This is a genomic window from Tardiphaga sp. 839_C3_N1_4 (assembly GCF_051811045.1).
In the GTDB taxonomy this organism is placed as follows: Bacteria; Pseudomonadota; Alphaproteobacteria; order Rhizobiales; family Xanthobacteraceae; genus Tardiphaga.
In genome coordinates, this window is sequence record NZ_JBPWQD010000001.1 from 1,918,074 (window position 1) to 1,974,920 (window position 56,847).

At 61.5% G+C, this 56,847-nt stretch carries 52 protein-coding genes, 1 tRNA gene and 1 pseudogene (2 of these 54 running past the window's edge); 20 read left to right on the plus strand and 34 right to left on the minus strand.

What is annotated here, in order from left to right; all coding sequences use genetic code 11:
- The 3 genes from AB8A38_RS09325 to AB8A38_RS09335 all read left to right on the plus strand — a co-directional run.
- Positions 1–444, plus strand: the 3' end of a protein-coding gene (locus tag AB8A38_RS09325) for a mannose-1-phosphate guanylyltransferase/mannose-6-phosphate isomerase (RefSeq protein WP_439085784.1). The gene continues 969 nt to the left of window position 1, outside the view; only the last 444 of its 1,413 coding nucleotides appear in the window; its start codon lies beyond the left edge, outside the window; it ends in the stop codon at positions 442–444.
- 254 nt (positions 445–698) lie between these two features.
- Complete coding sequence (locus tag AB8A38_RS09330; protein WP_439085785.1) at positions 699–1,892, plus strand: CaiB/BaiF CoA transferase family protein; 1,194 nt, start codon at positions 699–701, stop codon at positions 1,890–1,892.
- A gap of 122 nt (positions 1,893–2,014) precedes the next feature.
- Positions 2,015–2,944: a glycosyltransferase family 2 protein gene (locus AB8A38_RS09335; protein ID WP_439085786.1), complete on the plus strand. Its 930-nt coding sequence runs from the start codon at positions 2,015–2,017 to the stop codon at positions 2,942–2,944.
- A 29-nt stretch (positions 2,945–2,973) separates the two neighbouring features.
- On the opposite strand, the gene AB8A38_RS09340 is transcribed toward AB8A38_RS09335, so the two are convergent.
- The 3 genes from AB8A38_RS09340 to AB8A38_RS09350 form a co-directional block, all read right to left on the minus strand.
- Positions 2,974–4,491, minus strand: a complete 1,518-nt coding sequence (locus tag AB8A38_RS09340; protein ID WP_315841404.1) for a tripartite tricarboxylate transporter permease — start codon at positions 4,489–4,491, stop codon at positions 2,974–2,976.
- 10 nt (positions 4,492–4,501) lie between these two features.
- On the minus strand, positions 4,502–5,044 hold the full coding sequence (locus tag AB8A38_RS09345; RefSeq protein ID WP_439085787.1) for a tripartite tricarboxylate transporter TctB family protein: 543 nt from the start codon (positions 5,042–5,044) through the stop codon (positions 4,502–4,504).
- Positions 5,045–5,206: 162 nt separating this feature from the next.
- On the minus strand, positions 5,207–6,214 hold the full coding sequence (locus tag AB8A38_RS09350; protein ID WP_184514932.1) for a tripartite tricarboxylate transporter substrate binding protein: 1,008 nt from the start codon (positions 6,212–6,214) through the stop codon (positions 5,207–5,209).
- Between the two features lie 376 nt (positions 6,215–6,590).
- Between AB8A38_RS09350 and AB8A38_RS09355 the strand changes: the two genes are divergently transcribed.
- The 4 genes from AB8A38_RS09355 (at position 6,591) to AB8A38_RS09370 (ending at position 11,370) form a co-directional block, all read left to right on the plus strand.
- Positions 6,591–8,396, plus strand: coding sequence for a hypothetical protein (locus AB8A38_RS09355; protein WP_315841402.1), 1,806 nt, complete (start codon positions 6,591–6,593; stop codon positions 8,394–8,396).
- Between the two features lie 15 nt (positions 8,397–8,411).
- Entirely contained in the window at positions 8,412–8,816 is a 405-nt protein-coding gene (locus AB8A38_RS09360) for a GtrA family protein (protein WP_315841401.1), read from the plus strand.
- Between the two features lie 1,051 nt (positions 8,817–9,867).
- A complete protein-coding gene (locus AB8A38_RS09365; protein ID WP_439085788.1) occupies positions 9,868–10,644 on the plus strand; it encodes a glycosyltransferase in 777 nt (258 codons plus the stop codon).
- 321 nt (positions 10,645–10,965) lie between these two features.
- Positions 10,966–11,370, plus strand: a complete 405-nt coding sequence (locus AB8A38_RS09370) for a hypothetical protein (RefSeq protein ID WP_315841398.1) — start codon at positions 10,966–10,968, stop codon at positions 11,368–11,370.
- Positions 11,371–11,661: 291 nt separating this feature from the next.
- On the opposite strand, the gene AB8A38_RS09375 is transcribed toward AB8A38_RS09370, so the two are convergent.
- Both AB8A38_RS09375 and AB8A38_RS09380 read right to left on the minus strand, forming a co-directional pair.
- Positions 11,662–12,459 carry an enoyl-CoA hydratase/isomerase family protein gene (locus AB8A38_RS09375; protein ID WP_439085789.1) on the minus strand — a complete coding sequence of 266 codons (798 nt, stop codon included), beginning with the start codon at positions 12,457–12,459 and terminating at the stop codon, positions 11,662–11,664.
- 110 nt (positions 12,460–12,569) lie between these two features.
- Positions 12,570–13,769, minus strand: coding sequence for a pyridoxal-phosphate-dependent aminotransferase family protein (locus tag AB8A38_RS09380; RefSeq protein ID WP_439085790.1), 1,200 nt, complete (start codon positions 13,767–13,769; stop codon positions 12,570–12,572).
- 232 nt (positions 13,770–14,001) lie between these two features.
- Here AB8A38_RS09380 and AB8A38_RS09385 point away from each other — a divergent pair, with 232 nt between their 5' ends.
- The 3 genes from AB8A38_RS09385 to AB8A38_RS09395 are packed head-to-tail and all read left to right on the plus strand — an operon-like array spanning position 14,002 to position 18,391.
- Positions 14,002–16,971, plus strand: coding sequence for an FAD-binding and (Fe-S)-binding domain-containing protein (locus tag AB8A38_RS09385; RefSeq protein WP_439085791.1), 2,970 nt, complete (start codon positions 14,002–14,004; stop codon positions 16,969–16,971).
- Between the two features lie 12 nt (positions 16,972–16,983).
- Positions 16,984–17,415 carry a GlcG/HbpS family heme-binding protein gene (locus AB8A38_RS09390; protein ID WP_309946411.1) on the plus strand — a complete coding sequence of 144 codons (432 nt, stop codon included), beginning with the start codon at positions 16,984–16,986 and terminating at the stop codon, positions 17,413–17,415.
- A gap of 7 nt (positions 17,416–17,422) precedes the next feature.
- Positions 17,423–18,391: a metallophosphoesterase gene (locus tag AB8A38_RS09395; RefSeq protein WP_439085792.1), complete on the plus strand. Its 969-nt coding sequence runs from the start codon at positions 17,423–17,425 to the stop codon at positions 18,389–18,391.
- Positions 18,392–18,635: 244 nt separating this feature from the next.
- Here the strand turns inward: AB8A38_RS09395 and AB8A38_RS09400 are convergent, their stop codons facing one another.
- The 3 genes from AB8A38_RS09400 to AB8A38_RS09410 all read right to left on the minus strand — a co-directional run bounded on the left by AB8A38_RS09400 (position 18,636) and on the right by AB8A38_RS09410 (position 20,579).
- The gene (locus tag AB8A38_RS09400; protein ID WP_439085793.1) at positions 18,636–19,415 is read right to left on the minus strand and encodes an enoyl-CoA hydratase/isomerase family protein; all 780 of its coding nucleotides are present in this window, start codon (positions 19,413–19,415) and stop codon (positions 18,636–18,638) included.
- Between the two features lie 44 nt (positions 19,416–19,459).
- Positions 19,460–20,110 (minus strand): glutathione S-transferase family protein, encoded by a 651-nt coding sequence (locus tag AB8A38_RS09405; protein WP_439085794.1) that lies wholly within the window; start codon positions 20,108–20,110, stop codon positions 19,460–19,462.
- 109 nt (positions 20,111–20,219) lie between these two features.
- Positions 20,220–20,579, minus strand: a complete 360-nt coding sequence (locus tag AB8A38_RS09410; protein ID WP_315841390.1) for a hypothetical protein — start codon at positions 20,577–20,579, stop codon at positions 20,220–20,222.
- 368 nt (positions 20,580–20,947) lie between these two features.
- Between AB8A38_RS09410 and AB8A38_RS09415 the strand changes: the two genes are divergently transcribed.
- The gene (locus AB8A38_RS09415) at positions 20,948–21,130 is read left to right on the plus strand and encodes a hypothetical protein (protein WP_439085795.1); all 183 of its coding nucleotides are present in this window, start codon (positions 20,948–20,950) and stop codon (positions 21,128–21,130) included.
- Between the two features lie 203 nt (positions 21,131–21,333).
- Here AB8A38_RS09415 and AB8A38_RS09420 read toward each other — a convergent pair whose 3' ends face one another.
- The 3 genes from AB8A38_RS09420 to AB8A38_RS09430 all read right to left on the minus strand — a co-directional run bounded on the left by AB8A38_RS09420 (position 21,334) and on the right by AB8A38_RS09430 (position 25,388).
- Positions 21,334–23,526: a molybdopterin cofactor-binding domain-containing protein gene (locus AB8A38_RS09420; RefSeq protein ID WP_439085796.1), complete on the minus strand. Its 2,193-nt coding sequence runs from the start codon at positions 23,524–23,526 to the stop codon at positions 21,334–21,336.
- 13 nt (positions 23,527–23,539) lie between these two features.
- Positions 23,540–24,007: a (2Fe-2S)-binding protein gene (locus AB8A38_RS09425; protein ID WP_439085797.1), complete on the minus strand. Its 468-nt coding sequence runs from the start codon at positions 24,005–24,007 to the stop codon at positions 23,540–23,542.
- Positions 24,008–24,164: 157 nt separating this feature from the next.
- A complete protein-coding gene (locus AB8A38_RS09430) occupies positions 24,165–25,388 on the minus strand; it encodes a (R)-mandelonitrile lyase (RefSeq protein WP_439085798.1) in 1,224 nt (407 codons plus the stop codon).
- Positions 25,389–25,644: 256 nt separating this feature from the next.
- Here AB8A38_RS09430 and AB8A38_RS09435 point away from each other — a divergent pair, with 256 nt between their 5' ends.
- Positions 25,645–26,064 (plus strand): hypothetical protein, encoded by a 420-nt coding sequence (locus AB8A38_RS09435; RefSeq protein WP_439085799.1) that lies wholly within the window; start codon positions 25,645–25,647, stop codon positions 26,062–26,064.
- A gap of 329 nt (positions 26,065–26,393) precedes the next feature.
- On the plus strand, positions 26,394–26,633 hold the full coding sequence (locus AB8A38_RS09440) for a hypothetical protein (RefSeq protein ID WP_439085800.1): 240 nt from the start codon (positions 26,394–26,396) through the stop codon (positions 26,631–26,633).
- Positions 26,634–26,899: 266 nt separating this feature from the next.
- Here AB8A38_RS09440 and AB8A38_RS09445 read toward each other — a convergent pair whose 3' ends face one another.
- The 7 genes from AB8A38_RS09445 to AB8A38_RS09475 form a co-directional block, all read right to left on the minus strand.
- Complete coding sequence (locus AB8A38_RS09445; RefSeq protein WP_439085801.1) at positions 26,900–27,175, minus strand: hypothetical protein; 276 nt, start codon at positions 27,173–27,175, stop codon at positions 26,900–26,902.
- Positions 27,176–27,554: 379 nt separating this feature from the next.
- A tRNA-Lys gene (locus tag AB8A38_RS09450) sits at positions 27,555–27,630 on the minus strand.
- Positions 27,631–27,803: 173 nt separating this feature from the next.
- Entirely contained in the window at positions 27,804–28,457 is a 654-nt protein-coding gene (locus tag AB8A38_RS09455; RefSeq protein ID WP_439085802.1) for a Spy/CpxP family protein refolding chaperone, read from the minus strand.
- Positions 28,458–28,573: 116 nt separating this feature from the next.
- Positions 28,574–29,899 carry a TRAP transporter large permease gene (locus AB8A38_RS09460; RefSeq protein WP_089267895.1) on the minus strand — a complete coding sequence of 442 codons (1,326 nt, stop codon included), beginning with the start codon at positions 29,897–29,899 and terminating at the stop codon, positions 28,574–28,576.
- A complete protein-coding gene (locus AB8A38_RS09465; protein WP_439085803.1) occupies positions 29,896–30,507 on the minus strand; it encodes a TRAP transporter small permease in 612 nt (203 codons plus the stop codon). The genes AB8A38_RS09460 and AB8A38_RS09465 overlap by 4 nt, the downstream gene beginning before the upstream one ends.
- 131 nt (positions 30,508–30,638) lie before the next feature.
- Positions 30,639–31,640, minus strand: coding sequence for a TRAP transporter substrate-binding protein (locus AB8A38_RS09470; protein ID WP_315841381.1), 1,002 nt, complete (start codon positions 31,638–31,640; stop codon positions 30,639–30,641).
- Positions 31,641–31,836: 196 nt separating this feature from the next.
- Entirely contained in the window at positions 31,837–33,417 is a 1,581-nt protein-coding gene (locus AB8A38_RS09475) for a 2-isopropylmalate synthase (RefSeq protein WP_093760326.1), read from the minus strand.
- Positions 33,418–33,916: 499 nt separating this feature from the next.
- Here AB8A38_RS09475 and AB8A38_RS09480 point away from each other — a divergent pair, with 499 nt between their 5' ends.
- A complete protein-coding gene (locus tag AB8A38_RS09480; RefSeq protein WP_439085804.1) occupies positions 33,917–34,810 on the plus strand; it encodes a dihydrodipicolinate synthase family protein in 894 nt (297 codons plus the stop codon).
- Positions 34,811–34,961: 151 nt separating this feature from the next.
- Here the strand turns inward: AB8A38_RS09480 and AB8A38_RS09485 are convergent, their stop codons facing one another.
- The 3 genes from AB8A38_RS09485 to AB8A38_RS09495 all read right to left on the minus strand — a co-directional run bounded on the left by AB8A38_RS09485 (position 34,962) and on the right by AB8A38_RS09495 (position 37,784).
- Complete coding sequence (locus AB8A38_RS09485; protein WP_439085805.1) at positions 34,962–35,945, minus strand: polyphosphate kinase 2 family protein; 984 nt, start codon at positions 35,943–35,945, stop codon at positions 34,962–34,964.
- A gap of 66 nt (positions 35,946–36,011) precedes the next feature.
- Complete coding sequence (locus tag AB8A38_RS09490) at positions 36,012–36,719, minus strand: NUDIX hydrolase (protein WP_439085806.1); 708 nt, start codon at positions 36,717–36,719, stop codon at positions 36,012–36,014.
- A gap of 9 nt (positions 36,720–36,728) precedes the next feature.
- On the minus strand, positions 36,729–37,784 hold the full coding sequence (locus AB8A38_RS09495) for an ABC transporter substrate-binding protein (RefSeq protein ID WP_439085807.1): 1,056 nt from the start codon (positions 37,782–37,784) through the stop codon (positions 36,729–36,731).
- A gap of 130 nt (positions 37,785–37,914) precedes the next feature.
- Between AB8A38_RS09495 and AB8A38_RS09500 the strand changes: the two genes are divergently transcribed.
- A complete protein-coding gene (locus AB8A38_RS09500) occupies positions 37,915–38,376 on the plus strand; it encodes a cupin domain-containing protein (RefSeq protein WP_175366846.1) in 462 nt (153 codons plus the stop codon).
- A 135-nt stretch (positions 38,377–38,511) separates the two neighbouring features.
- On the opposite strand, the gene AB8A38_RS09505 is transcribed toward AB8A38_RS09500, so the two are convergent.
- Positions 38,512–39,300: an ABC transporter permease gene (locus AB8A38_RS09505; protein ID WP_439085808.1), complete on the minus strand. Its 789-nt coding sequence runs from the start codon at positions 39,298–39,300 to the stop codon at positions 38,512–38,514.
- The gene (locus AB8A38_RS09510) at positions 39,297–40,103 is read right to left on the minus strand and encodes an ABC transporter ATP-binding protein (protein ID WP_439088482.1); all 807 of its coding nucleotides are present in this window, start codon (positions 40,101–40,103) and stop codon (positions 39,297–39,299) included. The genes AB8A38_RS09505 and AB8A38_RS09510 overlap by 4 nt, the downstream gene beginning before the upstream one ends.
- Positions 40,104–40,240: 137 nt before the next feature.
- Here AB8A38_RS09510 and AB8A38_RS09515 point away from each other — a divergent pair, with 137 nt between their 5' ends.
- Together AB8A38_RS09515 and AB8A38_RS09520 are read left to right on the plus strand one after the other, a co-directional pair.
- Complete coding sequence (locus AB8A38_RS09515; RefSeq protein ID WP_439085809.1) at positions 40,241–41,050, plus strand: ATP-binding cassette domain-containing protein; 810 nt, start codon at positions 40,241–40,243, stop codon at positions 41,048–41,050.
- A complete protein-coding gene (locus tag AB8A38_RS09520) occupies positions 41,047–42,603 on the plus strand; it encodes an ABC transporter permease/substrate-binding protein (RefSeq protein WP_439085810.1) in 1,557 nt (518 codons plus the stop codon). Before AB8A38_RS09515 ends, AB8A38_RS09520 begins: the two co-directional genes overlap by 4 nt.
- 90 nt (positions 42,604–42,693) lie before the next feature.
- Here AB8A38_RS09520 and AB8A38_RS09525 read toward each other — a convergent pair whose 3' ends face one another.
- From AB8A38_RS09525 to AB8A38_RS09540, 4 genes are all read right to left on the minus strand, one after another.
- Positions 42,694–44,400, minus strand: a complete 1,707-nt coding sequence (locus tag AB8A38_RS09525; protein WP_439088483.1) for a sulfatase-like hydrolase/transferase — start codon at positions 44,398–44,400, stop codon at positions 42,694–42,696.
- Positions 44,401–44,590: 190 nt separating this feature from the next.
- Positions 44,591–46,336 (minus strand): sulfatase-like hydrolase/transferase, encoded by a 1,746-nt coding sequence (locus AB8A38_RS09530; RefSeq protein ID WP_439085811.1) that lies wholly within the window; start codon positions 46,334–46,336, stop codon positions 44,591–44,593.
- Between the two features lie 180 nt (positions 46,337–46,516).
- Positions 46,517–47,773, minus strand: coding sequence for an ABC transporter substrate-binding protein (locus AB8A38_RS09535; protein WP_315841372.1), 1,257 nt, complete (start codon positions 47,771–47,773; stop codon positions 46,517–46,519).
- Between the two features lie 113 nt (positions 47,774–47,886).
- Positions 47,887–48,615, minus strand: coding sequence for a FadR/GntR family transcriptional regulator (locus AB8A38_RS09540; protein ID WP_439085812.1), 729 nt, complete (start codon positions 48,613–48,615; stop codon positions 47,887–47,889).
- A gap of 174 nt (positions 48,616–48,789) precedes the next feature.
- Between AB8A38_RS09540 and AB8A38_RS09545 the strand changes: the two genes are divergently transcribed.
- Positions 48,790–49,287, plus strand: a complete 498-nt coding sequence (locus AB8A38_RS09545; protein WP_439085813.1) for an energy transducer TonB family protein — start codon at positions 48,790–48,792, stop codon at positions 49,285–49,287.
- Positions 49,288–49,497: 210 nt separating this feature from the next.
- Entirely contained in the window at positions 49,498–49,824 is a 327-nt protein-coding gene (locus AB8A38_RS09550) for an energy transducer TonB family protein (protein WP_439085814.1), read from the plus strand.
- Here AB8A38_RS09550 and AB8A38_RS09555 read toward each other — a convergent pair.
- Positions 49,821–50,679 (minus strand): annotated as a pseudogene (locus tag AB8A38_RS09555) (SDR family NAD(P)-dependent oxidoreductase). The gene AB8A38_RS09550 and the pseudogene AB8A38_RS09555 overlap by 4 nt on opposite strands.
- 176 nt (positions 50,680–50,855) lie before the next feature.
- A complete protein-coding gene (locus AB8A38_RS09560) occupies positions 50,856–51,533 on the minus strand; it encodes a TetR/AcrR family transcriptional regulator (RefSeq protein WP_439085815.1) in 678 nt (225 codons plus the stop codon).
- A gap of 162 nt (positions 51,534–51,695) precedes the next feature.
- Between AB8A38_RS09560 and AB8A38_RS09565 the strand changes: the two genes are divergently transcribed.
- Positions 51,696–52,325 (plus strand): hypothetical protein, encoded by a 630-nt coding sequence (locus tag AB8A38_RS09565; RefSeq protein WP_439085816.1) that lies wholly within the window; start codon positions 51,696–51,698, stop codon positions 52,323–52,325.
- 52 nt (positions 52,326–52,377) lie between these two features.
- Here the strand turns inward: AB8A38_RS09565 and ilvC are convergent, their stop codons facing one another.
- The 5 genes from ilvC to AB8A38_RS09590 form a co-directional block, all read right to left on the minus strand.
- Complete coding sequence (gene ilvC, locus AB8A38_RS09570) at positions 52,378–53,397, minus strand: ketol-acid reductoisomerase (protein WP_089267877.1); 1,020 nt, start codon at positions 53,395–53,397, stop codon at positions 52,378–52,380.
- Between the two features lie 153 nt (positions 53,398–53,550).
- The gene (locus AB8A38_RS09575) at positions 53,551–54,153 is read right to left on the minus strand and encodes a LysE family translocator (RefSeq protein ID WP_439085817.1); all 603 of its coding nucleotides are present in this window, start codon (positions 54,151–54,153) and stop codon (positions 53,551–53,553) included.
- A 4-nt stretch (positions 54,154–54,157) separates the two neighbouring features.
- Positions 54,158–55,030 carry an EamA family transporter gene (locus tag AB8A38_RS09580; protein WP_439085818.1) on the minus strand — a complete coding sequence of 291 codons (873 nt, stop codon included), beginning with the start codon at positions 55,028–55,030 and terminating at the stop codon, positions 54,158–54,160.
- An 18-nt stretch (positions 55,031–55,048) separates the two neighbouring features.
- Positions 55,049–55,591, minus strand: coding sequence for an acetolactate synthase small subunit (gene ilvN, locus AB8A38_RS09585; protein WP_068738461.1), 543 nt, complete (start codon positions 55,589–55,591; stop codon positions 55,049–55,051).
- A 23-nt stretch (positions 55,592–55,614) separates the two neighbouring features.
- Positions 55,615–56,847 carry the 3' portion of an acetolactate synthase 3 large subunit gene (locus tag AB8A38_RS09590; protein ID WP_439085819.1) on the minus strand. Its footprint extends 546 nt past the window's final position, so 1,233 of the gene's 1,779 nt are visible here — the last part of the coding sequence; the start codon falls outside the window, past its right edge — the gene reads right to left on this strand; its stop codon occupies positions 55,615–55,617.

Here is a 56,847-nt window from a genome sequence, read left to right on the forward strand (position 1 = left end):
GCGACGCAGGACGCGGTCCTGGTATCGCGCCAAAAGGATGCCAATGGCCTGAAGCGCCTCGTTACGAAGCTGAGGGTGGCCGCACCACAAGTCACTGAAGACCATCTCAAGGTACATCGCCCGTGGGGGTCGTATCAATCACTCGTGGATGGCGCGCGCTATCAGGTCAAACGTATCGTGGTGAAAGCGGGCGAGAGACTGTCGTTGCAGATGCATCACCATCGCGCCGAACACTGGATTGTGGTGCGCGGTACAGCCAGAGTGGTTGTCAGCGAACTCGTCAAGATCGTTCACGAGAACGAGTCGATCTACATTCCGCTCGGTGCCATCCACCGGCTGGAAAATCCCGGCAAGATTCCGCTGGAGCTGATCGAAGTACAAACCGGCAGCTATCTCGGCGAGGACGACGTCGTCCGGATCGAGGATGACTACAAGCGCGTATAAGTCCAAGCAGAATACCTTCAGACATACGCAAAACTCCAAATACTGCCCGAGTATTCAACCAGTTATGCGGATGCTCAAGCGATCACGCGAGCTCCTCCAAAACTGCAACCATTTGTAGCGTTCCGGTCCCAAGGATTTTCGCACAGCTTACCGGGGATGCAGGCCACCCCATGCCGCTCCGGGGCATGACAAGCCTGCCGGTTTGCGCGAAAGGTAAGGCACCTTCCGACCTCCCGCCCCACGGAGCCCTCTGAATGCCCTTCCCGCGCGCCTCGCAGGCCCTCTCCCGCTTTACCGTGCTCGACCTGACCCGGATCCGCTCCGGCCCGACGGCGGTCCGGCAGTTCGCGGATTGGGGCGCCAATGTCATCAAGATCGATGCGCTGAGCGACGACGCCGGTTCCGAGCAGCCCGGCGGCCCGCGGCAAGGCTCGGACTTCCAGAACCTGCACCGCAACAAGCGGGCCATGACCCTGAACCTGAAGGACCCGCGCGGTCTCGCAGTGTTCAAGCGGCTGGTCGAGAAAGCCGATGTTGTGGTCGAGAATTTTCGCCCGGATGTTAAGGCCCGACTCGGCATCGATTATGAGAGCCTGAAGGCGATCAATCCCGGTATCGTCTATGGCAGCATTTCGGGCTTCGGTCAGGACGGCCCCTATCACAAGCGGCCGGGGTTCGATCAGATCGCCCAGGGCATGGGCGGCCTGATGTCCATTACAGGCGCCCCTGGCGAGGGCCCGATGCGGGTCGGCATTCCCGTGGCTGATCTCACCGCCGGGCTGTTCTGCGCGCTGGGCGTGCTCACAGCGCTGCTGGAGCGCGATGTCTCCGGCCAGGGCCAGTGGGTCCAGACCTCGCTGCTGCAAGCGCAGATCTTCATGCTGGATTTCCAGGCCGCCCGCTGGCTGATGGAGCAGGACGTGCCCAAACAGGCCGGCAACAACCACCCGACCAGCATTCCCACCGGCGTGTTCAAGACCTCCGACGGTTACATCAATATCGCCACCACCGGCGGCAAGATCTGGGAGCGTTGCGCGCAGGCGGTCGGCGCCCCCGAACTGATCACCCATCCTGATTACGCCACCGGCCCTGCCCGCTCGAAGAACCGCGACGCCCTCAACGCCGCGATCAGCGCCTGCACCGAGAAGCGGTCGACCGAGGAATGGGTCAACGACCTCAATGCCGCCGGCGTGCCCTGCGGTCCGATCTACTCCGTCGACCAGATGTTCGCCGATGCGCAGGTCAGGCATCTGGGCCTCGCGCAAGACGTTCCCAACGACCAGAATCGCAAGATCACGCTGGTCGGTCAGCCCTTCACGCTGTCACGTACGCCGAGCCACATGGCCGCGCGTCCGCCGGAAGTCGGCGAGCAGACGGAGGAGCTACTCGCCGAGTTCGGCTTCGGCGCCGAAGAGATCGCCGAATTGCGACGAGGCAAGGTGGTCTGAGGCCGCGAGCTGTCAAATACTGTGAAAATTAACGTCATAGGCTGCATTAATCGGGAGCACATCTTCGTCCGGGTGCAGTCGATCGGAGATCGTGCTGCGCCTCGAACCCGCCGGAAAGCTCCATGACCGCACCGCACCGCGTCGCTATCCTGATCCCCTGCTTCAATGAAGAGGTCGCAGTCGCAACAGTCGTGAACGATTTCCGGAAGGCACTGCCCGCCGCCGCGATCTATGTCTACGACAACAACTCGACCGATCGCACACGTGAAGTCGCGTCGCAGGCGGGCGCGGTTGTTCGCAGCGAGCCCCGTCAAGGCAAGGGTCATGTCGTCCGCCGCATGTTCGGTGACGTCGATGCCGATGTCTATGTTCTCGTCGATGGCGATGCGACCTACGACGCGACATCCGCGCCAGCTATGATCGAAGCGCTGTTGAACGATCGACTCGATATGGTGGTGGGCCGCCGCATCGAACAGCAGGTTGCCGCCTATCGCCTTGGCCACCGCACCGGCAACTCGCTCCTCACCGGCTTTCTGTCAATGACGTTCGGTCAGAACTTCAAGGATGTGCTGTCGGGCTATCGCGTCTTCTCGAGACGCTTTGTCAAATCCTTCCCGGTGCTGTCCGATGGTTTCGAGATCGAGACTGAACTGAGCGTTCATGCGCTGCAGCTCGCGCTGCCGGTCGCTGAAATCGAGACGCCCTATTTCGCGCGACCGCAGGGCTCCATCAGCAAGCTCAGCACGTGGAAGGATGGCTTCCGGATCCTCGGCACCATCATGAAACTCTATCGTTCGGAAAAGCCGCTGCGCTTCTTCGGCACAATTGGCCTCTTCTTCGGCATCGTCTCCATCGGCCTCGCGATTCCCGTCACCGTCACCTATCTGGAAACAGGTTTGGTGCCTCGGCTGCCCACCGCCGTGCTCTCGACCGGCCTGATGATCGTCGGCGTGCTCTCATTTTCGTCGGGCCTCGTGCTTGACACCGTCACCCGCGGACGCCGCGAGATAAAGCTGCTGGCATATCTCGCGCAGCCGTCACTGCCGGATTAGGCCTCCATCCAGCCAGGCGCGAGCACGACTTACGTCGTCACCGGCGTCGGCCGCCAGATGCGTGCAACGGCCGCAAAGGCACGATCGATCACCGGCCAGAACAGCAGCGTAATCGCCAGCGTGGTGATGGTGCCAACGAGGCCATTGGACCAGAACACGCCGACGCTGCCGCCGGAGCCGATCATGGCGAGGCGGAATGCATCCTCGGCGCGGCTGCCAAGCACCAGCGCCAGCGTGAATGGCGCCAGGGGAATGCCGATCTTCTTGAAGACATAGCCGACCACGCCGAAGCCGAGCATCAGCCAGATGTCGAACATCGCATTCTGGATCGCATAGGCGCCGATGGCACAGGACACCACGATCATCGGCGCCACCGCCGCAAACGGCACGCGCAGGATCGAGGCGAAGACCGGAACGGTCGTCAGCACGATAACGAGACCGACCACATTGCCGAGATACATCGAGGCGATCAGGCCCCAGACGAAGTCCTTGTGCTCGACGAACAGCAACGGCCCGGGATTGAGCCCCCACACCATCAGGCCGCCCAACAGGATGGCTGCAGTGCCCGAGCCGGGAATGCCCAGCGCCAGCATCGGCAGCAGCGCTGCGGTGCCAGAGGCGTGGGCGGCCGTTTCCGGCGCGAACACGCCCTCGATACGGCCTTTGCCGAAGCTCTCGGGATCCTTGGAGAAGCGCTTGGCGAGATTGTAGCCCATGAAGGAGGCCGCGATGGCGCCGCCCGGCGTGATGCCGAGCCAGCAGCCGATCACCGACGAGCGCAGCAGCGTCACCCAGTATTTCGGCAGATCCATCCAGACCTTGAGCACCGTACGCAGGCTGATCTTGGCGGCGTGGCCACGCAGCGCGAGGCGTTCTTCCATGGTCAGCAGGATTTCGCTGATGCCGAACAGGCCGATCACCGCGACGAGGAAGTTGATGCCGCGGAGGAGATTGTCCGAGCCGAAGGTCATGCGCAGATTGCCCGACACCGTGTCCATGCCGATGCCGGCGATCAGCAGGCCCAGCGCCATCGAGATGACGGTCTTGTGCTTGGCCTCGCGGCCGAGACCGACGAAGGAGCAGAAGGTCAGCAGATAGACCGCAAAGAATTCCGGCGGGCCGAATTTCAGCGCGAAGGATGAAATCATCGGCGCCAGAAATGTGATCAGCATCACCGCTACCAGCGATCCGATGAAGGACGAGGTAAATGCCGCCGTCAGCGCTTCCGCAGCCTTGCCTTGCTGCGCCATCGGATAGCCGTCGAAGGTCGTGGCCACCGACCACGCCTCGCCGGGGATGTTGAACAGGATCGAGGTGATGGCGCCGCCGAACAGCGCGCCCCAATAGATGCAGGACAGCATCACGATGGCCGAGGTCGGATCCATGGTGAAGGTCAGCGGCAGCAGGATGGCGACGCCGTTTGGGCCGCCGAGGCCCGGCAGCACGCCGACAAAGATGCCAAGCACGAGACCGACGACCATCAGCGAGATGATCTTCCAGGTCATCAGCACGGCAAAGCCGTGCATCAACAGTCCGAACGCTTCCATTTCAGTAGTCCTAGCGACCGAGAGCCGATTCGATCGGCCCCTTCGGCATGATGACGTCGAAGGCGACATCGAAGGTGACGAACATGATCGCGGTGAACACGAAGGCGGTGAGCAGCGACTTCCACAGCGCGATCTTGCCGACCATGCGCATGAAGCCGGCGATCAGCACGAAACTCGCGACATAGATGCCGAGAAACTGCGTGGCGAGACAAAACAGTGCGGTGGGAATGAACACCAGCGCCACGCGCCGCAATTGTGCGCGGGTGACGAAAGTGCCGGAACCGCCACTGCGGGCGAAGAAGGTCGCGATCAGTCCGTAGAGGCTGGCGCCGCCGAGAATGACCGAGAGATAGAACGGGAAGTAGCCGGGCTGAGGGCCGGTGGAATCCCAGGCGATGCCGGTGCGCCAGTTGTCAAAGCCAAGCATGATGGCCAGTGCCAGCAAGACCAGCGAGACGATGATCTCGATGGTGCGCGTGCTGACGACGGAGGGAGAGTCGTCCTCCGGAGCGGTCGGATCTTCGACGATGATTTCGAGGTCGGTGTTGGACATTGGCATGGTTTCTGAGGATGGAGAAAGGATGCACACTCGTACATCAAAGAAACTTGTCATCACCCGCGAAAGCGGGTGATCCAGTATGCGGAACCGTCAGTGGCTTTCTCGCTGTCGATGTTTACTGGAGGCCCCGCTTTCGCGGGGCATGACATTCGTGGCTTACTTCGCCACGAATCCCGCTTCGGTCATCAGCGACTTGTTGAGCGCATCGTCCTCTTCGAGGAACTTGAGCATCTCCGGCCCCTTCAGGAAGATCGGCTTCAGCGCCTGCTTCTCCATGTAGTCCTTGTATTCGGCCGTCTTGGTCACCTTCTCGAACAGGTCGACATAGAAAGCCTGCTGCTCGGGCGTCACCTTGCCGGGCAGGAACATGGCGCGCAGCATCAGATACTGCACGTCGAGGCCCTCTTCCTTGCAGGTCGGGATGTCGTTCCACGACTGCGTCTCGGTGACCTTGGTCTTGTAGGAGATGCGTTCCTTGTCGAACACGCAGAGCGCGCGCACCTGACCGGCGCGCCAGACTTCGAGATTCTCGCTGGGGTTATTGACGTTGGCTTCGGTGTGATTGCCGACCAGCTGCGTCGCCGCCTCGCCGCCCGACTTGTAGGGCAGATAGGAGAACTTGGCGCCGGTCTGCTTTTCCATGAACACGGTCAGCACATGGTCTTCACGCTTGGATCCGGTGCCGCCCATCTTGAACGGCGACGATGCAGCCTTGGCCGCCGCGATGAATTCCTTCACCGTCTTGGCGCCACCCGCATTGTCCCACAGCACGAACTGGTCCATCGCGACGACGGACACCGGTGTGAGGTCGCGCCAGTTGAACGGAATCTTGGCCGACAGCGGCAGCATGTAGATCAGCGAATAGGCGATCAGCACCTTGTTGGCGTCACCGTCGCTGGACTTCATGTAGATCAGCGCTTCCGCGCCGGAGGCCCCGCCCTTGAGCGACACCACCACCGGCGCCTTCATCAGATTGTTCTTCTGGATCGCGGCCTGCATCATGCGCGCCATCTGGTCAGAGGCGCCGCCGGCGCCCGCTGCAACGACGATTTCGACGGGCTTCGTGGGCTCCCAGGCGATGGCCGGCGATGTGGCCGATGAGAGGATGGGCGCACTGGCGAGCACGGCTGCAAGCGCAGCTGTGGCCCTGATCGACTTGGACATTGGTTTCTTCCCTGTAGAGACCGGCGGGCATTGGATGCCCGCCATTTTTCATTGGTTCTATTGTGCGGGGATTTTCGTGAGACTTCAAGCGTGCCGGGAGCGGGCCTGGACTGACTTTGGTCAGGGGCGGTGCGTGCCGGCCTCCAACGGCTATTTACAGACCTCTCCGACGTTGCTCCAAGGCTCTCAAAGTGTCATCACCGTGACGCCGCACAACCTCGTCCGTCCAGCGAAACCATAGAACAGCAGATTTGGAGCGAAATCGCAGCATATGCTTGGCTAATCAACACAAATTGGAAGCGGCTGCTTTCTTTCCAAGACCAGCGCGCTAAAGTCGGTTGCACAACCATCTGCCGTATCTTTGATTGGAGCTTGAATGAGTATTTCACTGCGTGACGGGCTCGAACGCAGGCGCTGGAATAATTTCACATGGTCGAGAAATTTGTCTCACCCTAAGGTGATATTTGATGTCGCACTGATCTGTTCCATTCCACTTTTCCAAGCGCTGATAAACAGCAGCTGGATGTTTAATTCTTATGATTGGCTCGATCCGTGGTATTATCACGGGTATGGCCTCAGCTATCTGTGGCCGGATTTCCATAACGATTATTATAAGGCCGCACGCCTTCCTTGGATCTGGCTCGAGTTCGTCGTAAGAAACTTCTTCTCCCCAACGGCGGCGAGTTGGCTTCTTCAAATAAGCCTGCTCGCTGCCGGCTCGTCATTTCTCTACGCAGCTTTTTCAAGGCTGGTTGGGCGCTCATCTGCTTTCATTGCAGCAGCATTCTTTGCGTCAAACTATTTCGCCCATGCCAGCGGCGGCGCTGACTATCAGAACACCCTGGCAGGTCCGCTATTCGCCATGAGCTGGTGGATGACGATCAGGTCTGCACAGGATGGTTACAGACCCCTTGGGCTATTTCTCACTGGCGCAGCCTTCGCCGCGACCGTTCATACCAATATCGTTTTCGTCAACCTCGCGCCCATCCTGATTGCTCAGTACGTTTTTTGTTATCGCGAGCGGTTCGGCCGAATTCCGTCAATATTGCCGACCGCGATGCTAGCAATATTTGGAGCCATTGCGCTCACCGCATTTATGGGACTTGTGAACTGGCTTGTCGGCCGCGATTTCTTCTTCTTCATGAAGATATTCAACCTGGCATCTTCTTTCGTGAAAGACAGCTCACAGCAAAAGGCCTGGTGGAATCCTTGGACCACGGGTTGGTACTGGACGGCGGTGCATTTAGGGCAATTCACCGGGGGCATGATTTTGGCCGTTGCAGTTTGTGCCTGTGTCGCTCTTCGAAAGTCCGAAGCGACGACGAAAGAACGGAACGCTGTCGTTCTGGCAATTGGATTTTTGTACGCTTGGATACTTTGGCTGTGCTGGCAAACCGCTGGCCAGACCGCGCTGGACTGGGGCTATTTCGCCTACCCGATCGTCTTGCCTTTGAATGGAGCAATCGCCGCTTCGGCGGCAATATGGCTCAGGCTTCCAGAAGTGGGAACGAAGGCAGTTCTATGGAAACTCGCCACGCTCGCTCTGTTCATCGCGCCGATCCTCATCCCGCAGCCACTATTGGCGCTGTGGAAACACAACACGACGTTCCTGTTTTCGGCGGCGTTCTTTGCTCTGGCTTTGGGCGCGGCCCTCTTGGCCGGCCGACGGATACTGGGAGGTCTGGTCTTCGTAGCCGCCCTATCCTACGGGCTCGCCTTATCGTATCCGTGGATCAATATCTTCATGCCGAGTTCCTGTCAGATCGGTCACCATATCACGACCATCGTCGACAACTCGCATCGTTATCTAAGACAGCGTGGCTACACTTTCAGTAGCGTCTTTCTCTGGGGGGACATGAATGAGGACATAGCGGCCGGCGCTGGATGTGTTGGAACGCAGAGCGTCGTAAAGCTGAAATATATGGCAAGCGCTATCAGAGCGACGGGGTTCTCATTCCTCGCGGACGGCGTCATGGATCAGGTCGACATCCCGGCTGAGCGTATTGCTGCTGTCGCAGAGGGGAAGCATCTTATCGGGTATGTCACCAATGATAGATCGCGCGTCGAGAAACTAGCGGCGGCATTTCAGGCATTGGGTCGGCGAACGAGTATTATCGATCCAAAAGACTTCGAATCCGGACCGATCCGGGTCCAGATTTATCTCTTGCAGATTTCGACTTAACGGATCCGGCCGGTCATGAATATCAGGAACAACGATACCGTGCAGACCTTGTTGCGGTTCGTGGTAATCGGCGGTCTTTCTACACTGACATACCTGCTGATCTCGATCGGGCTCGTCAAAGCTCTGGGCGTTCGGCCCTCGATTGCATCAATTCTGGCAATCCTTTGCGGGTTCGTTGTTTCATACGTTGGACACCATCAGTTCACATTCCGTATGACCGGCCGCCATGCAGTTCACTTGCCGCGCTTTGGCGCCATGCAGGCGACAATTTTCATCGTGTTGGGCTCTCTCAGCACATTCATATTAGAGCATCATCTGGCGGACCCGACGATGACATCCCTCGGAATCGCAGCAGCCTGGCCGCCTATCAGCTTTTTGATCAGCCGACTTTGGGTTTTCAAGCATGCGGCTTCAAAGTGAGAACCGGAAGTTCGATCTTGAATACACGAGAGCTCCGCTTTGCCGAGGCGTTTTTCTCGACACTGCAGACCTATTTGCTTTGCGGCAATCGGTCCTCGTTGGCATCCTATCAAGCGTTGCAAGTTACCAAGTGGCTGAGGAGTCGCAGGCTGATTTGAAGCACTCAGTTCAAGTGATCGAACGTTCCGAAACGGTCATCGGCAATTAGTGGGATGCCCTTGATGCTGAGCAGGTCGAAAAGCTGGCAAAGCGACCGTGCAATCCCATTTAAGGAGAAAGTCCAGGTTGTGCACTTGAATTCACTGGGGAAATTCATTTGCATCGAGCATCGCCACGACCTTAGAACAGCTAAATGGAAGGCAAGTATAGCACAGCGGCGGCTTTAAGTTGCCGTCGAATATCGTCGTGGAAATTCTCGTCCATGATCGACCCTGTTGGTGGGTAGAAGCACGGAAGAGTCGACCGAGAATTTTAAATTTGTAGGCATTTGACCTTAGCTGCCTAAAAGATAGCCGCCTGGTCGACCCAGATCGTGACGTACTCCCCACCATCGCCTAAACGGACCGTACGCCACAGGGGCAGCGACGGTCATGGTGAATTCTCAGATCTTGGGAGTTTACGCGCTGAGATTGCGAATATAATTTGCCTACAAACTAGGGGTAACATGTTCCGAATAGCCTTACGCTTACTGCCTCCTGCGTTGCGAAGAAGGATTAGCCGCGTTCGCCAAATCCACCGACTGAAAGACAGCCATTTTGATCTTTCGAAGTATCGGACATGCCGATCGTTCGAGGGGATACATGTTGCTGTAGCAGGCGTGTTCAGCGCGGGCAGCGGACTAGCGCGAGCCGCCGAACTGGTAGCAAGAACACTTGAAGACCGAGGATCGATCGTAAGCCGCATAGACTTAACCTCGTGTTTGGGTCTTACACCCAGCCCCAATGCCACCTCATACCTTTCCCCTGCAGACTGTTATAATCTGAACATCTCGGACGTCGTTTTCGTCGCCAACCCAGATCAAGCAGCAATTGCTACATTTGATAGGTCGTGGTTGGTCGAACGCACTATCATCGGTCACTGGATATGGGAGATCGAAACGCTACCTAAGTTTTGGATCAAGGCCACACGCACTTACGACGAGATTTGGGCGCCTACCGATATTCTGCAGAAGTGCTTCGCGAAAAATCTTCGTAAATTCTCCGGGCCGATCAAAGTTGTCCCATACTCGATCGCATCAGAACCTTTCCCGCTCGTCGATAAGCAACACCGGGCGGCAATCCGTGCCGACCACGGCATTTCAATTAGCTCGTTTGTTGCCGGTTATTCATTCTCGGTAGATTCCAACTACTATAGAAAAAATCCAGAGGACGCGGTGAGGGCTTTTTTCGCCGCATTTCCCGTGCGAGGCACCGAGCAGCTGCTTCTGCGTTGCAATGATCTTAACCACCGACCATTCGAAAGAAAGATGCTGGAATCAGTGATTGGCGGAGATCCACGAGTCCAGATATTCGATTCATCAAACCGAATAAGCATAGCTGATTTCTATTCGCTCATTGATGTATACGTCTCACCGTCTCGCTCGGAGGGTTATGGCCTTAATCTCGTAGAGGCATCTCAATGCGGCTTGCCAGTCATCACCGGCGGCTGGAACCTCGCAGCAGAAGTTCGCGATCTGCCGGGCCTCGTCGAGGTGCCGTTTACACTCATCCCCTTGAAAGACCCCCAAGGTCACTACGCGGACCTTACGGGGGCAGTTTGGTCCGCCCCCGACATTTCAGCTCTCGCTCAAGCCATCTGTCGTTCCAAAGAGTTGCGATTTTCCGCTTAGTTAAGGGAGCAAGACGACCACACACGGCGATCGACGTCGGCAGGACGTTCGGGGGCGCCTACCCACCGCCCGTTCCGACATCAGTTGTGAGTGAGAAAGCGTGGACATGATCAACAGGGCATTAGCGTTCCAGACTGATGGGATACCGCACGATGGTGCGACCGAAAGTTTGCCTACGCTTGGTCTAGGCAAGAGATCGCGCCCGCCCTACTAGAAGCCAAGGTGGTACAGAGAACCATCGGCGTCGGAAATTGCCGTTGAACGCGAGCCTAAATCAACCTATCAAACTTGGATCATGGTTGCGTTGGCTTCGAGATAACAATGACAAACGAAAAATTTTGGAAGATCCCGCTTTGGCTCGGCGTGCATCAGCATATAAACCGAATAGTTCGCGAGCCCGACAAGAACATTTGCACATCAAGCAAGGTCCAAGGCTCATATAGTCTAGTTTATAAAATTCCGGGGCCGATCAAAGCTTGCCGTTCCGACCTCACGGTGACCTTTGATGCCGACGTACTCTCGGGCGTTATTGGGTTCGGCGCCATCCAAAGTGACGGCTCGTCATTCCTGGCTGAGACGGCCTGCGAAGCCGGCGCGCAACCGGCTGCGTTTACTATTCAGGCGGACGATATCGCAAAGCTCGCTAACTTGGTTATTCGTAATCTCGCATCCGGCGACTCACAGTCTGAATTTGTGGTCAGATCAATCACGGCCGAGGCGGCTTAGCTGACTCGTACTACAGGGCAAGGATGACGCCCTCCCCGCCATCAGCTAAAATAGCGGGATGGCATAAGCAAAATCATGGCATTCCAAGCTGCTCGACAAGCCGAGGATGGGCTTTGTTGGAGAGGATGACTTACAAAGCCAGACGTTGAAGCGCAGCGTATCATTCTTTAAGTCAGGACGCGCAAAAGGCGGCTAGCGCGGAGACCGCGAAACGCACCTATTTGATGTGATCACAGCACTGTTAGGGTCGCAACTGATCGAAACCGTCGTGCCGCGCCGACATTTCGCGGCTCATTTGCCCTGCCAGTTCGGCTTGCGCTTGTTCAGGAACGCATCCATGCCCTCGCGGAAATCCTCGCTCATATAGGCCTTGAGCACGAGATCCTTGCCCTCCTCACGGGTCAGGGTCGGGCGCAGCCGACGCACGGCTTCCTTGGTCACTTCGAGGGTGATCGGCGCATGGCTGGCCACCAGTTGCGCGAGTTCCAGCGCGCGGCGCTGCAGCGTCTCGACATCGGGCACGATCTCGTTGATCAGGCCGAGCGCCAGCGCCTCCTCCGCCTCGATCAAGCGTGCGGTGAAGATCATGTCCTTGGTGCGGGCCGGTCCGACCAGCGCCATCACGCGGCTGATATTGGACATCGACAGGCAGTTGCCGAGGGTGCGGGCGATCGGGAAGCCCATGCGCGTGGCCGCGGTGCCGATACGCAGGTCGCAGCAGGCGGCGATGCCGGCGCCGCCGCCAGTGCAGGCACCCGCGATGGCGGCGATGGTCGGCACCCGGCAGGTCTCCAGCGCGGTCAGCACACGGTCGATGCGCGCTTCGTAATCGAGCGCGTCCTGCGCCGTCTTGAATTCACGAAACTGCGAGATGTCGGTACCCGAAGCAAAGGCCTTGTCGCCGGCGCCGGTCAGGATGATTGCCTTGATCGAGCGGTCCTCATTGGCGGCCTGGCAGATCTCCGCCATCCGCTCATACATCGAGAACAGCATGGCATTGCGCGCCTGGGGGCGATTGAAAGTGATCTTCGCGATCCCGTTCTCGACGGAATAGAGCAGGTCTTCAGTGGCGGGCGTTGGCGCGTTCATGTGATTCGTCCTCTGGTGCAGCATTCCGCCGCAACATATTGAAAAGGCTGGAGCGATTATGCTCCAGCCTCCAGTAGATTGTTAGGCCTCAAGACGGGAATTCGTGGGCTTTAAGCCACCGCCGCCTTGGTCATCGGCACCACGCTTTTGCCGGTCAGCACATCCATCGCTGCCATCACGCCGCCAGCGCGGTGCGGGACCTTGGCGACTTCGAGACCCATCTCGACGCCGGACAACGTGCCCATCAGCATCAGGTCGTTGAAGTGGCCGATATGGCCGATGCGGAAGATCTTGCCCTTCCATTTGTTGAGGCCGGTGCCGAGCGACATGTCGAAATTGTCCAGCACGACCTTGCGGAACTTGTCGGCGTCATGTCCGTCCGGCATCAGCACGGCCGTCAAAGCCGGCGAGTGATCATGCGACTCGATCGAGACCGTCTCGAGACCCCACGCCTTGACAGCGGCGCGAGCGGCAGCGCCGTGACGCTTGTGGCGCGCGAACACGTTGTCGAGCCCCTCCTCCTCCAGCATCGCCACGCCTTCCTTCAGCGCGTAGAGCAGGTTGGTGGCAGGCGTGTAGGGCCAGGAGCCGAGCTTGTTGGCGGCAATGATCTCTTCCCAGTCCCAGTAGGAGCGGAAGGAGTTGTTGGTCTTGGAGGCTGCGAGCGCCTTCTCGGAGACGGCGTTGAAGCCGAGGCCCGGCGGCAGCATCAGGCCCTTCTGCGAACCAGCCACGGAGACGTCGATGCCCCAGGCGTCATGTTCGTATTCGAGCGAGCCGAGGCCGGAGACCGTATCGACCATCAGCAGCGCGGGGTGCTTCACGCGGTCCATGATCTTGCGGACATCCTGCGGATGGGTGACGCAACCGGTCGAGGTCTCGTTATGGACGATCATCACCGCCTTGATGGCCTGCGACTTGTCGGCAGCGAGACGCTTCTCGATCTCGGCGAGATCGGCGCCGTGGCGCCAGTCGCCCGGCACGAAGTCGATGTCGAGCTTGAACTTCTCGGCGAGGCCGCGCCACAGCGTGGCGAATTGGCCGGTCTCGGCCATCAGCACCTTGTCGCCCGGCGACAGCGTGTTGACGATGGCGGCTTCCCAGGCGCCGGTGCCCGAGGACGGATAGATCATGACCGGCTGCTTGGTCCGGAACACACGCTGCATCGCAGCAATGACATGAAGGCCAAGCTCGGCGAATTCGGGACCGCGATGGTCCAGCGTGGGCATATCCATCGCCCGCAGCACCCGGTCGGGTACGTTGGTCGGGCCAGGAATCTGCAGGAAATGCCTTCCGGTGTGCACGGTCATGTCTCGTCCTTCCCAGGGAGTCCATTTTTATTGAAACGCCCGGATAGCACCTTTCAAACGGCTTGTCCCGCGTCTGGTATACCAGAGCGCCGAAGAAAAACGTGGGGCAGCCATGAGGATTTCTTATCCCTCCCGTATCCCCTCCTTGCCACCGCCGAAGCACGGCACCTCCGGGTTGCCAAGCCGGAATCCGGATGCAAGACAGGGCGATAGAGGGACAAGGCTGGAATCCATGGCGAAGGCGGCAATCATTCGGAGCACGGCTGCAGACAGCGCGCTGGCTGCAAGGCTGTCACGCGAAGTCTCCGGCGACGTGTTCTTCGACCCGTTCAATCGCGGCCGTTATGCCACCGATGCCTCGTTCTACCAGATCGTACCGTTCGGTGTGGTCGTGCCGCGTACCATCGACGAGGCGCTGCGCGCGCTGGCGATCTGCCGCGACGATGGCCGCATCGTTACGCCGCGCGGCGGCGGCACCTCGCAATGCGGACAGACCGTCAATGACGGCATCGTCATCGACCTCTCCAAACATCTCAACAAGCTCATCTCGCTCGACGTCGAGAACCGCACCTGCATCGTCGAGCCCGGCATCGTGCTGGACGATCTCAACCGGCAGCTCAAGAAACACGGGCTATGGTTTCCGGTCGATGTCTCCACCGCGTCACGCGCCACCATCGGCGGCATGGCCGGCAACAATTCATGCGGCGGTCGCTCGCTGCGCTACGGCACCATGCGCGACAACACGATCGCGATGGATGCCGCACTGGCCGATGGCAACCTGCTGCATTTCGGCGAAGTAAATTCCGGGGACGATGCGCCTGCCCTGTTTCGCGACATGCTGGCGCTCGGTGAGCGTGAAGCGACCGAGATCGCTGAGCGCTTCCCGCAGGTGCAGCGCCGTGTCGGCGGCTACAATCTCGATGCGCTGACACCGCGCAAGACCGCCAACAACATGGCGCATCTCCTCGTGGGCTCCGAAGGCACCCTCGCCTTCACCACGCAGGTCGAACTCAAGCTGTGGCCGCTCATCGGCAGCAAGGCGCTCGGTGTCTGTCACTTCGGCAGCTTCTATGAAGCGATGGATGCGACCCAGCATCTGGTCAAGCTCAAGCCCATCGCGGTCGAACTGGTCGACCGCACCATGATCGCGCTCGGCCGCGACATTGCGATGTTCCAGCCGATCATCAAGAGTGCCGTACGGGGCGATCCGGATGCACTGCTGATCGTCGAATTCGCGGAAGAGGATCAGGCCGCCAATGCCGCCAAGCTGAAAGAGCTCGGCGACTTGATGGGCGATCTCGGCTTTGGCTGGAACAACCCGACGCGCAAATGGGGCGGCGTCGTCGATATCACCGAGCCTGCTCTGCAATCGGGCATCGCCGAATTCCGCGCGGCCGGCCTCAATGTCATGATGTCGATGAAGCAGGACGGCAAGCCGGTCTCCTTCATCGAGGACTGCGCGGTGCCGCTGCCGCATCTGGCCGACTATACCGAACGCCTGTCCGCAATCTTCAGGAAGCACGACACCACCGGCACCATGTATGCGCACGCCTCGGAAGGCTGCCTGCATGTCCGCCCGGTGCTGAATCTGAAGCTCGACAAGGACGTCAAGGCGATGCGCGCCATCGCCGAAGAAGCCTTCGCGATGGTCCGGGAATACAAGGGCTCGCATTCCGGCGAGCACGGCGACGGACTCGTGCGTTCGGAATTCCACGCCGAAATGTTCGGCGAGCGGATCATCGGCGACTTTGCCGAAGTGAAGCATCGCTTCGATCCGCAGAATATCCTCAATCCCGGCAAGATCGTCGATCCGCCCAGGATGGATGATCGTTCTCTGTTTCGTTACACGCCGGACTATCGCGTCGGCGAACTCAAGACCGCGCTCGACTGGTCGGCATGGCCCGGCGCTGGCGGCGGCTTTCAGGGCGCCATCGAGATGTGCAACAACAACGGCACATGCCGGAAGTTAGAGGGCGGCGTGATGTGCCCGTCCTACCGCGCGACGCGCAACGAGAAGGATGTCACCCGCGGCCGCGCCAACACGCTGCGGCTGGCAATCTCCGGCCAGCTTGGCCCGGATGCGCTGACGTCGGATGCCATGGCCGACACGATGAAACTTTGCGTGTCGTGCAAGGCCTGCCGCCATGAGTGCCCGACCGGCGTCGATATGGCCAAGATGAAGATCGAGGTTCTGGCCGCGCGCGTCACGAAGCACGGCCTCACGCTACGCGATCGCCTCGTCGGCTATCTGCCGCACTATGCCGCACTGGCCGCCCGAGCTGCGCCGCTGGCGAACTTGCGCAACAAGAGCCCGCTGCTGCGCAACCTGCTGGAACGCTATGCAGGGATCAGCGCCAAACGCAGCCTGCCGGAATGGCGCAGCGATGTATTTCACAGAGATGCCGACGCCGTCGGCCCGGCAGATGGCCGCGAAGTCGTGCTGTTCGCCGACACCTTCAACCGCGCCTATGAGCGCGAGAATCTCGACGACGCGCTGCGTGTGCTCACCGCGGGTGGCTATCGCGTGCATCTGCCGAAGCCGGCGGATCGCAGCAGCCGTGCACTCTGCTGCGGCCGTACGTTTCTCTCGGCAGGCCTCATCGATCAGGCCCGCGCCGAACTCGACCGTCTCGTCACCACCTTTGCGCCCTTCGCGGCACGCGGCGTCCCCATCGTCGGCCTTGAGCCGAGCTGCCTGCTGACGCTACGCGATGAATTGCTGTCGCTACGTTCCGACGATACGGCCAGGAGCGTCAGCGCGCACGCCATGCTGTTCGAGGAATTCCTGGTCCGCGAGGCCGAGGCCGGCCGGCTGCAACTGCCGCTGAAGCCGATCGCGCCGAAGGCGATGGTTCATGGCCACTGCCATCAAAAGTCATTCGGTGCGTTCAAACCGGTCGAACAGGCCTTGCGCCTGATCCCGGATCTGAAGGTCGAGACCATCGAATCCAGTTGCTGCGGCATGGCGGGCGCGTTCGGCTATGGCGCCGACACCTATGACGTCTCGATCCAGATGGCCGAGGCGTCCTTGCTACCCGCCGTGCGCAAGGCCGACGCCGATACGCTGATCGTTGCCGATGGCACCTCCTGCCGCCACCAAATCGCCGACGGCGCCTCGCGCCATGCCCTGCATGTCGCGCGCGTGCTGGCCATGAGCCTCGACGGCGCCGCAACAAACGTCCATTCTTCCACGCTCAACTAGGAAACAACCGATATGGCCGACCTCACCCTCGATACAGCCCGCAAGATCATCGATGGCGCTCTCGCCAAGGTGATCGAGATGAAGCTCAAGCCGATGGTCATCACCGTGCTCGACGCTCGCGGCTGCGTGAAGGCCACCATCGCGCAGGATGGTACCAGCCTGATGCGCGGCGAAGTCGCTCACGGCAAAGCCTATGGCGCGCTGGCCATGGGGCTCGGCTCACGGGCGTTGTTCAAGCGTGCCGAGGAACAGCCGTTCTTCATCGATGCCGTGAATACCATGGCACGCGGAGCGCTGATCCCGGTGCCGGGCGGCGTTCTCATTCATGACGCATCGGGCAGCCTGCTCGGCGCCATCGGCATCTCCGGCGATACATCGGACAATGACGAGATCGCAGCCGTCGCCGGAATCGAGGCGGCCGGCCTCAAGGCCTCGACCGGCTAGAACGGCATTGTCCCGACCACCGCATCCCCCGATCGACGACAGCGCGCTCCGCCCGCTGATCGACCGTATCGGGGATGCGCATGTGCAGGCACGGCTGGAGATCGAGACCCATCGCGATCACCAGCTGTTCGGCCAAGGCCGCCTGTTCTTCAATCTCGAGAACTGGCTCACCGCACCGCCGATCGTCCGCACCGCGCTGCAACTCGCCGGCCTCTATGGCCGCGCCCGCCGCGAGGCTAACCGCGTATTGGTCCGCGAGAATATCGTCGCCTCACCGCGCCTGCCCGCCGCGTTCGACGGCTTCACGATCCTGCATATCAGCGATCTCCACGTCGATCTCAGCGAAAACGCGCTGCGCCACCTGATCTCCTTCGTCGGCGATCTCGATTACGACATCTGTGTGCTGACCGGCGACTATCGCGGAAAGACCTATGGGCCGTATCAGCGCGCCACCGAAGGTGTCGGTGAACTGCGCACGAGGCTGCGCGATCCCGTCTATGGCGTTCTCGGCAATCACGACAGTATCCGCATGACGCCGGCTTTGGAATCAATGGGCATCCGCATGATGTTCAACGAATGCGACGTGATTACCCGCGGCAATGACAGCATCTACATTGCCGGTGTCGACGATCCGCATTTCTATCTCGCCGACGACATCCCGAAGGTTGCATCGCAAATTCCGACGGACGCCTTCTCGATCCTCCTGTCGCACACGCCCGAGACCTATGCCGAGGCGGCCGAGCACGATTTCGATCTGATGTTGAGCGGCCACACCCATGGCGGCCAGCTCTGCCTGCCCGGCGGCTACGCCATCAAGCTGGAGGCCGTGTTGCCGCGCCATATGGGCAACGGCGCGTGGCGCCATGAAGGCATGGCCGGCTATACATCCGTCGGCGTCGGCACCAGCCTGCTCCCGGTGCGACTGAACTGCCCTCCGGAAGTGACGCTGCACCGCTTACAGAGCGAGCGCCGATAGCGCGCCGAGGCACTAACGTCGCAACCATAGACTGCGGACACATTTACCTGCGATTAAGCATAAACATCCATAGTCAGCCTTGAGGCTAACGTCATGGGTGGCTCAGATGGCTTCGTTCAACCAGATTTTGCGTTTGGTCAGCCTGCCAATTGCGGGCGGCGTTTTCCTGATCGCGGTTCAGCTCTCGACCGGCATGGGATTTCGATAACCGCCGCTTGCTCTGGCGGCCGCCGTCGCACGCATATTACTTCCCTGGCCACACCGGCTTGCGCTTCTCGCCAAACGCCTTGAGGCCTTCTTTCGCATCCTCGGTCATCGACAGGATCGCGATCTGGCTTTCGGTATAGGCAATACTCTCGTCGAACGACATCGCGGCGATGGCGCGCATGGCATATTTGCCGCGGCGGATCGCGGTCGGCGACTTGTCGGTGATACGGCCGATCAGCCAGTCGACCTTGCTGTCGAGCTCGGCCGCCGGCACCACGTGATTCAGCAGGCCAGCGCCAAGCGCGGTCTGCGCGTCGAACGGCTCGCCGGTGATGCACCATTCGTTGACCAGGCGACGTGGCGCAATGGACTGCAGCAGTGCCAGCACCTGCATCGGAAACACGCCGACCTTCACCTCGGGCAAACCGAAGATCGCGTTGTCCGCGGCCACCGCCATGTCGGTCATGCACAGCAGCCCCATGCCACCGGCCATGCAGATGCCGTTAACGCGCGCAATGGCGGGCTTGGTGGCGTTTTGCGACAGCCGCATGAGATCGGCGAGATCACCATTGGGCTTGGAGAAATCCATCGAGAAGGCCGCACCCGCATTCGCCAAATCAGCACCGGCGCAGAACGCCTTCTCGCCCACGCCGGTCAGAACGATCACCCGTATGCCCGCATCCTCGTGGGCGGTGCGATAGCCGTTGGCGATGCCGGCGATGACATCGCCATTCATGGCATTGCGCTTCTCCGGCCGGCTGATGGTGATCCAGAGTGCGGCGCCCTTCTTCTCCAGGATTACGCTATCATCGGCCATCGGTCTGCTCGCTTGGTTGAAGTTGATGCGGCTGGTATAGCCGCTCAGAAGCGGCGCGCCAAACCCAGCGCGTCGCCGGCGCGGTTCTCAGACTCAACCGCACGCAGGTAGCCCTCGCGCTGCTGCAATCGCACCCAATAGGCTGTGACACTCGGCCCGAATTGCGATGCAAGCCCGAGACGATTGGCCAGCAGCAGTGCATAGCCGACGGAAATGTCCGCGGCGGTGAAACGGCCGGCGCAGACATAGTCGTTGCCGGTGGTGATGGTCTCGATCATACGCAGCCGTCCAAGAAAGAACTTCGAATAGTCCTCGACCACCTGCGGATGACGGCGCTCCTCCGGCTCAAGCTTCGAATAACGCAGCACCAGCGCCTGCGGGAAGGTCAGTGTGGCCTCGCCGAAATGCAGCCAGTTCAGGAACGCGCCGTAGTCCGGCTCGTCGATGCCGACGGCCAGCGGCGTCGGACCGTATTTGGTCACCAGATATTGCGCGATCGCCGCCGATTCCGTCATCCGGATCTCGCCATCGAGCATCAGCGGGATAGTACCGAGCGGATTGATGCCGAGATATTCCTTGGCAAAGACACGCGGCGGGAACGGCAGCATTTTCAGCTCATAGGGCAGCCCGAGCTCTTCAAGCGTCCATAGCGGGCGGAACGAGCGCGCGCGGGCGCAGTGATAGAGCGTGATCATCGGGCGAGACCTCCAAGCTGGCACGGACTATCGCCGTGCTGCCAGCCAATGAGAAGCAGCCGCGACGCTTCGTCAAGTCTTGCCCTTCTTCGTCAAGACTCGCCCCTCGCTACATGGTCCCGGCAGACCGGTTTCGTCCTCCCCAATCGACGACACCTGTCACCACGCGCACGTCACCGAGACCGATCACGGCGGCTTCGCGCCTCGGTTGCAACTGATGCGGCCAGCGGAAACGCTCCTCCACCGACAATGACCAGGTGTGTTCCAGCGGGTTCGGCACCGCATGCAGTGGATGATAGAAATTGAACGTGTAGGTCAGAAGGCTCAGCGTATCCGCCGGACCCAATCTGAAGATGAAGTAGCAGACGAGCACCGTGAGGTAATAGACCGGGAAGATGCGCAGCGCCCGGCGCATATAGAAGTCCTTGAAGGAGATGCGGCCGGTCTTGGCCCGTTCGCGCAGCAGCAAACGCGTGATTGGGTAAACACCACCACGCCAATCCCCCGAAAGCCGTCGAAAGCCGGAAATTTCTCTAGCCGCTTGGCGACGCCTGCATTCTCCGACATTGCGATCTCCCCGTTTGAACCGGGGATAGCAACGGTGCGAATAACGAGGGTGAAGGCGATTTACATGCCTACCACCTCAGGCGAAATGTTCGGGCTTAACGTGAATGTCCGTTTGCGCGGGAGTATTAGGGTCGACGCCGCCGCGTTTACCACAATCAGGACAATCTTCACTGCGAATCCAGCGCCGCTTACGATCCGTTAAGCATCTGGGAACAGGCTGGGAACGATCGAAATTGACTCAACTTGTATCGGCAAGTGTGAGGGCAGCAGATGACCAGGGTTCAATATCTCAGGGAACAAGCGATCCGCGCCGAACGGTTGGCAAAGACTATTCTGGATGCGGTCACTGTCACGCGACTTGTCGAAGCATCGCACGCATATCGCCAGGAAGCCGATCGCCTTGAGCAATACGAGGCGAGCGATCAGGCGACAACGATGTGGATGCCTCACTAGCGTCAAAAAAGACTGAGCGCCTGCTTGGCGCGGCCCAGATCTCAGATCACTGGGCCGCCAAGTAATAAATGCAACGTCGCTGTTTCATGCTCACACCCCATCTTTGCTAAAAGATTAGAGTGTTGCGCCGACCGGTTGAGCCCGTCGCCAGAAGCGGACATCATATCCAAATGCGGTCGCTCTCACGAAGCCGACTGCCCTTCTCAGCTCGTTCCGAGGTCGATGTTCTTGAGCGGCAAATTCCGGACTCGTTTTCCGGTGGCAGCGAAGACAGCATTCAGCACTGCGGGTGCAGCGACTGCGATCGTCGGCTCGCCGACACCACCCCAGAAGCCACCTGACGGCACCGTGATCACTTTCACCTCCGGCATCTCGTCGAGCCGCATCACGTTGTAGCTGTCGAAGTTCTCCTGCTCGATCCGGCCGTCCTTCACGGTACACTCGCCATAGAGCATTGCGGAGAGACCATAGACAAAAGAGCCTGCGATCTGCGCCTCGATCTGCTGCGGATTGACGACATGGCCGGGATCCGTGGCGGCAACGATCCGGTGGATCCTGAGGCGCCCCTTGGTCACCGAGACTTCCGCCGCGGCGGCGACATAACTGCCAAAACCCATCACCTGGGCAAGGCCGCGATAGACGCCCGCCGCCGGCTTGCTGTCCCAGCCGATGCCCGTCGCAGCCGCTTCCAGCACGGCGAGATGCTTCGGGTGATTGGCCATCAGCTTGCGCCGGAACACGAGCGGGTCCTGACCGGTGGCATGGGCCAATTCATCGACGAAGCATTCGAGATAGACAGCGTTCTGATTCAGGTTCACTCCGCGCCAGGCGCCGGGTCGTACATGCGGATTGTACATCGCATGATCGATCAGGAGATTCGGGAATGTGTAGCCGATCGCCATTTCGGCACCGCCCGGCATCAGGCCCTGGAATGCGAAGGGATCGCCATTCGCCGTCATGACCGACGGGCGCATATAGGCCATGATCGACTGGCCGGAAATGCGCATATGAAGCGCTTCGACATTCCCCGCCGGATCGAGCGCCGCGCGCATGCGACACTGGGTGACCGGGTGGAAGCGGCCCTGCACCATGTCTTCCTCGCGCGTCCACATCATCTTCACGGGCACGTCGGGGATCTGCTTGGCGATCAGCACAGCCATCCGCACATAGTCGGTGAAGAGGCGTCGGCCAAAGCTGCCGCCGATCCGCATCGGATGAACCATGCAGGATTCGATCGGCAGGCCGGACGCGGCGGCCACGGCTTCGAGCGCCGCTTCGGCGACCTGGGTGGGGCCCCACATCTCGCAGCGTTCGGGCGTCCAGCGGATGGTAGCCGACATCACCTCCATGGGGGCGTGGTTCTGGTACGGGAAGCTGTAATCCGCCTCGATGATGCGGCTTGCCTTGGCCAGCACAACTTTCGCATCGCCCGTCTTGTTGCCAACGAAGTTCGTCTCGGCGGAAAGCCCTTCGCGCAACTTCGCGGCGATAGTCTCGCTCGAAACCTTCGCACTATCTCCCTCGTCCCAAACCACTGGCAATGCGTCGAGTGCGGTCTTGGCGCGCCAGAATGTATCAGCGACCACAGCGACGGTTTCGTCGTCGACGCGCAGCACATGCTTCACGCCGCGCATCTTGGATACGGCGGCAGCATCAAAGCTCTTTAGCTTGCCACCATGTACGGGACACGCCTTCGGGATCGCCACCAGCATGCCGGGCATCCGGATGTCCATGCCGTAGACCAGCGAACCGTTCAGCTTGTCGCGCGTGTCCAGCCGCTTCAGCGGCTGTCCGGCGATGGTCCATGTCTTGGGATCCTTGAGCTGGACCTGCGCGGGCGGCGCGATCTTGTTCGCGGCAGCGGCGACAGCTCCATAGGTCGTGCTGCGCTTGCTTGCCCCGTGGGTGATGATGCCCTTGACGACGGTGCATTCCTCGGGCTTGACGCCCCAGCCTTGCGCCGCGGCCTGGACCAGCATCGAACGGGCGGCGGCACCGGCCGTGCGCACATATTCCTGCGAGCCACGGATCGCGCGCGAGCCGCCGGTGGACATGTCGCGCCACACCTTGCCGCGCTTCAGGTTCTCATGCGGCGATACCAGGTCGAAGCCGACCTTGCTCCAGTCGCATTCGAGTTCTTCCGCGACAAGCTGCGCAAGGCCCGTCAGCGACCCCTGCCCCATTTCGGCGCGGGCGATGCGGATCTGGATGCTGTCGTCAGGATGGATCACCACCCAGGCATTGACCTCGGCAGTCGCCCCTTGCGCCGCAGCGCTCATGCGCGGCGGGATCGTGAAGCCGAGCACGAAGGAGGCAGCGGCGGCACCGGCGAGGAAACCACGACGTGAGACGCTGGTGGGCGCAACAACGCGACGGGAAAGAGTTTTCGTATTCATTGTCACGATTCCCTCAGCCCTTGTTCGCAGCCATGCGCTGCGCTGCGAGTTGCACGCCGGCCAGCACCCGCGGATAGGTGCCGCAACGACAGATGTTCGAGATCTCCGAGCGGATATCGTCCTCACTGGGCTTCGCATTCTGCGCGAGCAGTGATGACACCGCCATGATCATGCCGACCTGGCAGTAGCCGCATTGGGCGACATCGAGTTCGGCCCAGACCTGCTGCACCGGATGCGGCTTGTCGGCACCGAGTCCTTCGATGGTGACGATCTTTTGATCCGCAGTTACCGCGCTCACGGGCAGCGCGCAGGAGCGCGTCGCTACGCCATCGACATGCAACGTGCACGCGCCGCACTGGCCAACCCCACATCCATATTTCGTTCCGGTGAGACCGATATGGTCGCGGATCACCCACAAAAGGGGCGTGTCGTCTTCGACATCCACGTCGAGTAGCTTGCCGTTGATGTTGAGTCTGGCCATTCGGGTCTCCCGATCGGGTTCAATATTGCGATTGCTAATTGGGCAGGGTCAGGGTCTGGAGATAGCTCAGGATACTGGCGCGGTCCTGCTGGACTGACACCGCAGACGTTACGATCGCTACGCCGATCGAAAGTAAACTGCACTTCACCATTGCGTATTACGGTTTCATTTTCGGTTGACTGGCACCGTGGTGCATCCGGTACTGCTCGTCGGTCACCTTCTCGAGCCAGTCGACCGACTTTCCGTCCTGAGCCTCGGCAATTGCGATATGGCTCATCCCCGACGATGCCGAGGCGCCGTGCCAGTGCTTGACGCCCGGAGGGATCCAGACCACGTCGCCCGCGCTCATGGTCTGGATGTCGCCACCTTCATGCTGAACGAGCCCGGCGCCGGTGACGACGATCAGCGTCTGCCCGAGCGGATGCGTATGCCACGCAGTATGGGCACCGGGCTCAAAGGTCACGATGCCGCCGCCGATGCGGGCTGGAGCGGTGCGCTGGAAACGCGAGCCGACGCGGACCTTGCCAGTGAAATTTTCCGGAGCGCCGACACTGTCTGGCTGCGAACCGCTCCGGAGAATCTCGACCTCGCCCTCGGCCTTCCTGGCTGGCGCCGTAGATTTGACGGTCTCGAATGCCGCTTTCGCAAGCGGCACCGCCGACATTGCCTTGGGCCATCCGGCATAGAATGCCAGATGCGTGATGGTTTCCGAGATCTCGGCTCGCGTCAGCCCGTTATCGATGCCTCGCGACAGATGGAACGGCAGTTGCGCTGCTTCGCCTGTCGCGATCAGCGAGGACATCGTCACCAGACTGCGGTCGCGCGGCGACAGATCGGGTCGTCTCCACAGGTCGCCAAACAGGACATCGTTGGTATAGGTCGCGAGTCCGGGGATGACATCGCCAACCGCGCGGTCCACCGACGCTGCGCGCCGGGCTTCACTCTCAGCGTCGAGCTTGATCCGCTCGCCCGCAGCAGCGACGAGGTCAGATCGAGCAATCCCGCGCTTGTCGAACACATCCTTCGCGACGGTGACCGCCGATATGGCATTCGGCCAGCCCGAATAGAACGCCAGATGCGTGATGATCGCGGCGAGCTCGCCGGGCTTCACGCCATTGTCCAAGGCCCGATTGAGATGCCCCGTGAGTTGCGCGGTCTTTCCGCCGGCGATCAAGGCCGCCACCGTGACGACGCTGCGGTCGCGCTGCGACAGGCCGGGACGTTCCCATACCTGACCGAACAACAGTTTCTCGGTGTAATCGGCGAGTTCGGGCGTGCTGCTTCTGACGTCGGCTGGGGCTTTAACTGCGGCCGTCTGCCGTTCCTGCGCAACGGCTTCTCCGATCATCGTCGAAAGTGCCGTTGCCAATATCGCGGTCATCTTCATCCGTGGTGCTCGTCAGGTGGGCCGAAGCAGGACTCGGTCCTTCACCGGTCAGTGTAACGAGGCCCGCGGAGAACGATTAGGTCACACCCACGGCATGGACTTATGTCTCCGGCTCATGAATTCCGCGCCGAATTGTCACAGCATTCCGCGTCGATCGCCTAGCCGGCGGCTTTTTTTGCCCCGCGCTGCAACCAACGGGGCTCACGGATGTTGCAGCATTTGCTGGGTGGCCGTCCATAGGAGCGCATCCATGTGTGATTACAGCCTGCACGCGGTCGCCAACCGTCCCGCAGAGGTGGCGGATAGGTTGGTATCGGCAAGATTTCCTTCGACGACAACTAAAGGGTTCGCAAGCTTCGACGATCCAAACGTTGCGGTATGCCTTCGCCCTGGCACCGAAATCGCATTTGAAGAAAACGTCCGAGTCGATGGATGGGTGTTTCGCCGCAACGTCAACGATCGACTAGCCCGTTTTCGCCAAATTGACATGGGCCAATATCACAATCACCACGACGCACTGGAATTCTCAAATGGCAGGATTGTTCTCGTCACAGACCTGAGGCCCGGGCAGAAGGCAACCGTGCTGCAATTACCGGTCAGTCACGCAATCCAGAAAACCAAGACCGCTGAGCCTGCAGCGACGCCGCGGGTCGCCCGGAGCGCTCCCTGACGAGCCATATCGCCAGTAAGTAGAAGAGACCCGCCGGCGCTACTCGGCGGGTTTTCATTTCATGGGTAGGGCCTTCGACGCCTGGCGACGGCCGAACCGCAGACCGCCATAACCCGCTCGAGACCCTCGGGCGTTTTTTTCTTTGGCTCCCTTGAACCTTTTGGCCACATCCATCGTACCAATTTGTGCTGGGGATTTGAGGGCCCAGTGTTGAGCCAACGTCGCCGGGGCGATCATACTCCGCTCCGGGCGGCGTTGCGCGTGCGATCCCCACTCGCCCTCACCCGCGGGCTTTTGCAGGGCCGCACGCCATCGGCTAGAATGGCGGAATGACGAACACAAAAACATGGCAGTCCAAGCTGCTCGACGAACCCAGGATCGGCTTTGTTGAAGAGCACGGTTCGCGCGTGGCCAATGCGGAGCGTGCCATGGTCGTCGAACAACAGCAGAAACCGACGCCGCCCCCGCCGCCGCCGCCGCCGAAACACGATCCACTGGCGAAGATCCTGAACGAACCGCGCGTGGGCTTCGAGACTATCCATCGATCCGCCCCCAGGTCGCCCAAATGAAAGAGCCGCCCACTGAGGCGGCCCTACGGAAGAGCAAGTTATGCCGAACTGGTTAGGGCCGCTTCTTGCGCTGATCCTCCTGGTTGGGTTTGTCGGCTTTGCTAGGGTACGAAGACGAAACCAAATGATGACAACTCCGAGCCGTGGACAAGCGGAGACGGAACTCATCACGGCTCCGACGGCCATTCCTAGGCAGCCATCAAAATCAGACCGCTGCCATTTTCAAACCAGGCCATTGAGGTCGAAAACTGGCCAGGACGAATAGTCTAGAGCTTCGCTTGGACCGTCCAGAACGATGCATCCTTATCGGACAGATCATTGTGGATGCTGCTGTCGCTCGGGGCGTGGGGACGCAGCCGCCAGGCCTCCGAATTGATCTCCATTTCGAGCTCGTTGTGCGAAGCGGAGATCACCTTACCTGACACCCGACTTTTGTTTGGGTATTCGAGCGCAAGAATTTCTCCCGGCGCGACCGATCTGGCGACGACAGAAATCACAGTACCGGTTCTGATATCTTTCTCGTTGATGTAGGCGCTGAGCATCGACAAACTCCCATTGCTACTTGGTGACTGGACTTGAATGCAAAGCGCGCCGCACGACGGCACCAGAATGCTGTTTCTCCACATGTAGGAACGTGCACGCATCCCGGCGGTTCCATCTGGCCACCTCCCGCAGAGGGCTCGGGGCCAATAGAAAAATTCGGTCCGCGGTTTCGCTCGGGTTGGCAAGGATCTCTGGAAAGGTCGCTACAGCGCGCCGAGGAGGCTCAAAGGGTTTTCGACGTTTTGGGCCTTCGTGGCTTAGTCGTCCGGCTGATGGCTAAGCAAAAGACATAACGGGTGACGAGTCAGAACGGCGGACAACGTCCGGTCAGAACGACTGACCACCGAAATTCTAACAATCTGATTTGTTGAGATTTTTTGGTGGGCGCACTAGGGCTCGAACCTAGGACCCGGTGATTAAGAGTCACCTGCTCTACCAACTGAGCTATGCGCCCGGATCCAGATCCGGATATCCCCGTGGGGACGGCGTCGTTTAGCAAAGCGATCCGGGGATGTCCAGCGACGCTGTCACAAAAATCGCACCGTTTTTCGCAATCGCGAAAATGCGAAAAAGCCGCTGGATTTCAGCGGCTTCTTCGTTGTTGCGACCGTGAAAAACTGCTCCGGATCAGAGCCGTTCGGCGCCCGGCGCGGGGTTGCGCTCGAATCTGTCGCCGCGGCCGCCGGGACCGCGATCGTCGTCATCGCCGAAACGTGGGCGGTCGACGCCGGGAGGGCCGGATCCCTCGCCTTCGAAGCTGCCGCGCTCGAAGCCCGGACGCGGGCCGCGGTGACGCCAGCCCCCCTCCCCGCCGCCGAGGCCGCGATCCATATGGGTCAGCACCGCCAGTCGGCGCTTCTGGCCGTCATCGAGGGTCTTGTAGAGCGGGTCGGCGGCATCGGCGATCTTCTTCAGCGCGGCGGCCGTTGTGGCCATGTCGCCGGCGCGCTGCTGCAGGCGGGCGACCGGATTGTCCGGGGTGTCGGTCCGCTTCGCGTCGTCGTCGCGGTTCTTGCGCTCTTCCATGCGCGCATTGGCGCGGTCGATGCGCAGCTTGGCGAAATCGCGCACCGCGCTCTCCACCGCCGGCCACATCTTCTCCTGGTCCGGCGTCAGCTTGAGCCCGGCCTTCACGGCAGCAATGCGCGCATCGGCGAAGGCAGCGCGGTCTTCCGGATTCATCCGGACGTGATGGTGCGTCCATGGACGGTGCTGGGCATAGACAGCGGTAGAACCGGCGATCACGGCGACAGCGGCACCGGCGAGCAAGATCTTCTTCATGGCAACCTCCTTCGGAAAGTTACCCGAAGATGATCCTGCGATGCCACGGGTTCAACTTACGCTTTGGCCATGTGGTGTCGCGATGTGTTGTCGCAATATTTATAGCCGCAATTTCGTCACAGCATCCCGAGAACGCGCGGCAGCCACAGCGAGATCTCCGGGATGAAGGTCACCGCAACCAGGAACATCAGCATGGTCAGCAGCCACGGCCACACCGCGATGGTGAGTTCCGTGATGCCCATCTTGGCGATGCCCGACGCCACATAGAGATTGAGGCCCACTGGAGGATGGCACATGCCGACCTCCATATTGACCACCATCAGGATGCCGAGATGCACCGGATGCACGCCGAGCTTGACGGCGATCGGAAACAGGATCGGCGCGGTGATCAGCACGATCGACGACGCCTCCATCACATTGCCGGCGACCAGCAGCAGGATGTTGACGAAGATCAGGAACGTCCACCAGTTGACGCCCATGTCGACGATCCAGGCGGTGAGCTGCTGCGGAATCTGCTCCGATGTCATCAGGAACGAGAACAGCACCGCATTGGTGATGATGTAGAGGATCATCGCGCTCATGCTGGCCGAGCCGAGCAGCACCCGCGGCACGTCCTTCAGGCCCATGTCCTTGTAGACGAACACCGCGATGATGAAGGCATAGACGGCGCTGACCGCCGCAGCCTCCGTCGGCGTGAACCAGCCGCGATAGATGCCCCCGAGCACGAGGAAGATCAGCAGCAGCCCCCAGATGCACTCGCGGAACGCCTTGAAGCGCTCGCCCCATGACGCCCGCGGCAGCCGCGGATAATCGAACTTCCAGGCGCGATATACCGTGGTGGCGCCGAGCAGCGTCGCCAGCATCAGGCCGGGAATGACGCCGGCGATGAACAACTGGCCGACGGACGCCGAGGTGACGCGCGCGCCATCGGGGCCGAGCGCGACGCTGCCGCCGGTCGCTACCGCATAGATCACCATCACGATCGACGGCGGGATCAGGATGCCCAATGCCCCCGACGTCGTGATGACGCCGGCGCCGAACCGCTTCGGAAAGCCCTGCGCGACCATGGCGGGCAGCAGGATCGAGCCGATCGCGATCACGGTCGCCGGTGACGAGCCGGAGATCGCCGCGAACAGCGCGCAGGCCATCACGCCGGCCAGGCCGAGACCGCCATACCAGTGCCCGACCATCGAGGTCGCGAAATTGATCATGCGGCGGGCGACGCCGCCATGGGTCAGGAAATTGCCCGCGAGGATGAAGAACGGGATCGCCATGATCTCGAAATTCTCGATGCCGGTGAACAGTTTCAGCGCCACCGCCTCGATCGGCACCTGGGTCAGGAAGAACAGGAAGGTCAGCACCGTCAGGCCGAGTGCGATCGAGATCGGCATGCCGGTGAGCATCAGCGCAATGAGCAGTGCGAAAATGAACAGCGTGGTCATCGGGCGCCCTCCGGCGTCGGACCAACCGCCGTGTCGACGTCGATGCCCTCCACATGGGTGTGATCATGATGCGGCAGATCGTCGAAGCGGAAATAGCTGTAGGCGACCTGCAGGAAGCGGAAGCACATCAGATAGGAGCCAAGCGGAATGCAGAGATAGACGATCCAGCTCGGCAGTTCGAGATCGGGCGATGTCTGGTCGGTCTGCGACAGACCCATCACGAAACTCGCGCCCATGGTGCCGATGATGCCGGTGAACAGCGCGCCGCACAGAAGGCCGAACAGGATGGTGCCCTTGCGCCATTTCGGCGGCAGTTGCAGCACCAGCACATCGACGCCCACATGGATGCCGGTGCGCACGCCGTAGGCGGCGCCGAACTTCGCCATCCACACGAACATGTAGATGCAAAGTTCCTGCGCCCAGGACAAATGGATGCCGGCGAGAAATTTATAGGTCGCCATGGCGCCGGGCAGATTGCGATACGACACCACGAAATCGGTGGTGTAGCGATGCGCCACGGCAACGAAGATCACGACCGTCGCGGCGCCGATCAGCGTCGCGATCAGGGTTTCCTCGAGACGATCGAGGATGCGTAACAAGAGCCGCACGAGATTTGTCCCCTTCCCCACATTCCGTCATGGCCGGGCTTGTCCCGGCCATCCACGTCTGCCCCGTACGCTTCAAGACGTGGATGCCCGGCACAAGGCCGGGCATGACGACGTTGAGAGTGCGTCCGTGCTCAATTGGTCTTCGCGTTGGCTTCTTTCTGGAACGCCGCAATCAGATCCTTGCCGACGCGCGACGCCATGTCAGCGGTTACCGGCTCCAGCGCCTTCATCCATTCGGCGCGCTCTTCCGGCTTCAGCTCGTAGAAGGTGGTGGTACCGGCCTTCTTCATCGCGACGATGGCGTCGTCGTTTTCCTTCTGCGACAGGCCGTTGGCGTAGGCGGTAGCATCATCCATCGCCTTCTCGACCTGCGGCTTCACGTCGGCCGGCAGACCGTCCCAGAACTTCTTGTTCACGATCACGGCGTAGCCGATATAGCCGTGGTTCGAGAGCGTTATGTGCTTCTGCACTTCGTGCATCTTCTGGGTATAGACGTTGGACGGCGTGTTCTCGTTGCCGTCGACGACGCCGGTCTGCATCGCCTGATACACTTCCGAGAAGGCCAGCACCTGCGGGATGGCGCCGAGCGCGCGCATCTGGGCTTCCAGCACCTTCGACGACTGGATGCGCAGCTTCATGCCCTGGAAGTCGGCGACCTTATGCATCGGCTTGTTCGAGGTCATGATCTTGAAGCCGTTGTCCCAGTAAGCGAGACCCTTGATGCCCTTGGGCTCGAGCTTCGCCAGCAGGCCCTTGCCGATCGGCCCGGTGGTGATGCGGGTCAGCGCCGCCTTGTCCGGCAGGATGTAAGGCAGGTCGAACACCTCGAATTCCTTGACACCGAGCGGGCCGAACTTGGCGAGCGAAGGCGCCAGCATCTGCACGGCACCGAGCTGCAGCGCCTCGACCTCTTCCTTGTCCTTGTAGAGCTGCGAGTTCGGATAGACCTCGACCTTCACCTTGCCATTGGTGTATTTCTCGGCGAGTTCCTTGAACTTCTCCGCGCCCTGCCCCTTCGGCGTGTTCGGCGCGACGACGTGGCTGAACTTGATGACGATGGGTGATTGAGCGGAGGCCGGACCGGCCAGCGCGAGCGCTGCGATCGACGCTGCGGCCAAAATAAACTTGCGCATGATGTTCTCCCTGTTGGCCGCGCGGAGCTGTTTTAAGAAGTCGCTGCGCTTGGATGCCACAGGGAGCTTTATCGTCATCGGCAATCAAACGCCATCGCTCCCTTCGCAGGGGTTGCAGCAAAAGCTTTACTGCAATGCAAAAACGCGGCGTCTTGCGACACCGCGTTTCATTGCGCGTATAGGTTTTGGGAAGCGATCAGCTCGCGGCAGCAACCGGCGCCGGCATGTCGCGCGCCCGCTTCATGACGATCTTGTTCAGCCCGCCGAGATAGGCCTTCGCCGAAGCGACCAGCGTGTCCGGATCGGCCGCACGCGAGGTCATCGATCGGCCTTCATGGGCCAGACGCACCGACACTTCCGCCTGCGCGTCGGTGCCTTCGGTGACGGCGTGGACCTGATACAGTTCCAGCTTCGCCTCGTGCGGCACCAGCGCCTTGATGCAGTTGAACACCGCATCGACCGGACCGTTGCCCTCGGCCTCCTCGATCTTCACCACGCCGTCGATGTTCAGTTTCATGGTGGCGCGCTGCGGACCGTGGGTGCCGGCGATGACGGTCAGCGACACCAGCTTGATGCGATCATGCGCGGCAGTCATTTCCTGATCGACCAGCGCTTCCAGGTCCTCGTCGTAGATGTCCTTCTTGCGGTCCGCCAGGGCCTTGAAGCGCACGAAGGCGTCTTCCAACTGGTTCTGGCCCAGCTTGTAGCCCATCTCCTCCAGCTTGTGGATGAAGGCATGGCGGCCGGAATGCTTGCCCATCACCAGCGAGGTCTGCTTCACGCCCACCGTCTCCGGCAGCATGATCTCGTAGGTCTGCGCGTTCTTCAGCATGCCGTCCTGATGGATGCCGCTCTCATGGGCGAAAGCATTACGGCCGACGATCGCCTTGTTGTACTGCACCGGGAACGAGGTCGCAGCCGAGACTTCCTTCGACGCACGCATCAGCATCGTGGTGTCGATGTTGTTCCAGTACGGCAATTTGTCATTGCGCACCTTCATCGCCATCACGATCTCTTCCAGAGCGGCATTGCCGGCGCGCTCGCCGATGCCGTTGATGGTGCATTCGATCTGCCGCGCACCGCCGCGGATGCCGGCCATCGAATTGGCGACGGCCATGCCGAGGTCGTTGTGGCAGTGCACCGAGAAGATCGCCTTGTCGGAATTCGGCACGTTCTCGCGGACGCGCTTGAACAGGTCGTAATATTCCTCGGGCACCGAATAGCCGACGGTGTCGGGGATATTGATGGTGGTCGCGCCGGCCTTGATCGCCGACTCGACGCAGCGGCACAGGAAGTCGAATTCGGTGCGGGTGCCGTCTTCCGACGACCATTCGACGTCATCGGTGTGGTTGCGTGCGCGCGTCACTGACGAGATCACCAGATCGTGGACGGCATCCGGCTCCATCTGCAGCTTGTACTTCATGTGCACCGGCGAGGTGGACAGGAAGGAATGGATGCGGCCGCGCTTGGCCGGGCGGATCGCCTCGGCGCAGCGGTCGATGTCCTTCTGGCCGGCGCGGGACAGGCCGCAGACCACGGCATTCTTGGTGCGCTTGGCAATCTCGTTGACGGCTTCGAAGTCACCGTCGGAGGCGATCGGGAAGCCGGCCTCGATGACGTCGACACCCATGGTGTCGAGCATCGCGGCGATCTCCAGCTTTTCCTCGAAGGTCATGGTGGCGCCGGGGCACTGCTCACCGTCGCGCAAGGTGGTGTCGAAAATGATGACGCGGTCCTTGTCGGACTTGTCCTGAACGGACGGGGTGGTCGAAGTCATGAGATATTCCTTAGGTCGGGGCGCACTTGTCTGGGCGCCAGAGGGAGCTGATGGTTCTGAATGTCATGATCCCCTGAGTACCCAGGCCAAACGGCCCAGACGGCGCTCAGGGGCAGATAAGCAGAAGCAGCCCGCCAAGAAGGAGGTTCGAGCGCAGCGCAGCCGGAATCGCGTCGGGACCAGCGGCAACAGCCACTCCCCCGGAAACTCCAACCATGTCGCTGCGAATCAGCATTGCCACACCTTCAGGCCCACATCCTCGGCCAAAACCAGTCTCAAGGAAAACCCTTGATGGTTCGTTGCCGACGAGGGCCTGCGGTCGTTCTAGACGACAAATGCCGGCGCCTGCAACGGCTAAGAGGGTCAGGAAGACTGACCTAAATCCTCCTGGGTGACGCTCGGGCGCATGGCCGACTGGCCTAGCCAGAACCTCGGAACTGGACGTTTTCCCAACCACCCTTTTGCCCTAAGACCGAACGGCAATTGCGAGGACAGGACGATGACTTTCGCTAGGGGATTATCCGCTTTCCCGATCACGCCGATGAATACGAATGGCAGGGTCGATACGCCCGCGCTGCGGCGGCTGGTGGCACCGCTGGCGGCGGCCAAGGTCGATTCCATTGGCCTCCTGGGCAGTACCGGGTCGTATCCGTTCCTCAGCCGTGACGAGCGCCGGCGCGCCACTGAAGCCGCCATTGCGGAGGTGAACGGCCGCGTCCCCGTGCTGGTCGGTATCGGCGCGCTACGCACCGACGAGACGATCGAACTCGCGCGCGATGCCAAGGCGGCAGGCGCCGCTGCAGGCCTGCTCGCGCCGGTGTCCTATACGCCGCTCACCGAGGATGAAGTCTTCGAGCACTTCAAGGTGGTGGCCGGTGAAAGCAAATTGCCGATCGTGATCTACGACAATTTCGCCACCACGCATTTCAAGTTCACGCCCGACCTCGTCGGCCGCATCGCACGTATTCCCGGCGTCATCGCGGTGAAAGGCACCTCCCCCGAAGCCAGCCTCGCCGCAGATCACCTGAAGCAGATGCGCGCTGCCGTGCCATCGGGTTTCTCGGTCGGCTATGCCGGGGACTGGAATTCGATGGAGACGCTGCTCGCCGGCGGCGATGCCTGGTATTGCGTGGCGGCGGGCCTGTTTCCAAAGAGCTGTCTGGCCATCACCCGCGCGGCGCAGGCCGGCAATGCCGACGAAGCGCGCCGCCTCAACGGCGCGATGCAGCCGCTGTGGGATCTGTTCAAGCAATTCTCCAGCCTGCGCGTGATGTATGCGGCAGCCGAGCAGATGGGGATCACCGATGCGAAGCCACCGCGCCCGGTGCAGCCGCTGACGGATGCGGCGCAAGAGAAGGTGGCAAAGGTGCTAAAGGAATTGAAGCTGAGTTAAACCAGCCCGCCGTAGCTGTCGTCCCCGCGAAGGCGGGGACCCATAGCCACGGTCGAACTAATCAAAACGGCAAAGTCGCGACGACAACGTACGAACGGCCTCTTCGGCGTGTATGGATCCCCGCCTTCGCGGGGATGACAGCCAGAAAATATCACGTTTTCTTCGCCACTTTCTTCTTGGCCTTCTTCGCCACCTTCTTCTTCGCGACCTTCTTCACCACAGGCTTGCCTTCCCGCGGCGGCCCTTCCTTCTCCAGCGCCTCGCGGATCAGCGTAAAGTCCTTCTTCGCCTCGCCGTCCACGGTCGGGAAGTGCAGGTCCAGCTTCTCCAGCGCGTTGACGATGGCCGAGCCGATCACCACGCGTGAGAACCATTTGCGATCCGCTGGCACCACATGCCACGGCGCTTCTTCGCAGGACGTATGCTTGATCAGGTCCTCATAGGCCTCCTGATACTTGTCCCATAGCGCGCGCTCGGCGATATCGGCCGATGAGAACTTCCAGTTCTTCGCCGGCTGCTCGAGACGATCGAGGAAGCGCTCGCGCTGCTCTTCCTTGGAGACGTTGAGAAAGAATTTCAGCACCACGGTGCCATTGCGCGCCAGATACTTTTCGAAAGCGGTGATGTCCTCGAAGCGCTCGCGCCAGATATCCTTCGTCACCAGCTCCGCCGGAATTTTCTGCTTGGCGAGAATCTCCGGATGCACACGGACGACAAGACATTCCTCGTAATAGGAGCGATTGAAGATTCCGATACGTCCGCGCTGCGGCAGCGCGATGCTATGGCGCCACATGAAATCGTGATTGAGTTCGTTCGACGACGGCGTCTTGAACGAATGCACCTCGCAGCCCTGCGGATTGATGCCGTCGAACACGCTTTCGATGGCGCTGTCCTTGCCGGCGGCGTCCATACCCTGGAAGATCAGCAGCAGCGACCAGCGATCCTGCGCATAGAGCTTTTCCTGCAGTTCCTGCAGCCGGCGGCGGTTGGCCTCGATGATCTTCTTGCCGGTCTCCTTGTGCAGCCCGCCGCTGGCATTGGTGTCATGCGCCTTGAGGTGGAAAGCCTTCGACCCGTCGATGCGATACGGCTCGATATAGGACTTCAACGCAGACACAACTGGCTTGGCAGACATGAGATCGGCAACTCCGGGACACAGGAGCTGCAAGCGTAGCGTGCCGCTCCCAGCAATACCAGCAGATCACATCGCCGGCGTCAGTTGCGCTGTCATAAACGCTGTCACAAACAGCGGCATCGTCGGGGTGTAGTCGGCTTCGCTGCGCACCAGATGAATTCCGCTGAGCTCCGGAGCGGCCTGACCGGCAAGATTGGCCTCGATGATGCTGCGCAGCGTCTCGCCCGGCTGATCCGCATCGAGAAGACGCATCATCGCCACCGAGAAGTCCGTCACGACGCAAGACCAGCCAGCGTCGGCGCGGTAATCGGCTTCTGTGAGGCCGAGCTCTTCCTCGACTTCACGGGTCACGCTGCCGGCGATATCGACCACGTCGCCGCGCAGGTCGTCCAGATCAGGCGTGCCCGCCGCAAAATAGATACGTCCGGCATTGGATGTATGTTGCCCCATCTCGCCGAGTACGAAGGCGCCGTCGCTGGCACGCAGCGCACCCATGCCAAAGCCGTTGAACACATCCGGATCGGGACAGCGCCAATCCCGCCACGCCAGGAAGCTCGCAAAATCGGTCTCGAAATATTCCGCGCGAAACTGATCGCCGGTGAACTGCGCATTGCGCGCCAGCAACACGCGCCCATTGAACAGTTGCGGCTTCTCGGCGCGCTTGCTTGCGAAGTGAGCGTCGATCTCGTCCCGCCGCTCATGCGCGAACGGCCACTGCCAATCGCTGCGCGTGAGGTCGAGTTGCGTGACGCGGTGGATGACCGGCGTCATCATGCGCAGAACCTACTTCGCATTCGTCCCCATCGTCTTGGTGAACTGTTCGACATATTTGTTGGTGTAGGTCTTGCTCACATCGATATTGGCCTTGGCCACCTCCGGCGAGCCCTCGCTGAACACAGCTAGCACAGCCGCCGCGCCCTTCGGATCCATCAGCCCCGTTTCCGAATACATCGGGATCGTGTTCTTGAGCGCGGCGAGATAGAGCTCCTTGTCCTTGCCGACGATGCCTTCCGGCATCTTCGCCATGATCTCTTCCGGCGTATGACTGTGGATCCATTTCAGCGTATTCATGATCGCATTGGTCAGACCCTGCACTTCTTTCTCGTGTCCCTTGACCCAGGCGGTCGTCGAGTACAGCGCGCCACCAGGATATTCGCCGGAGAATACGGCCAACGTGTCTTTCTGCGTCCGGGTATCGCTGAGAATCGTGAGGTCTTTGTGACTGCCCTGCAGCACGGTGACGGCAGGATCGAGCATCACCGCGGCTTCGATCTGCCCCTGCTCCATCGCCGCTACCGCCGTCGCGCCGAGGCCGACGCCGATCACGGCGGTACCGGCCGGATCGAGGCCATTCTTCTTGAGCTGATACTTCAGGAAGAAGTCTGTCGACGAGCCCGGCGCACTGACGCCGACTTTCTTGCCGGCGAGATCCTTGATCGACGTGATCTTGCCGGTGTGCTTCGGCGACACCACCAGCACGAGACCGGGATAACGGTCATAGACGACGAAGGATTGCAGCTCCTGCTTCTTGGCGGCAAGATTGACGCAATGATCGAAATAGCCGGAGACCACATCGGCGCTGCCGCCGAGCACGGCCTTCAGCGCATCGGAGCCGCCCTTGAGATCGACCAGTTCAACCGCGAGACCCGCCTTCTCATATTCGCCGAGCTGCTTGGCCAGCACGGTCGGCAGATAGCACAGGCACGCCCCGCCGCCGATCGCGATGGTCACCTTGGTTTGCGCTGCAGCGGGATGAACGAGAAACAGCGACAGAAGGCCCGCAAGGAAAAGACGTGTGGGGAATAAACGGCTCAAGCCGGTTTTTATGTTTGTTGTCATTGTTTCCTCCGCTGCTATCAGGCGCGGAGGATAGATGAGCCTCTGCCGGTTGGAAAGCCGGCACTGGTCAACGGACATTCCGCGACATAGCATCCGCGCGGCAAATCACTGTCATCCAGGGGGAACGTTCATGAAGCGCATCACCGCAACACTGTCGATCACCGCCGCCTTCGCCGCCGGCTGCCTGATCACGCATCTCGTGCCCGAGGGCATCACGCCGGCACATGCCGCGGAAAACATCACCGCCCAGGTTATCCATGTGCCCGAGCTCGTTGGCGACGCGCTGGGCCCGGCCTCGCCCACCGGCTTCCGCTCCAAGATGTTCATGCAGGCCGACGGCGCGACCATCTCGGTGCAGGACGGCAATGTGGTGAAGCACATGCATCCCAACACCAACGAGATCCAGTACATACTGGAAGGCACCGGCACGGTGTGGCTGGGCGACAAGGAAGTTCAGGTCAAGGCGGGCGATCTCATCATCATCCCGAAGGGCACGCCCCATGGTGGCACCAAGCCGGATGGCAAGCCGTTCCGCGCCATCGCCATCAAGACCCCGCCGCAGGCACCGGACGACACCAAGCCGCTGCCGTAAGTAGCGACGCTCTATCCACCGTCATGGCCGGGCTTGTCCCGGCCATCCACGTCTTCTCTTGCTTGCGGCCAAGGCGTGGATGCCCGGGACAAGCCCGGGCATGACGATCTCTAACATGCGGAGGGTCCGCGGCAGCTAGTTTCGGCCCGAAGCGCCATCCGGCTTCCACACCAGCAAGCGCTTCTCGACCACCGATACCAGCACATCGATGGCGATCACGAAGGCCGACAGCACGAACATCCCCGCGAACACGCCGGCGACGTCGAACGTACCTTCCGCCTGCTGGATGACATAACCCAGCCCCGCCGCGGAGCCGAGATATTCGCCGACCACGGCACCGACCACCGCGAAGCCCACCGCGGTGTGCAGCGACGAGAACATCCATGACAGCGCCGATGGCCAGAACACATGGCGCATCAATTGCCGCTCGCTCATGCCCAGCATGCGGCCATTGGCGAGCACTGTCGGCGAGACTTCCTTGACGCCCTGATAGACGTTGAAGAATACGATGAAGAACACCAGCGTGACGCCGAGCGCGACTTTCGACCAGATACCAAGCCCGAGCCACAGCGCGAAGATCGGCGCCAGCACCACGCGCGGCAGCGCATTGGCCATCTTCACATAGGGATCGAAAATCGCGGCGAGGCGCGGCTGGCGCGCGAACCAGAAACCGATTAGCACGCCCAGTGTCGAGCCGATGACAAAGGCCAGCACCGACTCGAGCAGCGTGATGCCGAGGTGCTTCCAGATAATGCCTGACGCGAACCAGCTAACAATCTGGCTGCCGACATCCCAGGGGTTGGAGAAGAAGAACGGCGGCAGCAGGATGCGGCCGAGCACAGGCACGGTCGTGAGCAGGTGCCACAGCCCGATGACGACCACGGCGACGAGCACCTGACACAGCAGCAATACAGGACGCGTCATGACGCGGCTCCCATACCTGCGGACTGCGCGTAGCCCTTCATCACCTCGTCCTTCAGCACGCTCCAGATCTCGCGGTGAAGCGCGTGAAAGTCCTTGTCGAGCCGCACTTCGAAAATATCGCGCGGCCGCGGCAACGGCACTTTCCAGTCGCCGATGATGCGCGAGCCTGGCCCCGCTGACATGATGACGACGCGGTCGGCCAGCGCGATCGCCTCTTCGAGATCGTGAGTAACGAACAGCACCGCCTTCCGATCCCTGCTCCACAGATCGAGCAGTAGGTTACCCATAACCTGCCGGGTCTGCGCATCAAGCGGCCCAAACGGTTCGTCCATCAGCAGGATCTTCGGATTACGGATCAGCACCTGCGCAAGACCGACGCGCTTGCGCTGGCCGCCCGACAGCATATGCGGATAGCGCCCGGCAAACGCACCGAGCCCCACCGAGGTCAACCAGTCCTGAGCCCGCGCCAGCGCTGTGTCGCGTGCTATGCCGGCGATCTCCAGCCCGATGGCGACATTGTCGAGGGCGGTCTTCCAGGGAAACAGCGCATCGGCCTGAAAAAGGTAGCCCGCCTGTGCGTTCAGTCCGCCCAGCGGCTGACCGAAGATCCGGACAGCACCGGAGGCTGGCGCCAGCAGCCCGGCAGCGACATTGAGCAATGTGGATTTCCCGCAGCCGGTCGGCCCGACGATGGCAACGAACTCGCCATCCGCGACCCGGAGTGTCGCCTTCTCCACCGCCGTATAGACGCGGTTGTCAGCAATACCGAACGCCACCGTCGCGTCATCAAGCGCCACCGCCATCGATGCCGCGGCCCCACCTGCCTGCACGCGCGTTCCCCAAAGTGTTTTTGTTCCGCCACTGGCTTAGCGCTGCATGGCGGACAATTCAACGTCTGGGCCAAGCTTGGTGGGTTGCCACGGCTGTGATAGTCCGGGACATGACCTCCGTTGCCCCCCTGATCGCCTTCCAGCATGTCAGCAAGAGCTTCGACGGCGGCCGCATTCACGCCGTCGACGGTGTCTCGCTCGATATCGCGGAGGGTGAGTTCCTCGCGGTGGTCGGCGGCTCCGGCTCCGGCAAGACCACGCTGATGCGGCTGGCTAACCGGCTGATCGCACCGGACGCGGGACACATCACCATCGCCGACGAGAACGTCGCACAGGTCGATCCCGTCGAACTGCGCCGGCGCATCGGCTATGTGTTTCAGAGCGGCGGGTTGTTTCCGCATATGAGCATCGCCGACAATATCGGCATCACGCCGAAACTGCTCGGTACGCCGCCCAAGGAGATCGCCGCGCGTGTCGATGAACTGCTCGATCTCGTGCGCCTTGACCGCGAGCAGCATCGCGACCGCTTCCCGCACGAACTCTCCGGCGGCCAGCGCCAGCGCGTCGGCGTCGCGCGGGCGCTGGCCGCAAGGCCGCGCATCGTGCTGATGGACGAGCCGTTCGGCGCGCTCGATCCCCTGACCCGCGATGCGCTTGGCGACGACTACCGCGCGCTGCATCACAAGCTCGGCCTCACCACCATCATGATCACCCATGACATGACGGAAGCGATCCTGCTCGCCGATCGTGTTGCGGTGATGCGCTCCGGCAAACTGCTCGCGGAGGGCACGCCCACTGAGTTGTCCGAAAGCACCGATCCCTATGTCGGCGAGTTGCTGGGCACACCACGCCGGCAAGCTGAACGACTGCAGATACTGCTGCCGAAGGATGGTGCGGCGCCCCAAGGCGGCGCGACATGAGCCTGTTCACCGATCCGCGCTGGAGCGACGCGCTCGGGCATCTGCCGGATTATCTCGGCAGCCATGTCCGCGTCAGCCTTGCGGCGCTGGCGCTCGGTCTCATCATCAGCCTGCCGCTGGCCATTATCGCACGGCAACGACCGGTGCTACGCAGCGCGCTGCTCGGTGTGGCCAGCATCGTGCAGACCATTCCGGGTCTGGCATTGCTGGCCCTGTTCTATCCGCTGCTGCTGGCGCTCGCGGCATTGTCGGCGCAGTGGCTCGGCTTCAACTTCTCGGCTTTCGGTTTCCTGCCCGCGGTGCTGGCGTTGGCGCTGTATTCGATGCTGCCGGTGCTGCGCAACACAATCACCGGATTGAACGGCATCGACCCCGCGCTCACCGAGGCCGCGCAGGGCGTCGGCATGACACCGCGGCAATCGCTGACCATGGTCGAACTGCCGCTGGCATTGCCGGTCATGATGGCCGGCATCCGCACCTCGGCGGTGTGGGTGATCGGCACCGCGACGCTGTCGACGCCGATCGGCCAGACCTCGCTCGGCAACTACATCTTTGCCGGATTGCAGACGCAGAACTGGGTGCTGGTGATCTTCGGCTGCGTTGCCGCCGCCGTGCTTGCGCTGGCCGTCGATCAATTGCTGGCGCTGATCGAGACCGGCATCCGCCTGCGCAGCCGTATCCGCACCGCCATTGGCGCGCTCGGTATCGCGGCACTGGTGATCGTCACACTTGCGCCGTCATTCGCCCGCTCCGGCACACGTGTCGTGGTCGGCGCCAAGACCTTCACCGAACAATACATCCTGGCCGCGCTGATGTCGCAGCGGCTGCAGGCCGCCGGCCTGCCCGCCACCACGCGGCAGGGCCTCGGCTCCAGCGTGATCTACGATGCGCTGGCCTCCGGCGATATCGATGTCTACGTCGATTACTCCGGCACGCTGTGGGCCAATCAGTTTCACCGCAGCGAGATCTTGCCGCGCGAACAGTTGCTGACCGAGCTGAAGACGACGCTGGCGAAACAAGGCATCACGCTGTTCGGCGAACTCGGTTTCGCCAATGCCTATGCGCTGGTGATGCCGCGCACAAAAGCGCAGGCGCTGGGCATCAAGACCGCAGCCGACCTCGCGGCGCTGAGTGGCACCATGACCATCGCCGGCGATTACGAATTCTTCTCGCGGCCGGAATGGGCGGGGCTGAAAGCCGCCTATGGCCTGTCGTTCAGGGCGCAGCGCACGATGCAACCGGACTTCATGTATGCCGCCGCTGCCTCCGGTGAGGTCGATGTCATCGCCGGCTACACCAGCGACGGGCTGATCGCGAAATACGATCTCGTGGTGCTGGACGATCCAAAACATGCGATCCCGCCCTATGACGCGATCATGCTGCTGAAGCCGAAACGCGCGGACGATGAGAAGCTGCGCAGCGCGTTGCAGCCGCTGCTCGGCAAGATCGATCTGCCACTGATGCGCGAGGCCAATCTGCGCGCCGCTGGGAATGATGCGACGAGCTCGCCGGAGAGTGTGGCCCGGTGGATGTGGGACAGGATGAAAAAGTAGGATGGGTAGAGCGTCTTCGCGAAACCCATCAATGGCGAGCCACGAAAGCGATGGGTTTCGCTGCGCTCTACCCACCCTACGAACTCCGATCTACAAATTCTTGATCATCCCCGCATCGATCAGCAACCGATTGAACCGCCGCGCTTCCGCGCCGTCCTTGCAGGCGTAAAACAGTCCCTTGCAGCGAAGCATGATCTTCTTTTGCTCCTCGAAGGACGGGTCCAGCGGAATGCCTGCAGCTTCCTGGATGACCAGCGGCAGATACGGCCCGTCGATCGTGTCCATCACCGTCGCGCTCTTCACCGGTTCGAAATTGATCGCGTCGATGGCGTAATAGGTCGCATAGTAGCGCGGGTCGTAACTCTGCAGCTTCTTGCCGAGGCCTGCTTCATCCATGTTGGGATCGAGAATGCCCGGCGCGAATTCCGGCTGATGATCGCCATAGCGTACGATCAGAAACGGCTGCGCTGGAAACTGCTTCTTCAGCTTCGCGACGAACGCGCCATAGTGATCGACGCTCATCGCTTGCCGGCGCAGATATTCGTCGACCACCGGCACGTTGCCGGGCGCTCGCCAGCCCGGCATCATGTCCGGGCGAAACCTGGTTTCCCACGGAAAGTGATTGGCGGCGAGATAGACGAACATGAACAGCGGATTGGCCGGCGGCTGCTCGGCCATCAGGCGCGCCGCTGAATCGTAGAAGAAGCTGTCGGGCTCGACGCCCCTGGCGCCGAGATCCTTGGCGTCATAGAAGCGCTCGACGCCAGTGGTGGTCTGGAAGCTGCGCGCGCTCATGAAGGCGCCGAAGGCCGGATAGAGCGAGATAGTGCTATAGCCGCAGCGGCGCAGCGCCAGTGGCAATCCGCGCTCGACGCGGCCCGAAGCGATGCGCGTGACGAAATAGGAGAACGGCCCGAACGAGCGCGACGAGAGGCCGGCCAGTACGTTGTATTCGGTGAACCAGCTCGGCCCGCCATTGCTCTCGGCGAGAAATTTGCGCGCCTTGCCATCCCATGAATTGAAGTGGCTGCCATAGCCTTTCGGCGTCTTCACGCCGGCGGCCTGACGGATGTCGAAGGACGACTCGTCATGCACCATGATGATGTGCGGACGACGTCCCGCCGGATGGCAGGAATCCTCCAACGGCAACTTCAGCCGCTCGGTGATGACCGCGTCGGACTCCATGAAACCGTAGCTGCTGAAGTCCGACACGGCGGTGACGCCGGAGCGCGCGAATTTCGACAGATAGCCGTCATCGTAATAGCCGCGCCAGGCTTCATCGGGCCAGGCCAACGCATATCCCGTCAATGCGGCGAGGCAAGCCGTCAGCGCGGCCAGCGCCGGCAGCCGTCGGATGCGGAACGGATCGAGCCACCACAGCGCATACATCAGTGGCACCACCACGACGGCAGCGCCAATGGCGGACCAGCGCAGGTTCGGAAAGATCGTGAACAGGAAGGCAGCGGTATCGCGATCGATCACCATCAGGTCGACGAAGTTCGCGGTCATCTGCACCACGTCGTGCTTCAGCCGCGACAGCAGCACGAGGATAACGACCAGGGTCAGCGACAGCGCTCCCGACAACGCGGGACGGCGCAGCAGCGCAATCCAGAAGAAGTTGAGGATGGCCCAGGCCAGCCCAAAACCTACCCGGCCCACCAGATCGGTCTCGGTCTGGAACATCACCAGCAGCGCGCCGAAATGCGGCGCAGCCACGGCTAACAGCCGCCACACGCTGGTCGGCGCGGCGACAGCAGTTGTCGAGACGCTGGGTACTGGATTGAGCGGAGGCGCCATGGCGGCACGCAACACCACCGGCGAAGCCTCGGGCCTGGGCTGGCGACGGCCAGAGGGCGCATGTCGCAGCCGGAAACTGCGATATGTCATTAATTTGTAATGTAATCGTCACGAACGAGCAATGAACTTGGCTCGAACGGGATCGACGGAACCAGCAGATACCCTGCCCTCACCGCTGCAGCCGGCCGGGTCAGAGATCTTTGATCAGCCCCGCATCGATCAGCCAGCGATTGAACCGGCTGGCTTCGTCGCCGCCCTTGCAGCCGTAGAACACGCCCTTGCAGCGGAGCATGATCTTCTTCTGCTCGATGAAGGACGCATCGAGCGGCACGCGTGCGGCCTCCTGCACCATGAGCGGCAGATAGGCAGCATCCAGCACCGGCAGCGCCGATGACAGTTCGGGCCGGTAGTTCAGCGCGTCGATGGCGTAGTAGGTCGTGTAGTATCTGACATCATGCGTCATGATCCGGTCCGCGCGCTTCGGCTGCGGCAGTTCGGGCTCGAGCAGTTTTTGCGCGATCGCGGGCTGATGGTCGCCGAACCGCACCAGCAGGAACGGCTCGGTCGGATGGTCCTTCTGGAGCTGCGCGACGAAGGCCTTGTAGTCCGCAGCCGTCATCGCTTGGCGGCGGATATATTCGTCCACCTCAGCCGCATTGCCCGGCGCCTGCCAGCCGGCGGGCGTGAGGTCGTCGCGATAGGTCGCGGTCCATGGGAAGTGATTGGCGGTGAGATAGACCAGCACGAAGACCGGCTGGTCGGTCTTGCTTTCGCGCGCGATAAGATCCCTGGCCTGATCGAAATAGAACCTGTCGGGCTGCATGTCCTCGCTGACGCCCATCGCCGCCATGTCGATGAAGCCATCGATGCCGGCGCCCTCTTGGAAGCTGCGCGCGCTGAGGAAATTGCCGTAGGTCGGATAGAGCGAGAAGGTCTTGTAGCCGCAGCGCTGCAGCGCCTGTGGCAGGCCACGCGAGATCTTTCCGGCGGCGATACGCGTCACATAGAATTTCAGCGCACCGAAAGAGCGTGCCGACAGTCCGGTGAAGATATTGAACTCGGTGTACCAGGTCGGGCCGCCGCTGGATTCGGTAATCAACGCGCGCTGCTGGCCGTCGGCAGATTTGAAATAATCATGATAGCCCGCCGGCACCTTCACGCCTGGTGCCGCCGACACGTCGAAGGACGACTCGTCGAGCACCATCACGATGTTCGGCCGCTTCACGCCGGGCTCGCAGGTGGTCATCGGCGACGCCTGCGCCGAACTCACGAGGCTCTTGGAGTCCGCCTCGATCCAGCCGGTTGCCGTCAGATGCGAGACCGAGACGACGCCGGAGCGCGCCAGATTGGAAATGTGGTTGACGCCCTGGAACGGCTCCCATGGCTTCTCGGGATTGGCCGCCGACAGACCGACTATCCCCGCCAGGCAGGCGCCCGCACAGGCCAGCGCCGTGCGGCGGCGCAGGCGGAACGGATCGGCGCGCCAGATCAGCCACAGGATCGGCAAAGCGACGGCAACGGCGATCAGGAGCCAGGTGCGCAGCTGCGGGAAGATCGAATGCAGGAACGAGATCGTGTCGCGATCGATGATCAGGAAATCCAGGAAGGTCAGCGTCAGTTGCGTGATGCCGAACTTGAACTGTGACAGCACGATCAGCGCCGTGACCAGCAGCAGCGACAGCACCGCGCTGACGCCGGGCCGCTTGAACAACGCGAGGAACAGAAAATTCAGCAAGGCCCAGGTGAGTAGCGCCAGCGTCATTGCGAACGGGCCGTATTCGACCGAGGCCAGAACATAGAACGCGAGCGTATGGATCGCAGCGATCAGCGCCGTGCGCAGCGGCCAGTGCCGAACATACTGCCAGGCGGCCGCCAATCGCTCCTTGAAGCGGCGGCCGGCTTGCGCCGGAGAGACTGAGATCGGCGACGGCAGCATGGCTTGCCTGCGAACACCCGGCAAGAAGACTGCCCTGTCTGGCGACGACCAGCCGGCTCACACCGCGACCGGACCCTGCGGAATGTCACAAAATCGTAATACAGGCGTCATGAACGGACAATGAACCTTTCGACGCAGAAGGTGCCGGTCCGGGCGCCGCCTGCCGTCGTCATCCCTCGCCTACCGCACTGCGGTTGGCGTCTCGCCCTTGATGATCTCGCCGAAGCGCTGCCAGCGCTCGCCCTTGAAGCTCATCATCTGGAACTGGTCGATGGGCGAGAAGTCGGTCGGGCTGGTGTTGACCGTCACGCCCGGCAGCAGCCCGTCGAGCTGCACGTTCTTGAGGTTGGCGGCCTGTTTCATCAGGTTCTCGTGGGTGAGATCGTCGCCGCACTGCCGGAGCGCCTCGACCATGGTCTGGGCGATGCTGTAGCCGGACAGCACGGTGCTCTCCATCGCCTTCCCTTCCGGAATGTACTTTTCGACATAGGCGTAGAATTTCTGCATGCCCGGATCGTCCTTCCACTGCGGGTCGGTAGGATCCTTGGCGAAGGTCGCGGACACCACGTCCTGCGCATTGTCGAGGCCCGCCGGACGCAGCACACTGCCGAGCGACGAACTCGCATTAGGCACGATGTGCAACGGCTTCCAGCCGAGCTCGGCAACCTTCTTAATCGACTGCGCGGCGAACTTGCCGGTGGCGAAAGAGAAGATCGTATCGACGCCGGCCGCCTTCAGCTTGACGATGTGGGAGTCGACGGTCGGCTCGGAGACCTCGTAGCTCGTCTCCATCACGATCATTGTTGAGGCCTTGTCGCCAAGGCCTTCCTTCAGTCCCTTGACATAGTCCTTGCCGAAATCGTCGTTCTGATAGAACACGCCGATCTTGGCATCCGGCTTCTCCTTCAGGAGATACTTCGCATAGGCCGCGGCTTCGGCGTGGTAGCTCGGCAGCCAGCCCATGGTCCACGGAAACTGCTTCGGATCGTTCCAGCGGGTAGCGCCGGTCGCGAGAAACAGTTGCGGCGTCTTCTTGGCATTGACGTATTTCTGGATCGCGGCGTTCGCGGCGGTACCGACATTGCCGACGATGGCCATCACCTCGTCGCTCTCGACCAGCTTGCGCGTCTGCTCCACGGTCTTCGGCGGCGAATAGGCGTCATCATAGGAGATGAAGACGATCTTGCGCCCGTTGATGCCGCCCTCATCGTTGATCTTCTTGAAATAGGCGCCGTAGGCCTTGCCGAGAATGCCGTAGGCTGAGGCCGGACCGCTATAGGGCACCGTGTTGCCGATCTTGATTTCGGTGTCAGAGGCGCCGGGGCCGTATGTCTTCTGCGCCAGTGCGGGGCTTGCTGCCATAGCAATCGCAGCTGCGAACGCAGCCATGGTGCTGGCGGCCGCTGGCGCGGCCCTGGAAGTCGTGGTGATACGCATTTTCTGTCCTTCTTTTGCGTTTCCATAAGTGACGGCCGTTGCCGTATTCGATCCGAGCCTTCCCGTTTGTCGGGATTGTTGAACGGCTCGTCAGATGCGTGTGTTCGTCGTGATCAGTCCTTAACGTCGGAGTCCGTGGCGCCCTGCTCGGCCAGCGCTCGCACGTCTTCGGCGGCGGTCTGCACGTGGCGATGCACCAGCATCGTGGCTGTCGCTTCGTCGCGCGCTGCGATCGCCGCAACGAAAGCGCGGTGATCAATGAGCGAGCGCTGGCGGATCTCGGCGGAGGCGAAATAGCGGCGCCGCCAGCCCGTGCTCATCAGCATCAGCGGCGTCAGCGTGCGCACCAGCACGCGGTTCTGGCTCGACGCGACGACGGCGAGATGGAATGCCACGTCCTCATCGGCGAGGTTGCTGCCCTTGGCGACGAGCGCCGCATAGGTGTCGAGCAGCTGATGCAGCTTCGCGAGATCGGCGTCGGTGCGGCGCTGGCAGGCCAGCCTGAACGCCTGTTCCTCGCAAAGAATTCTGGCCTCGGTGACATCGCGCGTCACCTCCGCGCTGAACGGCAGGCCAAGGTCGGCCTGCAGCACCAGCGCATCGAGCCCGCTGTCTTCCAGCGCGTTGCGCAGATAGATGCCTGATTTGGGCTTCCGCTCGGTGATGCGCATGGCATCGAGCACCGCCAGCGCCTCGCGGACCGATCCGCGCGTCACCCCGAACCGCTCCGACAGATCGCGCTCCGACGGCAGCCGATCGCCTTTCGCCAGCCGGTGGTGCCGGACGAATTCGAGCATTTTCCGGACGGCGTCGGACGTATCGGTGCTGACTGCGGCAAACATGGGTTGACCCTACCAATCTGGTAGGACCAGATCAAGACAGGTAAATGCGACCCATAGGCGCGGCAAGACAGGTCTCGGCCGTCTTCCCAGTCTTGCGGATGCCATCTCCGCAATATAATACCTATGGTAGCAGCCAGCCAAACCGCCCTCATCGTCATCAGGATAACCACGCCAATGTTCGTCCCGTCAGGACGCCATGATGCGGGCCTGCGCGATACGCGCACCCGCTCGATCGCTTCGGCCGTATCGCTGGTACTCGCCGCACTCGTCCTTGTCGCGTTCGCGGCGCAGGTACAGGCGCGCAGTGTCGCTCATCCACCTCATGAATGCGCGAGATCCGAAGAACCGCATTGCATTGCTCTGCGGGCACGCGTGCGAGCCGCCGAAATCGCCCGCCTGCGAGCAAGCATTACCTATCGCATCCTCGGCTCCGTCCAGTATCCGCCGCAGGCGGCCATGGAGGGTGAAGGCGGCATGGCCCTGGTTCATTTCGTGCTCTTGCCGTCCGGCAGGCTGACGGACATCGGGATCATCAGGAGTTCGGGATCTGCAGCGCTCGACCGCGCGGCCCGGCAGGCCGTCCAGCTCGCCAGTCCCATCCCTCTCGGTCCCAACGGCCTTCCGAAAAAGAAGCTCGTTTTCACTGTGCCGATCAGCTTCAACAGCAGATAGCGATCACGAGGCCTGCATGGATGCGACGACATCAGACACGCTGACCTGCTTACTGCTGCACTTGGATCCGAGTATTCCCGAAAGTCCCGTCGTATGACCCGTCGTCACGCGCCTTTTCTCGCAGCCCTGTTACTCGTTCTTGTTGCACCTCTGCTTGGCCCTCCCGAAGCGAACGCACAGTCCTCCGCGCCCAGCCGACGGGGCCCGGCCATGGCGGAGTGGCGCCGCGGCGTCGATATCAAGATCAATCGCACGGCCCGCAATCTCGGCAGGCTGTCGGTGCGGGGACAAACCGTCGTCGGCTTTCGCGTCGACCGCAGCGGTCGCCTGATCGAGTCAAAGGTTCTCCGCAGCTCCGGGGATACCGAACTCGACGGTGCGTTCCTCGCCGTCGTTCGCGTGGCTGGCCCATTCCCTCCTCTTCCCTCCGGCTATCCGAGCCCGACACTGGCAACTGCGATCACGATGACGTCCGGGCCGCGCAAAGGTGATTTTCACGGCATGAGGCCGCTCAGACCCTTCCCGGCCGGTTTCTAGAAGCCAGCTCGCTTGCGCGACGCCAACCCAAGTTGGCGGCCGACAATGCGATCCAGCCAACGCCTTGGCAGCCAGCCGGCGACGAAGGTCTGGACCGGCTGCAGCCACCACGCGTAGCTTCGGACGGGATGCGGTCAGCACCCTGTGGACCAGTTCGGCGATCCGCTCCGGCGGCAGCCCGTTCTTCGCCAGCTTCATCAGCATCTCGCGCAGCTTCGTTAGCGCCGGCACAAACGGCGACGAATCGAAGCGCGCCATATCGATGGCCTCGGCCTTGTCCCAGATCGGCGTGCGCACGGCCCCCGGCGCGATCACCAGCACATCGATGCCGAACAGCATGAATTCGCGGCGCAGGCTTTCGGCCAATCCCTCCAGCGCGAATTTCGAGGTGCTATAGGGCGACAGCAGCGGATTGCCGAACTGGCCAGACACCGAACTCATCATCACGATGCGCCCGCGCGCGCCCGTCAGCGCGGGATCGGCGCCAAGCAGCGGCGCGAAAGCCTTGGTGACGATCACCGGGCCCATCACATTGATCTCGATCTGCGCGCGAAATTCATCCACCGCCAGATCGAGCAGCGCGCCCGGCACCGCAACGCCGGCATTGTTGACGAGGCCCGCCAGCGTCTCGCCGTTCAGCGCGGCGCGTACCTGCGCAGCGGCGGCCAACACAGCGGCCTCGTCGGTTACATCGAACAGCAGCGGGATGAAGTTTGCGCCGAACTCGGCTTGCAAGCGCTCGGCATCGGCCTGCCTGCGCACGCTACCGAACACGCGAAAGCCACGCGCGAGCAGAAGCTTCGCCGTGGCGTGGCCGATGCCCGTGGAGACGCCGGTGATGACGATTGATCGCATGAAAAGCACCTGAGATGTGATGGCCCGTAAATTCGGCCGGGACCGAGACCGCATCGCCGCGGTCACGGCGAGAGTTACGGATCGCGGCCTCATTGGTTTTTGACGATCGGCACGCTCTTGTCGATCTGCGACAGCAAGCCGCGCAGGCTTGATGCATATTCGAACGGAATCGCTGTTCAGACAGGCTTTGCGATCCCATCGACGAACAGCGTGATGATCGCCTCGGCCATCTGATCCGCCTCGGCATCCACGACACCCCAGCGCGGAAAATGTCCGTCGATATTCATGCGGGCGAAGCCATAGACCAGCGCGCGACCTGCGATCTTCATGATGCGGAGATCCGCGGAGCGCAACTGGCCCCTGTCCTGCGCATCACTGAGCAATTGCCCGGTCATGTCGATCAGTTCGGCATTGTCCTCACGCACCACCGCCGACTGGTCATGGGCGAAATACTTCCCGCTCGAGATCACCTCGAAATGCGCAGGATTTTTCATCGCCCAGCGCAGATAGGCCAGGCCAAACGCGCGAAACCGAACCAGCGGATCCTCGGAGGACGTTTCGGCGATCGCGGCAGCAATCGCACTACGGAAGCGGCGCTGAGCCTCTTCGGCCACCGCGCTCATCAGGTCATTGCGGCTGGGGAAGTGCCGGAACGGCGCTCCCGGCGAAACTCCGGCACGGCGCGCAGCCTCGCGCACGCTGACGGCATCCGCGCCGCCCTCCTCGGCCAGTTCAAGCGCCGCCGCAATCAGCACACGGCGCAGATCGCCGTGATGATAGGTCTTCGGCGATGTTGCCGTTCGCCCCTTCGCGGCACGTGGCACGACCGATGGCCGGGCGGCTCGTTTTCGCACAGGCGGCTTCGATGCTGATCTGGACGGCGGCGGCTTTGCGGACTTGGACATGCCTCAGCATAGCATCACCGTATCGTGAATGTAATCACCGATTACACAATTGACTGGATCGCCCGCCCCAAATGTAACTGGTGATTACATATGGCAACACAGGGGAACGTCATGACATCAGGTCGTCGCAACTGGTTCGAAGGCTGGCGGCTGCTCGCCGTACTGACGCTGGTCCTCACCGCGCTCAGCGTCTGGATCGCCGGCATGCGCGGCTTCGAGGTCGACGGCATCAGGATGGTAATCCGGTTCACGGCGCGCAGCTCGCTGCTGTTCTTCTGCCTCGCTTTCGCAGCATCCGCGCTGGCCCTGCTGTGGCCCACATCCGGCACGCGCTGGCTGCGACGCAACCGCCGTTATCTCGGGCTGACCTTCGCAGCGTCTCACGCCATCCACGCTGTCGCCATCGGCTGCTTCGCCGCGGTGGCGCCCGCTGACTACGCTGCGGCAACGACGCCCGCCTCCTACATCTTCGGCGGCATCGGCTATGCCTTCATCATCGCGATGGCGGTAACGTCATTCGACCGGACGGCGGCCACGATCGGCCCGCGTGCATGGCGCATCCTGCACACGACCGGCATCTATTATCTCTGGTTCCAGTTCATGGTGAGCTTCGGCATGCGCATTCCGCAAATGCCGAACTATGTCTGGTTCCTGATGCCGTTGATTGTGGTGATGGCACTGCGGATCGCAGCTGCCGTGCTGAAACGTCGCCGGGCGCGCGTGGCAGTGCCCGCAAACTAAAACGGGACCGCGTTGCCGCGATCCCGTTGGTAGCTGTGATTTTGAAAAGCGCTTAGTTCTTGGTCTTGTCAACCAGCGCCTTTTCCTTGATCCACGGCATCATGTCGCGGAGCTTGGCGCCCACTTCCTCGATCGGATGCGCGTTATTGCGCTGGCGCGTCGCCTTGAACGAGGCCTGGTTGACCTTGTTTTCCAGCATCCAGTCGCGGGCGAACTTGCCGGACTGGATGTCGGTCAGCACGCGCTTCATCTCGGCCTTGGTCTCCGAGGTGACGATGCGCGGGCCGGTGACGTATTCGCCGTATTCCGCCGTGTTGGAGATCGAGTAGTTCATGTTGGCGATGCCGCCTTCATAGATCAGGTCGACGATCAGCTTCAGCTCGTGCAGGCACTCGAAGTAAGCCATTTCCGGCGCGTAGCCGGCTTCCACCAGCGTCTCGAAGCCGGCGCGGATCAGCTCGACGGTGCCACCGCAGAGAACGGCCTGCTCGCCGAACAAATCGGTTTCGCACTCTTCCTTGAACGAGGTCTCGATGATGCCGGCGCGGCCGCCGCCCACTGCCGAGGCATAGCTCAGGCCGAGGTCATGGGCGTTGCCCGAGACATCCTTGTGAACCGCGATCAGGCAGGGCACGCCGCCGCCGCGCTGATATTCCGAACGCACGGTGTGGCCGGGGCCCTTCGGCGCGATCATCAGCACGTCCAAGTCTTCACGCGGATCGAGCAGGTTGAAGTGCACGTTGAGGCCGTGTGCGAAGACGAGCGCAGCGCCCTTCTTCATGTTGTCGTGCATGTGGTCGCGATAGATGTCGCCCTGCAATTCGTCCGGGGTGAGCATCATCATCAGGTCGGCCCACTTGGCGGCCTCGGCAACTTCCATCACCTTGAAGCCGGCGGCTTCCGCCTTCTTCGCGGTGGCCGAGCCCTTGCGGAGCGCGATCACGACGTCCTTGACGCCGCTGTCCTTGAGGTTCAGCGCGTGGGCATGGCCCTGGCTGCCATAGCCGACGATGCAGACCTTCTTGCCCTTGATCAGGTTCAGGTCGGCGTCGCGATCGTAATAAACTCGCATGGGTATTTCCTCTCTTCAGCAACTATATTTCAAAGCTGCCCGTTCGAACGGGTCACCACCGCGTGGTGGATGACCATGAATTGCCGCCGGTTTCTAGGGCGACGGGTGCCGCGAGACAAGCCCGCGACGGTGATTTTACGCTGCGCGTCGGGCTCATAGCTCGACCAGCACCGGATACAGGGAGGCCAGCAGCAGCAGCCCCATGACGATATTGAACGCCCTGACCGCGCCAGGCGATTTTACCAGCGATTGCAGCGATGTGCCGCACAGCACCCAGGTGACGCAGGACACGAACCCGAGCAGCAGCGACAGGGTGACCTGCAGCAGGATGTTCCAGGGATAGTTCGCAATCGCCGCATAGGCGGTGATGGTGCCGATCACCATCACCCAGCCCTTGACGTTGACCCATTGAAACAGCGCGGCGCCGAAAAACGTCATCGGCCGGCGCCGTTCGGCGTCACCGGGATTGGGCGGACCGGACATCCCGATCGCAAAGGCGAGATAAACGAGATACGCCGCGCCGGCATATTTCAGGATGGTGTGCAGCACCGGATAGGAGGTGAAGACCGCCCCCAATCCGAGGCCCGTGACGGCGACCATGAAGGCAAAACCAACGGTGACGCCGAAGACATGCGGCAGCGTGCGACGAAAGCCGAAATTGAGCCCCGACGCGAGCAGCATGATGTTGTTCGGGCCGGGCGTGAAGAACATCACGATGGCGAACACGATAAAGGCGAACAAGAGTTGTTGCGACATGACCTCAAACCACCTCGACAAGAATGGGTGGGCGCTTCGACAGCAGCATCACCGCGATGCCCAGCACAACAACGATCATGCCGGCGAGACGCAGCGGTCCAAATGTTTCACCGAACGTGACGCTCGACGCGGCCGCGCCGATAAACGGCACCAGCAGCGCGAATGGCACGACCTGTGCGGCGGAATAATCACGCAGCAGCCGGCCCCAGATCCAGTAACCCAGCGTGGTGCCGACTACCGCGAGAAACAGCACACAGGCGAACGCCTTCAACGAGGCATGCGTGAGCGACTGCCACGTCGTGCTAGCGCCATCGACACTGAACAGCACAACGAGCAGCGGCAGTAGCGCGACGAGACTGATCCAGGCGAACAGGTCGAGCATCGGCACGCCCTGCGCGCGCCGCAGCAGCAGATTGGAAAACGCAAAGCTCACCGGCGCGGTCATCAGCACCATGAAGGGGAACACGCTGAAGTCATAACCGACCGTGAAGCAGATCATCAGCAGCCCGCCCATCGCAATGACAATACCAATCACCTGCTGCCGCGTCGGCAATTCCCGCAGGAACAGCGCGGCGGCCCCAACCGTGAACAGCGCCTGGCTCTGCACGATCACCGAGGTCAACCCCGCCGGCACGCCATGCGCCATGCCATAGGTCTGCGCCAGAAACTGCGCCACCAGCAGCCAGCTTGTCGCGACGATCAGCAGCCATGACAGCTTCGGCTTCGGCAGGAACAGGCACGGCAGCGCCGTGATGCCGAAGCGCAGCGTGGTGAGCAGCGTCGACGACATCTCGTCGACCGCCATCCGGGTCAGCACGAAGCCGACGCCCCAGATCACGGCCACTGCGACGGCCAACGCGATGTCGAGAGGTTTCATGACTGCGATGCGCGGAGGCTACATCCCCTCCGGTCCGCGGCTGATGGCGGCGACGCCGGTGCGCGAGATCTCGACGAGGCCAAGCGGCCGCATCAGGTCGATGAACTGGTTGATCTTGCCGGTATTGCCGGTGATCTCGAACACGAAGCTCTCGATGGTGGCGTCGATGACGCGCGCACGAAACGCTTCGGCGAGGCGCAGCGCCTCGACGCGATGCTCGCCGGTGCCGCGCAGCTTCACCATGGCAAGCTCACGCTCGATGGAGCGGCCGGTCAGTGTCATGTCGACGACGCGGTGCACCGGGATCATGCGATCGAGCTGATGCTTGATCTGCGTGATCACCATCGGCGTGCCCGTGGTGACGATGGTGATGCGCGAGACATGCTTGTGGCTCTCGGTCTCCGAGACCGTGAGACTTTCGATGTTGTAACCGCGGCCCGAAAAAAGCCCGATGACGCGTGCGAGCACGCCCGGCTCATTGGCGACGAGCACCGTCAGCGTATGCGTCTCGTTGGGATCGTGACGCTCTTCCATGAAATAGGCGGAGGCAGGCTGTTCCATTGTCGTTGTCTTTCCAGAACTTATCAAACCAGCGCTTTACCGCCGGCGAAGGCCGCAGCCGTGGCTTCGTCATTCGCTTCCAGCGGCAGCAGCATTTCGTTATGGGCCTTGCCCGACGGGATCATCGGGAAGCAGTTCTCCAGCGCCGCGACGCGGCAGTCGAACAGCACCGGCTTCTTCACCTTGATCATCTCCTGCAACGCGCCGTCGAGATCACCGGGCTTGCTGCACAGGAAGCCGACACCGCCATAGGCCTCAGCAAGCTTGACGAAATCCGGCAGCGCTTCGGAATACGAATGCGACAGCCGGTTGCCATGCAGCAGCTGCTGCCACTGGCGCACCATGCCCATATACTGGTTGTTGAGGATGAAGATCTTGATCGGCAGTTCATGCTGAACCGCCGCCGACATTTCCTGCATCGTCATCTGCACCGAGGCGTCGCCGCCGATATCGATGACCAGCGAGTCCGGATGCGCGACCTGCACGCCCAGCGCCGCCGGCAGGCCATAACCCATGGTGCCCAGACCACCCGACGTCATCCAGCGATGCGGCTCCTCGAAGCCGAAGAACTGCGCCGCCCACATCTGATGCTGGCCGACTTCGGTGGTGATGTAGGTGTCATGACCGCGCGTCGCCTCGAACAGCCGCTGGATCGCGAATTGCGGCAGGATCACATCGTCGTTCTTCTTGTAGGCCAGCGAATTGCGCGCGCGCCAGGTGGCGATGGTCTTCCACCAGTCCTTGGTGTCCGGCTTCTTCGCCTCGGATTTGAACACCTGCAGGATGTCGCCCAGCACATTGCCGCAATCGCCAATGATCGGGATATCGACGCGGATATTCTTGTTGATCGACGACGGATCGATGTCGATGTGGATCTTCTTCGAGTTCGGCGAGAACGCATCGGTCCGGCCGGTGATGCGGTCGTCGAAGCGCGCGCCGACGCACAGCATGACGTCGCAGTCATGCATCGCCATGTTGGCTTCGTAAGTGCCGTGCATGCCGAGCATGCCGAGCCAGTTCGGGCCGGACGCCGGATAGGCGCCGAGGCCCATCAGCGTCGAGGTGATCGGGAAGCCGGTGACCTCGACCAGTTCGCGCAGCAGCTTCGATGCTGCGAGGCCCGAATTGATAACGCCGCCGCCCGAATAGATGATCGGCTTCTTGGCGCCCGCCAGCATCGACACCGCCTTGCGGATCGCATTGGCATCGCCCTTCACGCGCGGCGAATAGGAGATATGGACGTCCGACTTGCGCGG

Bases quoted from the DNA above. Each gene is read 5' to 3' on its own strand.
- AB8A38_RS09330 (WP_439085785.1), top strand. From the start codon at position 699: ATGCCCTTCCCGCGCGCCTCGCAGGCCCTCTCCCGCTTTACCGTGCTC.
- AB8A38_RS09335 (WP_439085786.1), top strand. From the start codon at position 2,015: ATGACCGCACCGCACCGCGTCGCTATCCTGATCCCCTGCTTCAATGAA.
- AB8A38_RS09340 (WP_315841404.1), bottom strand. From the start codon at position 4,491: ATGGAAGCGTTCGGACTGTTGATGCACGGCTTTGCCGTGCTGATGACC.
- AB8A38_RS09345 (WP_439085787.1), bottom strand. From the start codon at position 5,044: ATGTCCAACACCGACCTCGAAATCATCGTCGAAGATCCGACCGCTCCG.
- AB8A38_RS09350 (WP_184514932.1), bottom strand. From the start codon at position 6,214: ATGTCCAAGTCGATCAGGGCCACAGCTGCGCTTGCAGCCGTGCTCGCC.
- AB8A38_RS09355 (WP_315841402.1), top strand. From the start codon at position 6,591: ATGAGTATTTCACTGCGTGACGGGCTCGAACGCAGGCGCTGGAATAAT.
- AB8A38_RS09360 (WP_315841401.1), top strand. From the start codon at position 8,412: ATGAATATCAGGAACAACGATACCGTGCAGACCTTGTTGCGGTTCGTG.
- AB8A38_RS09370 (WP_315841398.1), top strand. From the start codon at position 10,966: ATGACAAACGAAAAATTTTGGAAGATCCCGCTTTGGCTCGGCGTGCAT.
- AB8A38_RS09375 (WP_439085789.1), bottom strand. From the start codon at position 12,459: ATGAACGCGCCAACGCCCGCCACTGAAGACCTGCTCTATTCCGTCGAG.
- AB8A38_RS09380 (WP_439085790.1), bottom strand. From the start codon at position 13,769: ATGACCGTGCACACCGGAAGGCATTTCCTGCAGATTCCTGGCCCGACC.
- AB8A38_RS09385 (WP_439085791.1), top strand. From the start codon at position 14,002: ATGGCGAAGGCGGCAATCATTCGGAGCACGGCTGCAGACAGCGCGCTG.
- AB8A38_RS09390 (WP_309946411.1), top strand. From the start codon at position 16,984: ATGGCCGACCTCACCCTCGATACAGCCCGCAAGATCATCGATGGCGCT.
- AB8A38_RS09400 (WP_439085793.1), bottom strand. From the start codon at position 19,415: ATGGCCGATGATAGCGTAATCCTGGAGAAGAAGGGCGCCGCACTCTGG.
- AB8A38_RS09405 (WP_439085794.1), bottom strand. From the start codon at position 20,110: ATGATCACGCTCTATCACTGCGCCCGCGCGCGCTCGTTCCGCCCGCTA.
- AB8A38_RS09415 (WP_439085795.1), top strand. From the start codon at position 20,948: ATGACCAGGGTTCAATATCTCAGGGAACAAGCGATCCGCGCCGAACGG.
- AB8A38_RS09420 (WP_439085796.1), bottom strand. From the start codon at position 23,526: ATGAATACGAAAACTCTTTCCCGTCGCGTTGTTGCGCCCACCAGCGTC.
- AB8A38_RS09425 (WP_439085797.1), bottom strand. From the start codon at position 24,007: ATGGCCAGACTCAACATCAACGGCAAGCTACTCGACGTGGATGTCGAA.
- AB8A38_RS09430 (WP_439085798.1), bottom strand. From the start codon at position 25,388: ATGACCGCGATATTGGCAACGGCACTTTCGACGATGATCGGAGAAGCC.
- AB8A38_RS09435 (WP_439085799.1), top strand. From the start codon at position 25,645: ATGTGTGATTACAGCCTGCACGCGGTCGCCAACCGTCCCGCAGAGGTG.
- AB8A38_RS09440 (WP_439085800.1), top strand. From the start codon at position 26,394: ATGACGAACACAAAAACATGGCAGTCCAAGCTGCTCGACGAACCCAGG.
- AB8A38_RS09445 (WP_439085801.1), bottom strand. From the start codon at position 27,175: ATGCTCAGCGCCTACATCAACGAGAAAGATATCAGAACCGGTACTGTG.
- AB8A38_RS09455 (WP_439085802.1), bottom strand. From the start codon at position 28,457: ATGAAGAAGATCTTGCTCGCCGGTGCCGCTGTCGCCGTGATCGCCGGT.
- AB8A38_RS09460 (WP_089267895.1), bottom strand. From the start codon at position 29,899: ATGACCACGCTGTTCATTTTCGCACTGCTCATTGCGCTGATGCTCACC.
- AB8A38_RS09470 (WP_315841381.1), bottom strand. From the start codon at position 31,640: ATGCGCAAGTTTATTTTGGCCGCAGCGTCGATCGCAGCGCTCGCGCTG.
- AB8A38_RS09475 (WP_093760326.1), bottom strand. From the start codon at position 33,417: ATGACTTCGACCACCCCGTCCGTTCAGGACAAGTCCGACAAGGACCGC.
- AB8A38_RS09480 (WP_439085804.1), top strand. From the start codon at position 33,917: ATGACTTTCGCTAGGGGATTATCCGCTTTCCCGATCACGCCGATGAAT.
- AB8A38_RS09485 (WP_439085805.1), bottom strand. From the start codon at position 35,945: ATGTCTGCCAAGCCAGTTGTGTCTGCGTTGAAGTCCTATATCGAGCCG.
- AB8A38_RS09490 (WP_439085806.1), bottom strand. From the start codon at position 36,719: ATGATGACGCCGGTCATCCACCGCGTCACGCAACTCGACCTCACGCGC.
- AB8A38_RS09495 (WP_439085807.1), bottom strand. From the start codon at position 37,784: ATGACAACAAACATAAAAACCGGCTTGAGCCGTTTATTCCCCACACGT.
- AB8A38_RS09500 (WP_175366846.1), top strand. From the start codon at position 37,915: ATGAAGCGCATCACCGCAACACTGTCGATCACCGCCGCCTTCGCCGCC.
- AB8A38_RS09505 (WP_439085808.1), bottom strand. From the start codon at position 39,300: ATGACGCGTCCTGTATTGCTGCTGTGTCAGGTGCTCGTCGCCGTGGTC.
- AB8A38_RS09510 (WP_439088482.1), bottom strand. From the start codon at position 40,103: ATGGCGGTGGCGCTTGATGACGCGACGGTGGCGTTCGGTATTGCTGAC.
- AB8A38_RS09515 (WP_439085809.1), top strand. From the start codon at position 40,241: ATGACCTCCGTTGCCCCCCTGATCGCCTTCCAGCATGTCAGCAAGAGC.
- AB8A38_RS09520 (WP_439085810.1), top strand. From the start codon at position 41,047: ATGAGCCTGTTCACCGATCCGCGCTGGAGCGACGCGCTCGGGCATCTG.
- AB8A38_RS09525 (WP_439088483.1), bottom strand. From the start codon at position 44,400: ATGGCGCCTCCGCTCAATCCAGTACCCAGCGTCTCGACAACTGCTGTC.
- AB8A38_RS09530 (WP_439085811.1), bottom strand. From the start codon at position 46,336: ATGCTGCCGTCGCCGATCTCAGTCTCTCCGGCGCAAGCCGGCCGCCGC.
- AB8A38_RS09535 (WP_315841372.1), bottom strand. From the start codon at position 47,773: ATGCGTATCACCACGACTTCCAGGGCCGCGCCAGCGGCCGCCAGCACC.
- AB8A38_RS09540 (WP_439085812.1), bottom strand. From the start codon at position 48,615: ATGTTTGCCGCAGTCAGCACCGATACGTCCGACGCCGTCCGGAAAATG.
- AB8A38_RS09545 (WP_439085813.1), top strand. From the start codon at position 48,790: ATGTTCGTCCCGTCAGGACGCCATGATGCGGGCCTGCGCGATACGCGC.
- AB8A38_RS09550 (WP_439085814.1), top strand. From the start codon at position 49,498: ATGGCGGAGTGGCGCCGCGGCGTCGATATCAAGATCAATCGCACGGCC.
- AB8A38_RS09565 (WP_439085816.1), top strand. From the start codon at position 51,696: ATGACATCAGGTCGTCGCAACTGGTTCGAAGGCTGGCGGCTGCTCGCC.
- ilvC (WP_089267877.1), bottom strand. From the start codon at position 53,397: ATGCGAGTTTATTACGATCGCGACGCCGACCTGAACCTGATCAAGGGC.
- AB8A38_RS09575 (WP_439085817.1), bottom strand. From the start codon at position 54,153: ATGTCGCAACAACTCTTGTTCGCCTTTATCGTGTTCGCCATCGTGATG.
- AB8A38_RS09580 (WP_439085818.1), bottom strand. From the start codon at position 55,030: ATGAAACCTCTCGACATCGCGTTGGCCGTCGCAGTGGCCGTGATCTGG.
- ilvN (WP_068738461.1), bottom strand. From the start codon at position 55,591: ATGGAACAGCCTGCCTCCGCCTATTTCATGGAAGAGCGTCACGATCCC.